Consider the following 57,671-nt stretch of genomic DNA (forward strand, 5'->3'; position numbering starts at 1 on the left):
ATGAAGCAATTGGTCATATTCCCCCAGCGGAAAAGGAGGCGATGTATTATTGTGAAAACATGTCTGAGGAAAGCGAAAACCTATCTGAAAAAACATTGGAAATTGTAGGTTCAAAGTCTCTATGAAACCCGGGGCTGTTCAATCCTTGTGTCAGAAGGCATTCGCCTTGTTTTATCACATTAAAACTGGGTACAAAAAAGTGATGCTAAGGGGGTCGATTATGGCTACGAAGGCTTCCGGGATGTTCTGGAACATTATTTATGCGGTGCTCATCATATTTGTAATCGCTGTGTTGCTACAGCTTCTTGGGGTGTTTGCGTTAAGCATAGCGGTCGCAAACGTTATCTACATTCTGGCAATTGTGTTTCTAGTATTGGCGCTCATCCATTGGGCGGGATTATTGTAAGCGATGACGCTCGTCGCAGCTTAACCGGAACGTTAATCAGCAGTTTTACTGCGCCGGCTTGCCGATAACTTCAATTTGTTCCTTCGTTAGCCTGGCGGCAATCCGTTCTCTAATAAGCCGCTCGACCCGGTCTTGTTCACTTGATGCCGTACGGACTGCGATCCTGAACACCATCGCGTTATCTCTAAATTCTTCGATACCGGTAACCTGAGGAAGCTCTTGAAGGACGTCTTTGACTGTAGGGTCATCAGCCAGCTTGGTCATCTCGTCGCACACCGTGTCGAGTACCCGTTGGGGGTTTTGCGTAGTAGGCACGCCGAACTCAACCACGGCGCGTGCCCAACCACGCGAATGATTTATTACTACCGTAACTTGGCTGTTAGGTATAATGTGCAGGCTTCCCTGAAAATCACGAAGCAGGGTAGTGCGTAGGCTCAGCTGCTCGACGGTACCCTTATCGCTGCCGATTTGTACGAGATCGCCGACGCTGTACTGGTTTTCAAACAGGATAAAAAACCCCGAGAGAAAATCTTTAATCAGGCTTTGCGCCGCGAGACCGACTGCGACGCCGAGAACCCCGGCACCCGCAAGGAGGGCTGTGATCTCAACCTTTGTCGTGGATTGAAGGATGACGAGCACGGCGAGAAAGAATATCGTGAATTTCGCGAGTGCATCAAGCACGTTGGCCAATGTGAGCGCGCGTTGCTTGGCTTGATCCTCGGATATAAACGGGTTTTTGCTAATGAGGGACACCGAACGGTTAATGGCAATACTCAGCAGCCTATATATGATAGCGCTTGCCAGCAGAACCAGAATCACAATAAGGGCATTATCTCTCAGCCAATTAACAGTCTGCTCGAGGGTCGTGCCTGCTTTTACCGGCAGATTACTCTGCATTAAGCTATTCACCGCTCCACCTGTCTGTGCCATAATCGGGTACCTATTCCTTGTGATATCGAGTTACCTCTACATCGATTATTTAATCATAACAGGGGGGTGCTCAGTAGTCTTCAGGAAATAATTATAAAAAGGTTAAGGAAAATTATGGTAATGCCGATATAGTAATTACCGTCAAAAACACCAGGCAATAAGCCAGCCCAGCGCAGTTCAAATCTTACTACCGGACAAGAATGGTTTATTTTGATTAAAGAGCGCGCATCTGGGTATAAACTAATTGGTAGAAAGCAGTGGCTTGCTACCCACTTTGATAATTAAAAATGGAAGGACTTAAGATCGCAGATCAAGACCGGCGTATCCCACCGAGAGGATGGGACCGGCGGTTGGGCATAAGTTGTCATGAAGCCGAGGGACCTGATAGGTATGTTGGATAGGTAAATCCAAGGTGCTTACAGGAAAACCCTTAAGCGAGCCCCGGTAAGGGGAAGGGCGACGATGCGAAGGCAGTCTTAGGTCCTTTCTTTTTTTGTCTTGAAACGCCTCAGATTCCTTAATTTCTGCAAATAAATATTGCCATGTTTAGCGGCCAAGTAAGTTGCCGGATTTGTGATTAAACTCCGGGATTCCGGGTATATAAATCGCCCTGATCGTTCTTTGAAAAATGAACAGATTGGCCGGACAAAAACCAAAAATATTAATCTTGTTACCTCGCTTGTGATGCCTGGCATCCAGTGAGGTTTATTAATCTGCGGGTCTGGTCCCGGCCCAGGACGAACGCTGGCGGCATGCACTTGCCCCGACAAGTCGAGCGGACTGTTCCTACAATTTCTGTAACCGTAGCACGTTTGCTATGGATTAGGAAAAGGACGGTTACGCGGCGAACGGCGGAGTAACACGTAGGTGACCTGCCTCAAAGACCGGAATAACCTCACCCCGGGAGGCCCTAAAAAGGTCACTTGGGATGAGCTAATGCCGTATAAGCTCACACTGCTCATGCGGCGTGAGAAAAGGTAGCCCTTAATCAAGGCTTCCGCTTTGAGATGAGCCTGCGCCCCATCAGGCAGTTGGTGGTGTAAAAGACTACCAAGCCGATGACGGGTAGCTGGCCCGAGAGGGTGGTCAGCCCGACCGGAACTGAGACAAGGCCCGGGCCCGAAAGGGCTAGCGGGGTGGAATCTATCGCAATGCGCGAAAGCGTGACGATGCAATGCCGCGTGAAGGAAGAAAGCAGGTGAAAACACCTGTCGTAAACTCCAGTCGGTGGGGAGTAAGCGTGGCCGGTTAAGAGCCGGACCACGTGAAAGTACCTGCCGGTAAGAGCGCCGACAAACTGCGTGCCAGCAGTCGCGGTCAAACGTAGGGCGCAAGCGTTGTCCGGAATTACTGGGCGTAAAGGGTACGTAGGCGGCTTGGGCGTATCGGCTGTGAAAGCCCTCCGCAAAACGGAGGAAGGGCAGCCGAGATTACTCGGCTAGAGCCCGGCGGAAGGAAGTGGAACTTCCGATGTAGCAGTAAAATGCGTTGATATCGGAAAGAACCCCAAACGGCGAAGGCAGCTTCCTATACCGTGGCTGACGCTAAAGTACGAAAGCCAGGGGAGCGATGCGGTTTGGTACCCGCGTAGTCCTGGCTGTAAAAGATGGGCACTAGCTCCCGACCCTCAGGAAGGCCGGAGGCGAAGCTAACGCATTAAGTGCCCCGCCTGGGGAGTACGGCCGCAAGGCTGAAAACCAAGGGACTTGTGGAAACCTGCACAATCGGCGGCGAGTGTGGTTTAATGCGATTTCGAGCGCAGAATCTTACCAAGGTCGCCCGTGCGTGAAAGCCGGTGGAAACACTGGCATGCCGTTCAAACTGTGGGCAACCCACGGTGACGCGGAAACTCGCACAGGCAGGCATGAATGGTCACCGTCAGCCCGTGCCGTGAGGCGTGAGGTCAAATCCTCGTAACGGGCGCAACCCCTTACCCCATGTTGCCATCGGACACACGCCGGGCACTCATAGGGGACTGCCCGCGTTCGAAGTGGGAGGAAGGCGGGGACGACGGCAGATCCGTATGTGCTGAGTACCTTGGGCTACACACACGCGACAGTGATCGGGACAAAGAGGGCCGATCCCGCGAGGGGGAGGAAATCTCAAAAAACCGACCGAGGTACGGATTGCAGTCTGGAACCCGACTGCATGAAGATGAAGCCGATAGTAATCGCAGATCATCAAGCTGCGGTGAATACGTTCTCAGGTTTTCTTCATATTGCCGGCCGCATCCGCCATAGAAGAAGCAGCTGAAGCTACGCGGCCCAACCGGACCCCAGCGGGCCTCATTTTTGAGGTTTACTGGGACCCGGAGGACGGTAGCGAGGCTGCTCCGACGAGGCGGTCGTAGGATGGGCATACTGCCCGTACCGAGAGGTGTGGGCGTAAACTTGGAGCTCAGGCTCTTCTTTTAAGATGCCAAAAGCTCGATGTCCGGCCAGGAGTTCCGGCTCCGGGTTCCCCCGGGGGCAACCCCCAGGCAACACCCGTCCGGACGATCTCCAAGGTTTGCACATAAACCTTGGGGCTGAAGGTTCAAGGCTAAAAGTCCAATGGTGAAGATGCCGATTTTCATTGTTGGGTGGGGCCGAGCAGCCCAACCAGCCTTGAGCCTTGAGCCCGCACGGCGCGTAAACCGTGCGTCTCACCTTGTTCATTGAAAACAATATAGCGTGCATTAGAAAGCCGATATTAAGCGATTTATGAGCATATGGTGGATGCCTTGGCGCTAGGAGCCGATGAAGGACACAGCCGTGACGCGATACGCTTCGGGGAGGTGCGGCAACCGTTGATCCGAAGGTCTCCGAATGGGGAAACCCGGCCGGCCGGCAAACCCGGTGGTTTAATCCGGGTTACTAAAGCCGGTCATCCTCACCTGAATATATAGGGTGAGGAAGGGAACTCAGGAAACTGAACCATCTCAGTACCTGGAGGAAAAGAAAACAAAAGTGATTCCCTTAGTAGTGGCGAGCGAAAAGGGAATAGCCTAAACCCGGATGAACAAAATCCCGCAGGACATTTTCATCCGGGGGTCGTGGGAGCCGCCTGAAGCGCTGCGGAAAGCTTCGGGAAGTAAAAAATCTTTTACGCAGTTGAAAGAGCTGGAAAGCTCTGTTCGCTATGCGGTTCTTAAACCGCATAGCGGGTTGGTGCGGTCCATTGGCCACACCGGCCACAGAAGGTGATAGCCCTGTAAGCGAAACGTAAAAGACTTCCGGCGGCCACCCGAGTAACACGGGGCACGGCATCCTGTGTGAACTTGCGGGAACCACTCCCGCCAGGCTAAATACTCCAGCGACCGATAGTGAACTAGTACCGTGAGGGAAAGGTGAAAAGAACCCCGGGAGGGGAGTGAAATAGACTTTCCTGAAACCATATGCTTACAAGCAGTCGGAGCTCATCAAAGATATTCGTGACAGCATTTGATGGGTGACGGCGTGCTTATTGGATAAGAGCCGGCGAGTTACGGTATGTGGCGGGTTAAGCCGAAGAGGCGGAGCCAGAGCGAAAGCGAGTCTGAATAAGGCGCATTTATCGTCGCATGCTATAGACCCGAAACCGAGCGAGCTATCCATGGGCAGGGTGAAGTGCGGGTAAAACCGCGTGGAGGTCCGAACCCGTCGACTGAGAGAGCCGTGGGATGACCTGTGGATAGGAGAGAAAAACTAATCGAGCTCGGAGATAGCTGGTTCTCCCCGAAATGCATTTAGGTACAGCCTCGAGTATGAGATCAACGGCGGTAGGGCAACGGTTTGGTGCGGCGGCCTCCTAATTTCGTAGGTCGGAGCCCAAGCTGAACCTCGAAGACCGTTGATCGTTTCTCGGGAGTGAGGCCGTGGGCGTTAAGTCCATGGTCGAGAGGGGAACAACCCAGATCATCAGCTAAGGTCCCTAAGTGTAGTCTCAGTGTAATGTGTAAGGAAGTAGGACCGCGACGACAGCCGGAGGGTGGGCTCAAGAGCAGCCATCCCTTAAAGAGTGCATTACGTAGCAGCTCACCGGCCTTAGTGATCCTGCGCCGAAAATGTATCGGGACTAAGACTGCCACCGAAGCTATGAGTGGACTTTAACAAGCTTTGCATTTTGCTCCGTAACTTATATGAGATACATTTTGTGCGAGGTAAGCGAAGCGAACCGAGCGCTAAATTCCTTAAACTAAGTTACCACCTGAAATTATGTGAAGCGCGGCTAAAGGACGCGGTAGGGGAGCATTGCCTGCTGGTTGAAGCCAACTCGCGAGGATTGGTGGACGGCAGGCAAGAGAGAATGCCGGCATGAGTAGCTAAATAAGATGGGTGAGAATCCCATCCGCCGAAAGCCTCAGGTTTTCCCAGCTCTGTTCATCAACTGGGTGATAGCCGGACCTAAGGCGAGGCCGAAAGGCGTAGTCGATGGATAAGCCGGTTAATATTCCGGCGCCACCGATCCTGCTTTATTTAGCATAGTGTGGGTGACGCGGGCGAGCCGCGTCGGGGGGCGAGTGGAAGTCCACCCGGCAAGGCGTAACCCGCCTAGAAAAGCCCACAACGAAAGGATCGGTGTCCGTACCGCAAACCGACACAGGCAGGCTAAGGGGTAAACCCTTAAGGCGTGCGAGAGAACCCTCGTTAAGGAACTCGGCAAATCGACCCCGTAACTTCGGGATAAGGGGACCTCAATTCTGGCAACATATTTGAATTGCTAAAGTAGGAGGTTTAAAGTGGCAAATCGCTTCGCGATTTAGCCACGATAAACAGTCGCTTTGGCGCCGCCAGAATTGAGGCGCAGATGAATTAGCTCGAGCGACTGTTTAATAAAAACACAGGTCTCTGCTAACTCGTAAGAGGATGTATTGGGGCTGATGCCTTCCCAGTGCCAGATCGATAAGAGGAGAGGTCATGCAGGTAGGATTGTTGGGAGCTCAGCAACTCCCAATGGTTTCAACTGAAGGCTTCGAATCGAAACCCTGGTAAACGGAGGCCGTGAGGGAAGCGGCCCAAAGGTAGCGGAATTCCCGGCGGACAATATCCGTCTTGTCGAAAGGCATAACGACTCGAGCGCTGTCTCGACGAGGGACTCGGCGAAATTGGTAAATCGGTGAATAGACCGATTACTCGCGGCAGGATTATAGCCCCCGGAAGCTTTACTGCAGCCGTGATCTTGGGCAGGGTGGTGCCCCACGTAAAGGTGGGAGAGTCGGAGAACCTGCATGCTAATCCGACCCGTATGTACCACCGTCGGGCACGTAATGCCCTAACCCAGCACCGTGAATCCGGTGCGGGAACAGGGTCAGGCGGGCAGTTCGGCTGTTTCGGCACCCTCCTAAAAAACAACGGAGGGCTCCAAAGGTGTCCTGTAGCACGGTTGGAAATCGTGTGAGAAGCATAAAGGCGAATGGGCGCTTGACTGCTTAGGCCGACAGGCCGCGCAGGGGCGAAAGCCGGGCTTAGCGACGCGGTAGTACCGAGTGGAAGGGCTACCGTTTCAAGGGATAAAAGTTCTCCGGGAAAATGGGGCCAATCGCCCCCGATAGATCACATTGACGGAGCGGATTGGTACCTCGTAGTCGGCTCCCCGCATCCTGGGGGTGCAGGAGCTCCCAAGGGTTGGATTGATCTCCATTAAAGCGGGATGTGAGCTGGAACAAGACCATTGTAAGATGGTCGGATGATTATCCGCCGTGAGCGTTTGAAACTTGAGGGAAGCCGCCCTAAGTACGCAAGGAACAGGGTGGACGGACCTATGGTGTGCCAGTTGTCCCGCCAGGGGCACCGCTGGGTAGCTACGTCCGGAATGGATAAGCGCTGAAAGCATATAAGCGCGAAGCCAGTCCCGAGATTAGGTTTCTAAAGTCCCAGGTAGACTACCTGGTTGATAGGCCGCAGGTGTACACCCCGTGAGGGGCTTAGCCAAGCGGTACTAATGACAAATAAGCTTAATACACGGTTAACCTAGTGCACGCTATTTCTTTTGATAATTCTATAAATATATAACCCAAAAAGCTGTTCACTGATTGCGAACAGCTTTTTTATTCTTATCCTAACGGGTGCTTGTGTTTAGCGCATGGTTTCCATACACTATACGTTAACCGAACGTTAGGATCGCCTTGAAATACAGAGAAGCACTGATCCCGCACTATATATAAAGACCTACAAGTATAAACAGCGGAATCACCTAACTTGGTTGCTTTATCCTGCTAATTTAGATAAAATTAAGACGAGAAGGCGAAAGGTTTTTTGATTGGAGGCTGCTTTCGTGTTCGCAAAATTGATTCGTAAATTAAAAGCAATGAACAAGAAGACGTTAATCATTTTAAGTGTGGTGGTGGTGGTCGCAGTTGTAGGTGGCGGTTACTTAGTATCAAATGCCTCCGACAAATCATCAACGGAACAAACACAGAAACAAGTTGACATCGCCAACGCAGCTCTAGCCGGTTGGCGTGTTAAAAATGATGCTCGCCTTGAGGTCAACAAGGCAAAAGTCGCTGAATTTAAGCAGAAACTCATGAATTATTACGATCCGAGCACCGGTGCGTTGGCCGAACAACAGCGGCTTATTAACGCATTGATTGCTGCCGATGAGGCAGCCGCTAAGGATGATAATTCAGGTGAGGCAATAAAAAGCTTCGATATTTCCAGCGTAGCCATTAAAGCGCTCGATATTAAAAGCGAAACGGCAAAATTGACTGCGGATGTTGAGTATTACATTAAGTATGAAACCCAAAACCAAAGCTACAGCACATTTGGCAAGAATCGCATAAATTGGGAGCTTAAGAAAGAGGGCAAGAGCTGGAAGATCACTAAAGAAGCACTAGTCCCTGGTGATAATTCCTAATGAACGAAGAGCGACCAAATGTTGTGTTAGCCGGCGGGTGATGCACAGACTCTGGTGCTGGTCAGCACTGTGTGAGCGCTACCTCGATATACGATAAACATGCGAGGGGGGCAACTAATCCTATGTCGGCAGACCGAATTGATAATTGCTCTGTATGCAGTGTATCACTCGAATACCTTGAAGACAAAGAAACGTTAAGCTGCTACTTTTGCGGAATGCAAGCGAGTACTGATGTGTGGTGCCCGGAAGGTCACTTTGTATGCGAATCGTGCTATAACATGTCTGTGCTTGATTTTATTGATGAGACAGTTCGCACAAGCCGCGCAACGAACCCATACGATCTTGCATCAATTATGATGACATACCCCCGGCTTGCTTCGTATCGAAACCCTTGCGAACACGCTCTCGTTTTCGCTGCTGCAATGCTTATCGCTGTTAAGAATGAGGGAACGATTAAGATTTCCAGTGAGGACATTCTTATAGCCCTCGGGACCATACAGTGCGATGAAAATAACCTTGAGTTCTGCGGCCCCGATGCCGCTTACGGGTGCTGCATGAGGTCCGGCATTATCGCGACTTTCGGCACGATTTTCAAAGCCGCCGAAGGCGACGCGGAACCTGACAGCGTAACAGTAAGGGTTATACGACGCGTGATAAAGAGTCTTTCCGATAATACGGAACAGCACAAGTGCCTTAAGAACATTGTTCTAACAACAATGGACCTTTTCACGCCAATCATACAGGCCAGGTTCGGTGTAAGGCTTGAGGGGTCCGCTCACGAGATAATTTGCTACCAAATAGGTCAAGCAAGAGATTGCAGTCCTACAACATGTCATTACAGTCCACTGTTAAGTGCCAAGTAAATTGCCTCTATCACATTATTAGTTTACCGCCCTTTATAATGTAAGCTTGTGGCTAAAAAGTAAGTCAAGTTAGGCTGCTGGGTAAGCCTTAACAATGTACTTACGCATGGAGGACGAGTGGAAAAATACGTCTGCTATGAAGGAAAGGATCGCCGCGGTGGTTGCAAGCGTCACTGTGAGGGTTGCGAAAGCTTTGCTATAGACCGGCGAAAAAAAGATCGGCGACATAACTCGGTGAGCTTTCGCGTTAGGGAGCGCCGTGAGGGTTTTGATAGGCGGCAAAACCACATCACGCGCAAAGGCTTCTATCATTTCGTATTCCGACGCGGGTCGTTGCATCTGCGCCACAACCAGATCGCTCTACTTATTCTTCTTATAGTGTTTAACTTGCTCAGCATCGCAGACTACATGTTTACGCTTAAGGCGCTTAACGCCGGTTTTGCAGAAGGTAACCCTATTATGGATGCCATGTTTACCGTGGGCCCTGCCGTAGCGGCTTGTTTCAAAATCGGCCTGACGATGTTCGTGGCAGCCATGGTGTGGTTATTCCGACGCTATCGTGCCATCCTAGAGATCAGTATCTTATTCATCCTGATGTATATGCTGTTGATCATCTACCATATCTACGGGGCGATTAGGTTCTATTAATCCGTCCGCTTCATCACACAGTTTGCTCTAGTTGCAATACAATAATTGTCTTTACCATGCGCATGTTTAATGCGGCACTATTTTGGGAAGTAATTAAGTGTACGGTGCATGTAGCTGGTGTTTTCATGTTAAAGGCCCTTAACAAGGGCCTTTAACATTTTGCTATCTTTGACGTCATCTTGAACCTCGCGTTTGCGTGCAATAATCGCCGGTCATTTTGAGTTGCCTTCTATGGTTCCGTTATGCAATTATGTGCCTAGCCGGTTTTTGTTCTAGGAGGGAGCTCATGATCAAACTATGCAGCACAGCGCTTATCATTATGTTAGTTGCATCACTTGTTCTTGGATGCCAGTCAGGCAAGAGTAGAAATGATGATTTTAGGACTGCAAAGTCCGTGAAGTCCGTCGAAACCCAGCAAAAAAACTAAGTTAATTTGGGTAAAAAGTTTGCACAGTCCGGTTAGAAAATTTATATGCCAACAAGGCGGGTGCATGGTATGAATCGGAGTACTATCGAGCGCGCTTGTAGAAAAGGGAACGTTATCGCCATAGTGGGCGCATCAAACGACCACGGAAAATACGGGTACCGTGTTTATAACGATTTAAAGAACGGTGGCTATAAAGTGTATCCTGTAAACCCAAACGAGAAGCATATACAGGACGACCAGGCATACCCTGATGTACAGAGTCTTCCCGAGAAGCCGGATGTTGTCGATATAGTAACACCGCCGAATGTCACCGAAAAGGTCGTAAAAGAGGCGGTGGAGCAAGGCATCAATATTATTTGGATGCAACCCGGCTCGGAAAGCCAAGCGGCAATAGAGTATGTCGAGAACAGCCCCTCGGATGTCGTTTACGATACCTGTATTATGGTGGAACGACGCCACTACGCGTGATGCACGCCAAACCATTATTTGCTAAAGATTTCCAATTATCTACCGATATTACTTAGTGTATGAAAGATAGCAAGTTTGTGAATGAATTATAGATCAACGCATTACACTTCTACGCACCATCGTACACATTGCATCACCATCCAAAGATTTATACCTTACTTTAATCGAGCTACCTTAGGGACGGATTTACAAAGGAGCTTTATTAATGCGAAAACTCGTTGTCGGGTTGCTTCTATTGATTGCACTCAGTCAACTCCCCGTATTCGCGGAAAGTTTTAAGGAAGAGAGAGAGGGCGTACAGGCGGCGTACGGAAAGGCTGCCGGCGCATATAAGACCGCTTCAGACATATATGGTAAGGCGGGCAACAGGTTAAGTGATGAGAGCACAGCTGTAAAGGCACCGGCTTCTACATCACAAAAAAGTGCGAACCCCACGGGCGTGAAGGAGGATGCCGGTGACCGGATCGGCGAGCAAGCGGCGAGTTTAATAACCGCTGTGAGTTCGTTGGCTGCTGAGGTCAAGGGCACCATCGCACAGGATGATATGGCTCATAAAGGTCAATCGCCTGGTGCCGGTGCTACTAAGACGGCGTCTCATAAGTAGAGTGCCTGCGGGTTAGAAAAAAGAGCCAGCAATCAGCTGGCTCTTTTTTATACGTCATTTCTCTTTCTATCAGCAGCTAATATATGATAGCGTACAAAGCAAGTCTTGATTCTGTCGTTTGAGGTGTTTTTGTGTACGAACCCCGGCTTTATCGTAACCGTATGCTTGCCCAAGGCCTAAGTTCCTTTGAGGTAAGCGTTAAAGAAACAGACCTCCTGATTTGCGCATCCCACGACCTAGCCGATGTCGCTTATGATCTAGTAAATCGTTGCCGCGGAGAGCTTGAATCGTTTATAGATACGCATCGCATTTTTGTTGATACGTTTACGCCAATTGAGGTGCCGGATAGCGCTCCTGAAATCGTAAAGTCTATGGTACACGCTGCACGGCTCGCCGGCGTTGGCCCGATGGCGGCAGTGGCAGGCGCGATTGCCGAGTATGTCGGCACCGGTCTCCTCGAATACAGCGATGAGATTATCATTGAAAACGGCGGCGACATCTTTATTAAGACCAATGTCGAACGCAATATCGGTATCTTTGCCGGCGATTCACCACTTAGTAATAAGCTTGCAATTCTTGTAAAACCCGAAGATACGCCCTTGGCGGTTTGTACGTCTTCGGGGACGGTCGGTCATTCGGTTAGCTTTGGTAAAGCTGACGCTGTTATTATTATGGCGTCGAGCGGGGCGTTGGCCGATGCGACCGCTACAAAAGTAGGAAACCTGGTTCAAACAAAAGACGATATCAAAAAAGCGATTGAATACGCGCAAGATATTCCTGGTATAGAAGGCGTTATCGTTATTATCGGGGACTCGCTCGGCGGATGGGGAAAGTTCGAGTTCTTACCGGTATAGACTGGCATTATCATGGTATCAGAATTATAATAAGCTTAGGATTCAACAAGCAACCCCTTGATTCACTTTGTAACACGCTGGTTACTATATGCCTGCGTGATTTCTGTTTGGCTTTACGTAATGATCTCAGTTCGTGACGTAGCTGTGCTTTGGAGGTGAGCCATGGATTATGAACGACCCCCTGAAAGAAGACGACCGCAACACAGATCTAGACCTCAAAAGCGCTCTCTAGCGCGATGGAACTATAAACGTATTGCTGCCGCACTAACGGTGTTGGTTTGTGTGGTATCATTAGCCGCATACGGTGGCTACAGCTTTGCTCATTGGTTGAGCACCCCGGCCGATACCGGTAAAAAGGTTGCAAAAAAAGTGGTAGGGGCAAAGAAGACTGTTGTGAAAGCCGAACAAACAACCACGACGACCGAACCAATATATATTCTCAGGTACAAGGTAAAATCGGGTGATACACTGTACGGTATCGCGCAGATAAATAAGACGACGGTTGGCAAGATTAAAGAGTTGAACGATATCAAGCGCGATGACCTTAGTGTCGGCGTTACGCTCAAGGTCCCGACCAAAGTGAAGCCACCGGACGTAGATCCCAATCAGGGGAAAGAAGCAACAGCTACTGCCACTGCGGTAAAGTTGCAGAAAAGTGTGGCAAGCATGAAGGCATCGGCTCAGGAAATATATCGAGGCCCAATGGATGCCAAGAAAATAGCGCTCACCTTTGATGCGGGCGCCGCCAGTGAATCCACGCCGCGAATTCTTGATGTGCTCAAGCAGGAGAATGTAAAGGCAACATTTTTCTTAACCGGCAAATGGGTTAACGATAATCCTAGACTAACAAAGCGTATTGCCGGCGACGGGCATATTATAGGCAACCATACATATTCGCACCCGGATCTAGCAAAGATGACCGATAAGCAGATTTCCGACCAGTTGCAATCGACGGATGACCTCATCAACCAGACAGTTGGTTTTAGCTCAAAACCACTGTTTAGATTTCCGTACGGTTCTCGCGATACACGGGTGCTTAACGCCGTAGCAAAAGCAGGATACCGGTCGATATACTGGACTACCGATTCGCTTGATTGGAAGCCCGACATGACCCCTGAAAAAGTTAAGGAACGTGTTCTTGGCAGCCTTGGCAACGGGGCGATTATTCTCGTGCATTGCGGAAGCGAAAAAACCGCTGAAATACTCCCCGACCTCATCCGGCAAATCAAAGGCCGGGGCTATAGTCTTGCAACAATCCCGGAGCTGCTTAACTAAGTTTTAATAAGCTTTATTGATAGCTGCCAGTTTTGGGATTCAATAGGTTTTGATTAGTATTGAATGGTAATAGCCCGGCGAACGGGCTATTACTTTTTATTGTTCACCGATTGATTGATAATGTCCAAGCGGTTAATAAGTACTTCATTTCTTACGTCAATACGATAAAATTAAATGCGTGCAGCTGGTGATATATATCCCTAACTACACGATAATACTACCGATACCATCAAGGGGTGAGTTTGATACCGGATATCAAGGAGCTTGAAGCGAGGGCTGACGAGCTTAGAAATAAAATATATTATCACAACCATCGCTACTACGTGCTGGATGAGCCTGAAATATCGGATGCAGAGTACGATGCAATCTTGCGCGAGCTCGTCGAGATCGAGACACTGCACCCCGAGCTTGTAACAGCTGACTCGCCGACGCAGCGTGTAGGCGGAGAGGCATCCGCAGCATTCAAGCCGGTACGCCATCGCGCAAAGATGCTAAGCCTGGCAAATGCCTTTTCGTTTGAAGAGCTTACTGCTTTTTTCAATCGTGTGGCAGGGGAGCTTGGCACCGATCAAGTTGAGATGGTGTGCGAGCTCAAAATCGACGGCGTGGCGGTGTCGTTAGTATACGAACACGGTATCTTTATTAATGCTGCAACCAGAGGTGATGGGGAAGTCGGCGAGGATATAACCGCGAATGTTAAGACAATCCAAGCACTCCCCTTGCGCCTGTTTTTGGAAGCGCCGCCGGATGTGCTGGAAGTGCGAGGTGAGGCCTATCTTTCCAAGGAGCAATTTAAACTTATCAACGAGGAACGCGAAGAGCAGGGCCTGCCGCTCTTTGCCAACCCGAGAAACGCCGCTGCCGGCAGCTTGCGGCAGCTCGATCCCAAAATTACCGCCAAGCGCAATCTCGACGTCTTCTTATATGCACTGGGGTATGTGGCCGGGGCGGCCTTTATCGACCAGTGGCAGCTTCTAAAATACCTGGAAACCGCAGGTTTAAAGATCAACAAGCACATAAAGAAAGTGGGATCTATCCACGAGGCATACGAGTTCTGTGAGTACTGGCAGGACAGACGGCATTCACTCCCCTTCGAGATCGACGGCGTTGTTATCAAGGTGAATTCATACGCGCAGCAGGAGCGTCTGGGCGTGACAAGCAAGGCGCCGAGGTGGGCGATTGCATATAAGTTCCCGGCCGAGCAGAGAACGACCGTGGTCAAGGATATCGTTATTAGTGTTGGCAGGACCGGTGCGCTCACTCCAACAGCTATCTTAGAGCCGGTCGTTGTGGCAGGCTCAACGGTGGGCCGGGCCACGCTTCATAATGAAGACGAGATCCGGCGTAAGGATATCCGCATCGGTGATACGGTTATCATCCAAAAGGCGGGCGATGTTATCCCGGAAGTTGTGGCGCCGGTTGCAAGCAAACGCACAGGTGCCGAGGTTGAGTTTCAGATGCCGAAAAACTGCCCGGTGTGCGGAACTGAGGCAGTTCGCCCGGATGGCGAAGCGGTTGCGCGCTGCGTGAATATCAACTGCCCTGCTGTTATCTTCGAGCACGTGCTTCATTTTGCAGGCAGGGCCGCTATGGATATCGACGGGCTGGGCGAATCGGTTGCCCGTCAGCTTTTGGATAAAGGAATGATCCGCGACGTCGCCGATATTTATGTGCTGAGCAGGGAGCAGCTTCTGGAAATCGAACATTTCCAAAGCAAAGCGGCGGATAATCTTTACAATGCAATCCAGCGCTCAAAGGAACGCCCGCTCTCGCGACTTATCTTCGCGCTTGGGATTCGCCATGTCGGATCGCATGTTGCAGATGTGGTTGCCGAGCATTTTGGTTCGGTCGATAAACTCTCTGCGGCAACCCGGGATGAGTTAGTGAACGTACCCGAGGTCGGCCCACGGATTGCAGAGAGCATCGTTGAGTTCTTTAATGAAGAGCGCAATCGCAGCGTTATTGAGAAACTTAAACGCGCTGGTGTTCGGATGGAGCAGGAGACCGCCGCAAAAACCGTATCAGACAAGCGTTTCGCCGGTATGACGTTTGTATTTACCGGGGCACTTGAGATCTATACCCGTGATGAAGCTGAAGCTATTGTGAAGTCGATGGGTGGGAAGCCGTCGTCGAGCGTTAGTAAAAAGACGGATTACGTTGTTGCAGGCGAAAATGCCGGCAGCAAATACGATAAAGCGGTATCGCTCGGGGTAAAAATCATAACAGAGGACGAATTTAAAAAGTTAGTGAGTGAGTGATATTAGCAATGAGATAAATGAAGGGGCACCGGTTCCAGAGGACGATAGGACGCCCGCCTCAAACGACGGTAGAGCGGTCGTTGTCCCGGGCGATGAGAGCGTGCCAGTTACCCCCGGCGATAGCGGGCTGAACGGCCCAAGGGTGCCCTGGACTTTACGCGACGCGTTGTTAGCCCTGGTTTGGTTCATTTTCATTATAACCGGTGGCTCTTTTATTATTATCAAGCTTATCGCTCTTGTTTCTCCAAAAGTGGCCCCCATTTTAGCGATGTTTATCGGCTATGCGCTGCTAGTGATCTTGTTATGGTATTTTGCCGTGCATAAACGCGGAGCTACACCGGCAAAACTCGGGTTTCGCCCATTTGATGTGCCAAGGGGATTTGGATTGGCGATTGCATGGTTCTTCCTAACGAAGCTCTTCACGGCAGTATATGCCGCGGTGGCGCAATGGCTTGGCATACATGGGAATCAGCAAGCACTCGAAAACCTGCCACAAATTTTCGGCAAAAGCGTGTTCGGGTTCATTCTGGCGGCGCTTCTGGTTGCCGTGGTCGCGCCGCTTGTCGAGGAGCTTTTCTTTAGGGGATTTGTTTACCCGGCTTTTCGCCAACGTTGGGGAGTTACGGCCGGGGTTATCGCAAGCAGCGTGCTTTTTTCGCTCTTTCATTTCAATGCGTTTCTTTTTATCCCGATTATGTTTATCGGGATCGCGCTTGCCTATTTATACGAAACGACCGGCTCTCTGTGGCCATCGATTATGTTGCATGCCCTTAACAACTTTTTGTCTGTTATTCTGATATACTATAGTGGTGTTTTGCCGATACAAGGCTAGCACGATGCGCCCCGCGTCGAAATAAAGCCGGTGTCCCGGTACGTTTTTATGCGCACGCGGTGTGCAACCCAACTACTTCGAGTTAACTTTTTAGATATATATGCATGGAGGTATTTATGGCCATTAGTGAGAAAGAAGTCCGGCACGTGGCATGGCTGGCACGCCTTGGGCTAACCGACGCCGAGGTCGAAAAGTTTGCACATCAGCTCGACGTGATACTTGAGCATGCCGGGCGTATAGCCCGGCATGATGTATCGGACGTTCCGCCGACATCGCACGCTATACCGTTGATAAACGTGTACCGGGAGGATAAAATAGGCGAGTGCTTGACGCCGGAAGAGGCGTTAGCGAACGCACCGAAGAGAGAAGACCAAGCGTTTGCTGTACCGCGGATTGTATAAGTATCGCTTATGCGATGCGATTGACCGGAAGGCTATATTATAACTAAACGTTATAATTAGATGTAAAGCGAGATCGGTATTATATAACCGATCATTATATATCCTGATAATATGGAGGATGCATGGAACTCTATCAAATGACGATTCATGAGCTTCATAAGAAGCTTAAAAATAAAGAAATCAGTTCGAAGGAGCTTACGGAGAGCGTATTTTCGCGCATCGACGCGGTCGAGGACGACGTTAAGTCGTACCTTACGGTTACCAAAGATGTTGCGCTCGAGCAGGCGGCAGCGGTTGATGCAAAAATCGCAGCGGGCGTGGCTATTGGGCCGCTTGCCGGCATACCGACGGCGATAAAAGATGTTATGTGCACGAAAGGTATCCGTACGACGTGCGGTTCTAAGATACTCGAGAATTTCGTGCCGGTCTACACGTCCACAGCGGTGCAAAATCTTCTCAATGAGGGGATCGTCATGACCGGTAAGACGAATATGGACGAGTTTGCAATGGGCTCGTCAACCGAGAATTCAGGCTATTTCCCGACGCGAAATCCCTGGGATATCGAGAGAGTGCCCGGTGGCTCAAGCGGCGGTTCTGCGGCCGTTGTCGCTGCCGACGAGGCGATATTTTCACTGGGCTCCGATACCGGCGGTTCGATCAGACAGCCCGCGGCGCTATGCGGCATCGTCGGCATGAAACCGACATATGGCCTGGTGTCACGCTTCGGGCTCGTTGCGTTTGCCTCATCGCTCGATCAGATTGGGCCGTTTACAAAAGACGTAACCGATTGCGCGATTGTTTTGAACCATCTCGTCGGACACGACGCGAACGACTCAACGTCGGTTCCTATCGATAAACCCGATTATACGAAAGCACTGGTAAACGACCTCAAAGGCATGCGTGTGGGTGTGCCGAAAGAGCTTATGGCGGAAGGCATCGACCCGGAAGTGCGAAAAGTAGTAGAAGATGCGCTTAAACTTTTTGAGGAGAACGGAGCAACCGTCGCCGAGACATCGCTTCCGAATCTTGAGCACGGGCTGTCGGCATACTACATTATCGCGCCGGCCGAGGCGAGTTCGAACCTGGCACGTTTTGACGGCGTGCGCTACGGTTACCGTGCGTCCGATTCCGAAGATCTCATGGATATGTATATGCGCACGCGCGCCGAAGGGTTTGGCGACGAGGTCAAGCGGCGTATTATGCTTGGCACCTACGCGCTCAGCGCCGGTTATTACGAGGCATATTACGGTCAGGCGCAAAAGGTTAGAACGCTTATTACGCGTGATTTCAATAACGCATTTGAAGATTTTGACGTGCTGGTATCACCGACATCGCCGACAACCGCATTTAAGCTCGGCGAGAAAACGGCCGATCCGCTTCAGATGTATTTATCGGATATCTGCACGATTCCGGTTAACCTTGCGGGCTTGCCGGGAATTTCCGTTCCGTGCGGTACTGTCGATGGCCTACCGGTCGGCCTGCACATTATGGGTAAGATGCTCGGCGAGGAAATGTTGCTTCGCGCCGCCTATAGTTTCGAACAGCAATTCGGCTGGAACGAGAAGCCGAAGCTTTAGACATGGACGATAAGGAATGGCGGGAGCGACAGCTGGTTGAATCGCTCATGGGCTTAATCCCCTTTCATGTAGAATATAATCCGGCGGGAACCTCTGAGGCTCTTGAGCTGGAGCAATTTATAAATAATGGAGGCACTATGGAGTACGAACCAGTAATCGGCTTGGAGATACACGTCGAGCTCGATACGGAAAGCAAGATGTTTTGCGATTGCAGCACGCGCTTTGGCGAAGCCCCGAATACGCAAACCTGCCCGGTTTGCTTGGGAATGCCGGGCTCACTGCCGGTTCCAAATAAGAAAGCTGTTGAATATGTTATAACATCGGGGCTTGCTACGGGTTGCGATATTTCGCTGTACAGCCAGTTCCACCGCAAGAACTACTTCTATCCCGACATGCCGAAGGATTATCAGATATCGCAGTACGACCTTCCGTTGTGCATAGGCGGGCTTGTCGATCTCGATATGGACGATTACAAGACGAGGATCGGCATCACTAGGATTCACCTCGAGGAGGACACCGGTAAACTTATTCACGTCGGCGGCGCGGGCAGGATAGCGGGAGCGGACTACAGCCTGGTCGATTTTAACCGTGCAGGTGTGCCGCTCATGGAAATTGTCTCCGAGCCGGATATTCGCACGCCGGAGGAAGCGAAAGCGTACGCTCAGAAACTGCGCGCTATCTTGGTGTCGCTTGGTGTGTCTGATTGCAACATGGACAAGGGTTCGATGAGGGTTGACGCGAATATATCGATCAGGCCTAAGGGCGCAACCGAGTTCGGCACGAAAGCCGAGCTTAAGAACCTTAATTCGTTCAGGTCGTTGCAGCGGGGGCTTGCCTATGAGATCGTACGGCAGACAAAAGCGCTTGAGGAGGGCAGGCCTGAAGAGATTATTCAGGAAACCCGCCACTGGGATGAAAACAAAGGCGTAACGAGCTCGCTTCGCTCCAAAGAGTACGCGCACGACTATCGCTATTTCCCCGATCCCGATCTCGTACCGATGGAGTTTCAAACAAGCTGGGTCGAGGGCTTGCGGGCGCAACTGCCCGAGCTTCCCGATCAGCGCAGGGAGCGCTTTATGCGCCAATACGGTCTGCCGGCTTACGATGCGAATCTGCTCACGGAGAACAAAGCGATGGCTGATTTCTTCGAAGAAGCGGTTACGCTATACAAGGGCGATACAAGGGTAATAAGTAACTGGATGCTCGGTGATATTTTGTATTACCTCAACACCGAGAATCTTGAGATCGATGAGGCCGCGCTTACGCCGAAGCATCTGGCAGAACTTCTCAAGCTTATCGATAAAGGAACGATCAGCGGCAAGATTGCAAAAGAGATATTCCCGGAAATCTTCGAGACCGGCAAGCTGCCGCACGTTATTGTCGAAGAAAAGGGCATGACGCAGATCAGCGGCGAAGATGAAATAGCACAAATCATTGACATGGTGCTCGAAGAAAACCCGGCTGCCGTGCAAGAATATCGTGATGGCAAGGAGCGCGCCTTTGGCTTCCTCGTCGGGCAGGCAATGCGCCTTACAAAAGGCCGTGGCAACCCACAGCTTATTAATAAGCTGCTTCGGGAAAAACTGTAGGACAAAAATATAGCACCGTAACACGCATATAGACCTTTGAAATGCATAACGCCTGGTATTCTTGCCTAGTAAACGCAGGGGCTATGCGCTATCATATCAGGGATATAGTAATACTTTTATAGGGAATATCGATACAATGTTGCAAAATCCTAGCATCAGTCATCAACTAGATAGCAGCCAACCGTTACGTCGTTTCGAGCCGGGAGCCGGCATGAAGTTATCCGTGATCATCCCTTGCTACAACGAAAAGGGCACGATTAGCGAGCTGTTGGCAAAAGTACAGGCCGTTGATATCGACAAAGAGATTATTGTTATCGACGACGGGTCGACCGACAGCACCCGCGATATCCTAGCGTCAATTCCGCAAAGCAGTGATATTACAGTTATTTACCATGAGAAAAACAAGGGCAAAGGCGCGGCAATTCGTACCGGTATCGTGCACGCAACCGGCGATTTGATTATCATCCAGGACGCAGACCTCGAATACGATCCAAATGATTACCATGCGCTTATAGGGCCGTTTTTAAACGGTAGCGGGGTCCGAGTGGTCTACGGATCGCGTCTCTTAAAGAATAACGGCAGATCGTACTGGCGGTATTTTCTTGGCGGCAAGGTAGTCACGCTGGTTACAAACCTTCTATACCGGACGCATATTACCGATGAGCCGACATGCTATAAGGTCTTCCGATCCGACGTGCTAAAAAGCATGGATCTAAAATGCAACCGCTTCGAGTTCTGCCCGGAGGTAACGGCCAAGGTCGCCAAGCGTCAAATAAAGATTCATGAAGTGCCGATTGCGTATTATCCTCGCAAACTGGAAGAGGGTAAGAAGATCGGCTGGAGAGACGGCGTGGAAGCTATCACAACATTACTTAAGTACCGCTTTCGCGGCTAATAATTAGTACAGGTGAGATATCAGTGCCAACTATTTGGGATGTCTTAAACGATATATCGAAATCCGTCCAGGAGCAGCAACAGGGGCAGCAGGGCGGAGGAGGAGGACAAGACAATATGTCATCGACGAGTCCGGTACCGAGAAGGCAATTTGGGTCACCTACAGGAGTACATATATCTCTTGGAGGAACATTGCGAGCGGTGCTCGTTATTGTTCCGGCAATTATTGTTGGTGCCATTCTTTACGCGATATACGGCACTACAAATCCAACTTTGGCGATAGTCATCGAAGCTGTCTTTGTAATTATTCTTTACATCATAGTGTCCGGTGTTCGCGTTGCCGCACAGTGGGAACGCGGCGTGGTTTTGCGCCTCGGCCGTTTTGAAGCTGTCAGGGGACCGGGTGTTATCTACATAATCCCGTTCTTAGACACGGTACGCTTTGTTGATAACAGGGTACTGGCGCTTAACGTACCCGGCCAGCACGTCATAACCAAGGACAATGTACCGGCCCAGATTGATGGTGTTATCTTCTTCTACGTTGCCGATGCGGAGCTAGCGATCACAAAAGTACAGGACTTTACCTTTGCGATCGGTCAATATGCACAAGCAGCCCTTCGTGACGTTGTTGGGGCCCTCTCGCTTGATGATCTCTTAACGGAACGTGAGCAGATTCAGGAACGAATCGGCATGATTGTCGAGAAGCACATTAAAGAGTGGGGCATACATATTGATTCGATCCGGTTGCTCGATATCGACATGCCGGAAGAGCTAAAACGCATGATGTCACGCCAGGCATCCGCCGAGCGTGAGAAACGCGCCACGATTACAAAGGCCCAGGGCGATAAAGAGGCAGCCGTCAACCTGGCCGCCGCCGCTGCGACAATGGCGCAGAGCCCAGGTGCGATGCAGCTGAGGACGCTGCAGACAATCGATGGTCTAGGCTCAGGTTCGTCAAACACGGTTGTGCTGTTCCCGACAGAGTTTTCAGATATGGCGGATAAGGTATCGCAGATATTTAGAAAATCCGAAAAATAATCTTACGAAGTAAGCGTGCGAGCGTTTGCAGCATAGTCTAGCATACCCGGTAGCAGCGGTTTTGCGCTTCGGGAATTGATGTTGGCTGCACCATATTATGGAAATCGCCAGCTATGGCGCCAATAATTCTTGCCTTAACCACCATTTTTCCTCTAAAATAGGAGTCTACAGCGAAGTTTAACTTATCCGGATAGATCGATAGATCGCTTGGATTGATCATCCTTGATTTCAGATACGGCATGGAGGTAGTAAGTTGACCGAATATAAACTAGATAGTTTTGACCTAAAACATTCATATGTGGATGTTGACCTTACTAAGGTAAAGATCGATGATACAACGCTGCGTGATGGCGAGCAGACCGCCGGTGTCGTATTTTCGAACCATGAGAAAGTGAGGATCGCCCAGCTTCTCGATCAAATCGGCGTTCAACAGATCGAGGCCGGTGTTCCCGCAATGGGCGGCGACGAGAAGGCCGTTATCAAAGAGATCGCGAGTATTGGCCTGCGCGCCAGCGTACTCGGTTGGAACAGGGCCGTTATTGAAGATATCCAGCATTCAATTGATTGCGGTGTTGATGCGGTCGCGGTATCAATCGCAACATCTGATATCCATATACAGCATAAGCTGAAAAAAGACCGTCAGTGGGTTATCGACAGTGCTGTTGAATGCGTAAAATTTGCAAAATCACATGGCGTATATGTTTCCGTTAACGGTGAAGATGCGTCACGCGCAGATATCGGTTACATGATCGAATTCGGCCAGGCTGTTAAAGAAGCCGGTGCCGACCGTTTGCGCTTCTGCGATACCATCGGCGTTCTCGACCCATTCCAGACCTTCACGGTAATCAAAGAGCTTCGCGAGGGAACCGGTCTTGAGATTGAAATGCATACGCACAACGATTTCGGAATGGCCACGGCAAACGCGCTTGCCGGTATAAAAGCAGGTGCAATGTGGGTTAACACAACGGTTAACGGGCTTGGCGAGCGTGCGGGCAATGCCGCTCTCGAAGAAGTTGTTATGGCGCTCAAGTTTCTTGGCCATGTCGACCTCGGCTTTAAGACAGTAATGTTCCGCGACCTTTCCGAGTACGTGGCGATGGCGTCCGCACGGACTATCCCGATTTGGAAAGCAATTGTCGGCACCAACTGCTTTGCGCATGAGAGCGGTATCCATGCCGACGGTATGTTGAAGAACCCGACAACCTACGAGGTATTTGCACCGGAAGAGGTCGGCCTGCAGCGCCAGATCGTTATCGGAAAGCACTCGGGCTCGGCATCGATCGTTGCGAAGTTTAGGGAATTCGGCATAGAGCTCGATCCGGAATCGGCCAAGGAGATCCTGGCAGAAGTACGCAAAGCAGCAATAGAACTCAAGCGTCAGTTGTTCTCGAAAGAGCTCGTATACATCTATCAGGACTACATGCGCAGGAAAGGAAAGGAGCTTGAGCCTGAACGTGGGTAAAACGATTGTTGAAAAGATATTAAGCGAGCATTGCACGACCGATGCTTATGCGGGAGATATAGTTGTAGCCGAAATCGACGCGGCGTTAGTACAGGATGGAACCGGACCACTGGCGGTTCAGCAGCTTCAAAAACTTGGGATGGAAAAGGCGGCAAAGCCGGAGCGTACGGTTCTCTTTATCGACCATGCGGCCCCAAGCCCACGAAAAGAGCTTTCAAACGCTCATAAGATATTAAGGGATTTTGCGGCAAAAACGGGAGCAATCCTCTCGGATGTTAACGAGGGCGTGTGCCACCAGCGGATGGTCGAGCGCTACATGAACCCCGGTGAAGTCTTAATCGGTGCGGATTCGCACACCTGTACGGCGGGTGCGCTCGGTGCATTTGCGACAGGCATGGGCTCGACCGATGTTGCGATAGGTATTGCATCGGGGCAGACCTGGCTTCGGGTGCCGGAGACGTTTAAGGTGTATGTTACCGGAGAATTTCAGCACGGTGTGTACCCGAAAGACTTTATGCTGCATTTTATAGGTATGATCGGCGCCGATGGCGCTACATATAAAGCCCTCGAGTTTTGCGGGCCGACCATTGATGCTATGGATATGTCGGGTAGGTTTACCCTGGCAAACATGGCGGTCGAAGCCGGAGCAAAAGCGGGGCTCTTCCAATCCGATGAAACCACGAAGAAGTACCTTGAAGAGTGCGGTCGCGGCGATAAGTGGAGCGAAGTAAAAGCGGATGAGGACGCCGTATACGAAGCGGTTTATGAGATCGACATATCGACGTTGGAGCCGACGATTTCGTGCCCCCACACAGTCGATAATACAAAGACGATACAAGAAGTTGCAGGCACCACAGTCGACCAGGTATTTATCGGCACGTGTACGAACGGCCGCATTGAGGACCTGCGGATTGCAGCGCAAATTCTGGCAGGCAAAAAACGTAACCCGAACACCAGGCTTCTGGTATGTCCGGCATCAAATGACGTGTACTTAAAGGCGATTGAAGAGGGCATCATCGCGAAGTTGGTTGCCGCAGGTGCAGCAATCGTTAACCCCGGCTGCGGTGCGTGTGTCGGCGTTCATGGCGGTATTTTAGGTGACGGCGAGGTGTGCCTCGCAACGCAGAACCGCAACTTCCAGGGCCGCATGGGTAACCCGGAAGGGTTTATCTATTTGAGCTCACCGGCGGTTGCAGCGGCGACGGCAATCGAGGGCGTCATTGCCGACCCGCGAAAGTATCTATAAATTCGAGGAGTAACGATGCAAATACAAGGAAACGCATGGAAATTTGGAGATAGTATCAGCACCGACCACATAGCCCCGGGAAGGTTGTTTCATTTGAGAACCAATCTGCCGGAGCTTGCAAAGCATGTTCTCGAGGATGCCGACCCCGAGTTTGCGGGCAAGGTGCAACCGGGCGACTTTGTCGTAGGCGGCAAAAACTTTGGCCTTGGCTCAAGCCGCGAGCATGCGCCGACTATCATTAAACTGGCCGGCGTAGGTGCCGTACTTGCCGAATCGTATGCCAGAATCTTCTATCGCAATGCGATCAATGTAGGGCTTCCGGTTCTTATCTGCGACACCACGCAGATCGACCAGGGCGATGAGCTCGAAGTTGATGTCAGTAAAGGTGAGGTAAGAGATATCACGAAGGGCATTACCATTAAGGCTAAACCGCTGCCGGATGTCATGATTAAAATCCTCAATGACGGCGGTTTGCTCGAGCACTTCCGCAAGAACGGCGGGTTTGCACTCGAGGCATAAGCTCATCTAAAACGCCAGGTGATTTACTAAACACCAGCTACGTGATATAAATAATACTTTAGGGAGTTCATTCAGCGGAGCGCGATGCTCCGCTTCTTTTTAGATGCACATCGTTTTAAGGAAAGGTGGCAAAACGTGTATACGATTACGATGATTCCCGGTGACGGTATCGGGCCGGAGATTTCTGAAGCAATGCGCCGCGTTGTCGAGTCGACCGGTGTAAAAATTGATTGGGACGTGCAGGAAGCCGGAGCGGATGTTATGGATAAATACGGGACACCGCTTCCCGACCACGTGCTTGATTCAATCAAGAAGAATAAAGTCGCTATAAAGGGGCCGATTACCACACCGGTTGGTACGGGATTTCGAAGTGTAAATGTAACCCTGCGGAAAGCGCTCGATCTCTATGTAAATCTTCGCCCCGTATATAGCTTAAAAGGCGTAAGGAGCCGATTCGAAGACATCGACCTTATAATCGTTCGCGAGAACACTGAGGACCTCTATGCCGGTATCGAATTCGAAGAGGGCAGCAAGGACGCGAAAGAGCTTATCGATTTCTTGAAAGCACGCGGCGCTAAGATTCGCTTTGAGGATGCGGGGATTAGCATCAAGCCGATCTCGATTTCGGGCAGCGAGCGCATTGTGCGTTTTGCCTACGATTACGCTCAGCGCGAAGGCCGCAAGAAAGTAACCGCTATTCACAAGGCGAACATCATGAAGTATTCGGACGGATTGTTCCTGCGCGTAGCAAACCAAGTCGGCGAGCAGTATCCGGATATCGAGACCGAAGATAGAATCGTCGACAACATGTGCATGCAGCTTGTCCAGAAACCTGAACTCTACGACGTGCTGGTATGCCCTAACCTCTACGGGGATATCTTGAGCGATCTTTGCTCGGGCTTGATCGGCGGTTTAGGCATGGCCCCCGGCGCAAATATCGGCACCGAGCATGCGGTGTTCGAGCCGGTTCACGGCAGCGCGCCGAAATATGCCGGGCAGAACAAGGTAAACCCGGCCGCTCTAATATTATCGAGCGTTTTAATGCTCAAGCATATCGGCGAGCGCGAGGCGGCTGACAAAGTATTTAACGCCACCGCCGATGTTATTGCAGAAGGCAAACGCGTGACCTATGATCTTGGCGGTACTGCCGGTACATCGCAAATGGCCGATGCCATTATCGATAAGATATTGCCTACGAACCCTTAGCGATAACCACATACCTCTGCGCCGCGCTATATAACGGATGGCATGCAAATATAGTAAGCGTTCGATCGGGTGTCGGATTCGTTATGCTCATCTCTGTCGGCAATACGACTTTTTGCCCCACCACTTTATATACGTACTGGTGCGACCCTCTGGTTATGTAAATGGGGTCCCCCACTTTCAACGCATCTATATAGTAGAAGGGCCGGGTGTGCGTTACCCGGTGTCCACCGATGACGGCATTGCCCACATCCCCGGGAAGCGCGGTTTCTTCTAAATGACCGGGTCCGAGTGCAAGGACATCTTGCCCTGCGCCTTCATAGACGGTTTCGTTGACCCCGATTTTAGGGATTACGATTTTCGCGATGGCCGACCCATACTTAGGTCTCTCCTGCGCCGTTGTTGGGATCGTGACAGGAGCCGGGGCAGGAGGCGGATCGGCTGGTTGCGCTACGGCGGCTTGTTTAGGAGCGCTCGCGGGCTTTGTGGTATTTGCTTGTGTAACGGCAGTGCTCGCCGGTTTTACAGCGCCGGTTTGCTCAGCCGTCTTTGCCGGCTTTATATCGCCGGCTCGTTCGGCGGCACGGGCTTGTCTTATCGCCTCGCCTCCCGCTGCGGTCTCTTGTTGCCGGGCTGCGGTGTCTTTCAGGCGTTGTGCCGATTGGGATGAGCCCGAACGAGGCGGCACATACTTTTCCGGAGTTTTCAACTGAGCGCTTTGCACGATTGTCTTTCCGCGTGCTTCGGCGTTTCGGTCTAAGGGTGCGGTTTTAATCATGAGAACGCTTAACGCACTCACGAATGCTACGGCGGCGATTATCAATGCAATGATGCTGCGTTTTCGATACATATTGTTTAGCTACCTTTCTGTAAATCGCAAGTCTCCAAGGCAAAGCCTGTATTGGATTTTTTACGCAGCATCAATTATATGAACCTGGGCACCGTGAGTCTAGAAAAGAGGGCTAAGGTGAGAAGCGTTGAGCTAAGAGGAGTAGGCATACGAACCGCCCGATATATCCTGCGGATTTACTTGACACCCACCACTCGAATTTTATATAATATCATCTAATATTCTCCAAATAGGGAGAACATAGCTGTAATGCTAAAGGCTATGAAGGGGAGTAGTAAGCTTTCTTACTGTAGGAGCGAGCCGGGGATGGTGCGAAGCCGGTACAAGACGAAAGCCGAATGTCGCCCCGGAGCCGGCCACCTGAACAGCAATAGGGTTGATAATGATAAGGTTTATAACCATAGCGCTTAGTAGTTTGGCCCGTGATATCCGCGTTACGGATACAAGTGCAGCACGCCCGTAAACCAAGAGATAATGAAATAGCTTGGCGAAGAAACGCCCGGTTACGTAAGAGTCGGTTTGGCGCGCTGAAGTTGGGTGGTACCGCGTGAGAATCCTCTCGTCCCATATGGGGCTGAGAGGTTTTTATTTTTTATAGTACAAGCCGAGGATATGGAGGCGCTATGTCAACGAGAAGTGATGAGGTTAAAAAAGGGGTTATTCGGGCACCGCATCGGTCGCTTCTGCGAGCAACCGGTCTTACGGATGAGGAGATATCGCGGCCGTTTATCGGTATCGCCAACTCCGCAAACGATGTAATTCCCGGGCACATACACCTTGATAAGATAGCCGAGGCCGTAAAAGCGGGAATTCGTCTCGCGGGCGGCACCCCGTTCGAGTTCTCAACCATCGGGGTGTGCGACGGTATTGCGATGAATCATCCGGGCATGAAGTATTCGCTTCCAAGCCGCGAGATTATCGCCGATTCCGTTGAGCTTGTCGTTGAAGCCCATCGCTTCGATGCGCTCGTTCTTATTCCAAGCTGCGACAAAGTAACGCCCGGTATGCTGATGGCGGCCGCCAGGGTTAATATCCCAACGGTTGTTGTAAGCGGCGGGCCGATGCTTGCCGGTAAATACGATGGGAAGGACATCGACCTGATCAGCGTCTTCGAGGCGGTCGGTGCGGTGTCGTCGGGCGCGATGACCGAAGAAGAGCTTGCCGAGTTTGAAGCTTGCGCCTGCCCGACATGCGGTTCGTGCGCCGGTATGTTCACGGCTAATACTATGAACTGCCTGACCGAGGCCATCGGTTTGGGTCTTCCTGGTAACGGGACGATTCCCGCCCCGTACTCTGAAAGAATCAGGCTTGCCAAGCATGCCGGCATGGCGGTTATGAACCTGCTTGCAAAAAATATTACGCCGGATAAGATACTTACGAACGATGCGTTTCGCAACGCGCTCACTGTTGACATGGCGCTCGGCGGCTCGACGAACACTATGCTGCACCTGGCGGCGATCGCTCACGAAACCGGTTTGGAATTCGATTTGAAACTGGCGGATAAGATCAGCCAGAGCACGCCGAACCTGTGCAAGATAAGCCCTGCGGGCACACAGCATATCGAAGATCTGTACCGCGCAGGCGGCATCATGGCGGTTATGGCCGAGCTGAATAAGGGCGGCTATTTGAAGACGAACACCGTGACGGCAACAGGGAAAACCCTTGCCGAGAATCTCGAGGGCGTTAGCGTTCTCGACAGCAATATTGTTCGCCCGCTCGACAATCCGTACTCAGCGACGGGTGGCCTTGCCATACTCTTCGGAAACCTGGCGCAAGACGGCGCTGTGGTCAAGCAGGCGGCGGTCAAAGAAAGCATGCTCGTTCATTCGGGGCCGGCTCGCGTATTTGATGGTGAAGCTGAAGCGACCGACGCGATAATCGGTGGAAAGATAAAAGCCGGTGACGTTATCGTTATCCGATATGAAGGGCCGAAAGGCGGCCCCGGTATGCGTGAAATGTTAACGCCGACTTCCGCGCTCGCCGGTATGGGCCTGGATGATAAAGTGGCGCTTATCACCGACGGGCGTTTCTCGGGCGGCACACGAGGTGCTGCGATAGGGCACGTCTCGCCGGAGGCACAAGAACGTGGCCCGATTGCCGCAGTGCAAGAAGGCGATACTATCGAGATCGATATTCCCGGCAGGAAGCTTAACGTAAAGCTCTCAGACGAGAAGATCCAGGAGAGGTTGAAGAGCTGGACAACTCCTGCACCGCGGGTTACAAAAGGATATCTCGCGCTTTACGCGCGGATGGTTTCATCCGCCGCAAAAGGTGCTGTTATAGAGTAATTGTAAGACTTGCCCTTACCGGGGCGGACAAAGATCAGGAGGTGATGTGTTATGCGCATTACAGGAGCAGAAGCATTAATTAAAAGTTTGGAGATGGAGGGCGTAGAGGTACTCTTCGGCTATCCCGGCGGGATGGTCCTTCCCATCTATGATGCGCTTTACGATTGCAAGACGATCCGTCACGTCCTGGTTCGACACGAGCAGTGTGCCGGCCACGCGGCGGACGGTTACGCGCGAGCGACCGGTAAAGTGGGCGTCTGTCTGGTGACATCCGGGCCGGGCGCAACAAACCTGGTTACAGGGCTGGCGAACGCATTTATGGATTCCGTTCCCATGGTTGCCATAACCGGACAGGTAGCAACGACGGTGCTTGGCACCGATGCGTTTCAGGAAGCGGACGTCACAGGGATAACCCTGCCGATTACCAAACATAATTTCCTCGTGAAAGATGTGAGCCTGTTGCCGACGATTATCCGCCAGGCGTTCCAGCTTGCCGGATCAGGCAGGCCCGGACCGGTTCTCATCGATATACCAATCGATGTTGCGCGAGCGGAAATTGATTTCAAATATCCTGACGCAATGACGATTCCGGGGTATAAGCCCACGTACAAAGGCCATGCGAAGCAGATCAAAGAGGCGGCTAAGCTTATCACCCAAGCCAAAAAACCGATCATCTACGCGGGCGGCGGCATTCCGAAATCGGAAGCGTGGGAAGAGCTGCGCGCTCTCGCGGAAATGGTACAAATCCCGGTCACGACAACGCTTATGGGCAAGGGCGCATTCCCGGATAGCCACGAACTGGCTCTCGGGATGCTCGGCATGCACGGTACACGCTATGCTAATTACGCCATCATGGACAGCGACTTAATCCTGGCGCTCGGCGTTCGCTTCGACGATCGTGCAACCGGCAAGGTCTCGGCTTTCGCGCCGCACGCGAAAATCGTTCACGTGGATATCGACCCGGCGGAAATCGGCAAAAATGTCGCAGTTGACCTGCCGATCGTTGGTGACGTGAAGATAGTTATTAAGGACATGATCGCGGCGGTGCACAAAATCGAGGGTCCGTATGCCGACAAGTCGGCGTGGCACGCCAAGATCAATGGATGGAAAGAGCGGTATCCGCTCCATTACCACCAGGAAGACGTGATCAAACCGCAGTACATTATTGAGAAGATCAGCGAGCTGACGCGTGACAGGGATTCGGTTATCACCACCGGTGTCGGTCAGAATCAAATGTGGTCGGCGCTGTTCTGCGGGGTGGACAGACCCAGAAGTTTCCTCTCGTCGGGCGGTTTAGGTACGATGGGATTCGGTTTGCCGGCGGCAATCGGTGCTCAGCTCGGTCGCCCGGACGCAGTTGTTGTCGACATTGACGGTGATGGATGTGTCCAGATGGTATCGCAAGAGCTTGCTACCATTGCGGCGGAGAAGCTGCCGGTCATTGTAGCGATTTTGAACAACCGTTATCTCGGTAACGTTCGCCAGTGGCAGGAACTCTTTTATAACCACCGCTACTCAAGCGTTGATCTCGATGTTGGCACGCCGGACTTCGTTAAGCTGGCCGATGCCTATGGCATTAAGGGAGTTCGCGTGACCGAAGTTGCGGATGTTGAAACAACGCTTAGGGCGGCGATAGAGGCACGCGAGCCGATTGTCATAGATTTCATGGTCGCGCGCGAAGAAAATATTTACCCCATGGTGGCCCCGGGTTCGTCAATCGACGAGATGCTCGGTGGCATCCCCGGTGCGCCGCTAAGCCAGATGCTAGACGAGGAAGAGGAGGTTGAGGAGAATGAAGCATATCCTGTCGGTTCTAGTAGAGAATAAAGCTGGTGTTTTGGCACGAGTCTCCGGCCTCTTTAGCAGGCGCGGCTTTAACATCGACAGCCTCGCTGTCGGCCCAACGGAGAACCCCGATATCTCACGCATGACAATCGTTGTTGATGCGGATGAGACCAGGCTCGAGCAAATAACTAAACAGCTGCACAAGCTGGTAAACGTGTTAAAAATCAGCGACCTCGATCCGAAAGAGACGGTCACGCGGGAACTTGTACTTATCAAGGTGAATGCCAACCCGAACATACGGGCGGAGATCATAGAAACCGCGAGCATCTTCAGGGCCAATATCATCGATGTAAGCAAGTCGACGCTTACCATAGAGATTACCGGAACGTCGGACAAGATACAGGCTCTCGAGGACCTTTTGCGCCCGTACGGTATAAAAGAGCTGGTGCGCACAGGTAAAATAGCGCTAGCTCGCGGCAAAATAGCTGAAGCTTAATATCTGGGGAGCCAGTATAATATTAGCTTGTCAACATGCAAGCAAGCATAAGTTTATGCTATAATTGTTGGATTGACTATCTATAACACATTTATGGAGGAATGATATGGCAAAGATTTACTACGATCAGGACGCAGATCTCGGCTTACTAAGCGGCAGGAAAGTCGCTGTTATAGGCTTTGGAAGCCAGGGTCATGCACACGCACAAAACCTTCGCGAAAGCGGGGTAGATGTTATCGTTGGCGAACTCGAGGGCGGCAAGGCATGGAACAATGCCAAAGAAAAAGGCTTTAACGTTATGTCCGCAGCGAAGGCTTCAGAAGCCGCCGATTTCATCATGGTATTAGCGCCGGACGAGTTCCAGGGTGGAATCTACGAGCGCGAGATCAAAGGTAATCTTAAGGCAGGCAAGACGCTCGCGTTCGCACACGGTTTCAATATCCACTTTCACCAGATTGTTCCGCCGGCAGATGTCGACGTTGTTATGATCGCACCAAAAGGCCCGGGCCATATCGTTCGCCGCATGTATGAAGAGGGCGTCGGCGTACCGGCCCTCATCGCGGTCTATCAGGATGCCAGCGGCAAAGCGAAAGCTACAGCGCTCGCATACGCAAAAGGTATCGGCGGCACGAAGGCCGGCGTTATTGAGACCACATTCGCTGAGGAGACCGAGACCGATCTCTTTGGTGAGCAGGCGGTTCTCTGTGGCGGTACTTCAGAACTCGTCCGCGCCGGATTCGATACACTAGTCGAGGCCGGTTACCAGCCGGAAATCGCATACTTTGAATGCATGCACGAGCTTAAACTGATCGTCGATCTTATGTACGAGCAGGGTATCTCGGGTATGCGCTACTCAATTAGTAACACCGCCGAGTACGGCGATATCACCGTGGGCAAACGAATCATCACCGAAGAGACCCGCAAAGAGATGAAGCGTGTCCTCGAAGACATCCAGACAGGCCGTTTTGCACGCGAGTGGATACTTGAGAACACAGCTAATCAGCCGGTGCTCAAGGCCATGAGGAAGAAAGAATCCAATCACCTGATCGAGCAAGTTGGCAAGCAACTCCGTTCGATGATGGCATGGATTAAGCAAAAAGAGCTGCTCTAAACTGCTTCCGGCAGGTCAAATGTACAAAACGGTTAAGCGATAGTATAATAAAACACAATAGTTTGTACCTACATTCACAAGCTTTCACAAAGTGTGGGATTGTGCGATACAGGAGGAATGTTCATGCGTAAGGATTACATGATGACACCAGGGCCTACGCCCGTCCCATCTGAGGTTCTGTTGTCACAGGCGCGACCGATGTTTCACCATAGGACGCCTTTATTCGAGGAGCTTCTTGTCTCAGTCGAGGAAGGGCTAAAATACGTATTCCAGACAGAGAACGAGGTGCTGATCTATACGGCTTCGGGAACAGGCGTTATGGAATCATCCGTAGTCAACCTGCTATCTGCCGGCGATACGGTACTGTGCTGTTCGAACGGTAAATTTGGTGATCGCCTGGTCAAGATTAATGAAACTTACGGCATGAACGTTATCAAGCTCGAGTATGCATGGGATCAAGTTGTAAAACCCAACGATATCAAGCGCGAGCTCGATGCTCATCCTGATATAAAAGCGGTCTTTGTTGTTCAAAGCGAGACATCGACCGGCGTTCTCAACGACGTGAAGACGATCGGCGGCATCGTTAAAGATTACCCAGCCGTTTTCGTCGTCGACTCGATTACCGGCATCGGTGCCGTTGAGTGCAGAACCGACCAGTGGAATCTCGACATTGTTATGACCGGTTCGCAAAAAGGTCTCATGATGCCGCCGGGGCTCGCCTGTGTGTCGGTGAGCAAAAAAGCATGGGCTAAGACTGAGACCTCGACCCTTCCGAAATTCTATTTCAGCTGGAAGAAAGCAGCCGATACGCTGGCTAAGAAGACGACGGCGTTTACGCCCGCGGTCTCATTGGTCGTAGGTCTCGGTGAAGCGCTCAATCTTATGCGTAATGAAGGTTTGGACAATATTATCCATCGGCACAAAATTCTTGCCGATGCCATAAGAGCCGGTCTTGAAGCAATGGGGCTAAAGCTCTTCGCACCGCCGGAAGGTCGCGGCAGCGCGGTTACTCCGGCATGGGTGCCTGAAGGCGTCGATGGCGGCAAACTCGTTAAGCTGCTTAAGAGCGAATACGGTATCACTATAGCCGGCGGTCAGGATCATCTTAAAGGTAAGATATTTAGAATCGGCCACCTCGGCTATTTCGATAGGTTCGATATTATGACAACGCTTGCGGGCGTTGAGATGGTTCTCTCTGAGCTCGGCTATCCTGTGACATTAGGTATCGGCGTCCAGGCGGCTGAGAAGATTTTCATGGAGAATCCGTTCTAGAAACACGACCGGCGTTTCAATGCCGGTCGTGTTTCTAGCTTTTAGAGTGTAGGAGGCGATAACTATTAAGGTTCTAGTTAAAGAGAAGATTTCCCAGGCAGGTATAGATAAACTCAAAGCTGCCGGTTTTAGCGTCGATGTGCGAACCGACATGACGGCCGACGAGCTGCTTGAAGAAATCGGCCAGTATGAGGCGCTAATCGTAAGAAGCGCAACCAAGGTGACGGAAGACGTCATCAGCCGTGCGAACAATATGAAGATTATCGGTCGTGCAGGTATCGGTGTTGATAATGTCGACGTCGAAGCGGCGACAAAGCGGGGCATTATCGTTGCGAACGCCCCGCAGAGTAATATCGTATCCGCCGCAGAGCAGACGATCGCGCTGCTATTGGCGAGTGCCCGCAACATAGCCCAAGCCAGTGCTTCAATGAAAGCCGGTAAATGGGAGCGGAGCAAGTTTCAGGGTGTCGAGGTATACGAGAAGACGCTCGGTTTGATCGGCCTCGGCAGAATTGGGACGCTTGTCGCACAGAGGGCGCACGGCCTTGGTATGAAAATTATCGCCTATGATCCATATATTTCGAAGGAGAGAGCCGCCCAGCTCGGCATTGAGCGGGCAGCGAGCCTTGAAGATGTTCTCAAAGTTTCTGATTTCCTTACGGTTCACCTTCCAAAAACAAAAGAGACCATCGGTATGTTCGGCGAGCGCGAGTTCGCCTTAATGAAAGACGGTGTGCGTCTTATTAATACAGCTCGCGGCGGTATTTACCAGACAGACGCTCTGGTAAACGCGATTCAGAGCGGTAAGGTCGCCGCTATGGGTGTTGACGTCTACGAGGAGGAGCCGCCGACCGGCAACCCGCTTCTCGAGCTTGACGCGGTTACCTGCACGCCGCATCTCGGTGCCTCGACAATTGAGGCGCAGGATAGAGCAGGCACTCAGATAGCCGAGCAGGTTATCGCAGGGCTTAACGGCGAGTTCGTGTCCAACGCCGTTAATATCCCGCTTATTCCCGTTGAAGCGATGGAAGCGGTTAAACCGTTCCTTCCACTAGCCGAGAAACTGGGAAAACTCTTCACCAAGCTTGCAGAAGGCGGCGTGTATTCGGTTGATATCGATTACATTGGACCGATTTCTAAATTCGATACCAAGCTTTTAACCATAGCAATTCTTAAAGGGTTGTTTGAGGGTGTTGTCGAAGAGCCGGTCAACTATGTTAACGCACCGGTCTTTGCCGAGGAGCGTGGTATCGAGGTTAACGAGTTAAGAAAAGCCTCGTCACAGGATTACCTTAACGTCATCCGTGTAACCGGCAAGAACAATGGCGAGCCGATAACGGTTGCAGGTACGCTGGTCGGCAAAAAGAACCAACCGCGTTTCGTAAACGTCTATCAGTTTGATATCGATATGGCTCCGAGCAAGTACCTGGCATTTTTCCGCTATGAGGATATCCCGGGCATGATCGGTAAAGTCGGAACCATTCTAGGTGAGCATGGGATTAATATCTCCAACATGCAAGTCGGCCGTAAGAAAATCGGTGGGGAAGCGCTTATGGGCATCAACGTCGATATTCCGATACCGGATGCAGTAGTGGAAGAGATTAAGGGTGCGACCGGGAGTTTTGCAACTTTCCTGACATTGTAGTGTTGCATTACTGCCGGTAATCGTTTAATAATTGGGCTGGGCGGCAATCATGCCGTCCAGTTTTTGCTTTCAAGGAGGAGCTTATGAAACGTGCTTTAATAACCCTAGTCAGCCTTCTTGTTGTGGCTGCTGTTTTTGGAACGGGGGGTTGTGCAAAGAACAATACAACAGCTGCAAACAAGGCTTCGGAAAAGCCAGTGGCGGTGCCTGTTGTTAAAGGATTCCCGGCTGATTTCCCGCTGATCGATGGCGGTGTCGTAACATCGAGTATGACCTACAACTCGGTCGGCAACAAAGAGGGCGAAGGGCAACCTACCGGAGTTAGTTACTACACGCAGGTCAAGACAACAAAAACTGTCGATGAAGTTATTAGATTCTATAAGTCGAAATTCTCTTCGATCAAGCAGGAGGCAAAGCCGAAGAAAGGCACCACTTTGATAACCGGCTTCATCAATAAATATCCAACGAGCATCTATTTTACCGAGAAAGATTCACAGACATTGCTAACCATTATCATCAGCAAAAAGAACAGCTAGCATCGAATGGCCGCTTAACGGCTGGGGCTTCATTATTTCAGAAGCCTCGTGATAGGCAGATGGAACCTGTGCAATAGATGCCCGATAAACCACACGCCAAAGAACACATGGACATGGTGCTTCTCGAACAACTCTTGGTATATCTTTTTAACCTTAGATCGGGCACGGTGCAGGATAGTATCGACGGAAGATACGGAAATGTCCATGATTTTGGCTACGTCTTTTGAGGGGAGTTCTTCGCAGCCGCGCAAGACCAAGACTTGGCAGTAATGCGGCGGCAGCGCATCCATGGCTTTATGGATTAACTCCAACGTTTCTTCCATATCGATGTTTTGGCCGAGGTCAATTACCTTCATAAGTAATTTGCATTTTTGTTCGAGAATGTCAGCAACATAACAGCCATCGAGGCTGATCAATTGAACATTCTTGCCTTTTCTCGCATTGTCTATACAGAGGTTGGTCGCAATTTTGCATAACCAGGTAAAGATAGGGGCTCGCGGGTCGAGTTTATCGAAATTCCTAAATGCCCGTAAAAACGTCTCTTGCGCTATGTCTTCGGCATCTTCTCTTCTTCTTACCATCCGGTAGGCTAACGCGTAAATACGCTTATAGTGCATCTTGTATAGAGCGTTGAAAGCCTCATCGTCAAAGGTATGGTTTTCATTACCGGTAATTTTGGGCAGATGGAGACGCCCGTTCTCAAGGTTTTTGTTACGAGAGCACGGCATGATGCACGAATCACAGTCACAGCAAGTCTTTGTGATACTATTCACTTCGTTTTGCATAATTCGCCTCTAGCGCATCGTGTGTTTTCTGATTACTACAGGTGTTTTAGGAAAGAAGGGTATATATGTATCACCACGGCTTAATAATACTATAGGGTTACCGTGATATCAAACTTTTGGTGGAAACAAGCCAACGGAGTTAGCTTGTTGAGCGCTAATCAAATATATCAGGAAGATTTTCAAAATATTTTCAAATATAGTGTAAGGTATTACGTGATATAACGTTGTATATAGTAGCAGCAGCAAAATCGTATACCCTACCGGGTAGCCTATATTTGGAGATACACATAGATATGCGGTACGTAAGCATGGTACCGCATATTGCTTCTAGCGCCATTTTATACTGCAAAATATTATCACATCGCCTCAAGACAAGGTCGCTTGCCTATTAGCGCTGCTCACATATCCTTTCGAAAACAGATACCCCTATAATAATTGATTGTTTCGTGAAGACTTGTACAAATACTTGTAACAAAAGTGTAAGAAAGAATGGCAGCTTACGTTTTAACTAGGTAGACGCTTAAAAGTAGGGCATGGAAATATCAAACGAATAAAGAAAGACTGGAGAGATACCAGCTCTCCAGTCGAGTGCAAAGAAACCTGGGACAGGCTTCGATTTGCTTTTCTATTTTATCAAGAAAGCAAGCTTGTATTCAACACTTTGAAAGCAAGCATACTTTGATTAACTGCGGACATCTCAAGACTCCTATCCCAAAAACTTTGCGGCACATTGTATTTTCGTATGCAATCCCGTTGCTCAAGCGGGTGTAAATCTAGCTAAGAAGGGAGGGGTTTAAAAGAATGATTGAGCGCTTAATAATAGGGAATTACAAGGGAGGAAATTTCGTGAGAAAGCATTTTATAACACTGGCCATCTTAGTAATTGCGGCGATGGTTCTGTGCGCTCCGGCGGCATTTGCGGCGGCTCCGACGGTAACAATTACCACTCCTGCCAGCGGAGCAACCGTTGCGGGAACGATACCGATCAATGCCACCTGTGCAGCCTCCGGTGCGACAATTAGTAGCGCAAGCTACCAGATCGACGGCGGCGTTGCGGTTAGCATGTCGGGCCCAACCGGCGCTGCATCGGGTACCTGGACAAGCTGGTGGGACACAAGCAAAGTTACCAACGCCAGCCATACCATTAAAGTTACAACCACAGATTCACTCGGTGTAACCGGATCGGCTCAAATCACCGTTACGGCAAACAATCCAACTCCGGCGCCGCCAACAGTTAAAATTACGGCTCCGACAGCGGGCGCTACGGTTGTCGGCAGCAACGTTGCCATCACCGCTGATTGCACCGGGGGTAGCGGCTACACTGTAACCGATGTGTCGTATAAAATCGGTACCGGCACACCGCAGGTCATGGCGGGCCCGGACGGCTCTATTGCCGGCACCTGGAACAGCCTGTGGGACACCACCAAGGAGAAAAACGCTACATATACGCTCGCTGTGACCGTAACCAACTCCGCGGGCAAGACGGCGACGGCAAGCATCTCGGTCAAGGTAAACAACTCGTCATCAACATTGAGCATTCAAACGGTATCGAACAAGTACCGGTATAATCCGAGCAATGTTGTTGTCGTCAGGGCTATTGCGCAAAATGGCCTCAACAGGCTCACAAGCGGGCGCATCAGCACTGCTAAAGTTACCATCAAAGATCCGGCTAACAAGGTTATTGTTAACGCCGTTGCTATGAGCAAAGACTCAACGACCGGGTTCATGTTCTATAGCTATACGCTCCCAGCAGCACCGGCAAAGGGTGTCTGGACTGTTAGCGTAGCTGTTACGGATACACGTGCCTGGACTGGTACCGGTACCAACACCTTTAAGGTAGAGCTTCCGGTTCCGGATCACTCGCAGTACATCACTGCTAGCAATCCATACCTGGGCACCAAGACCTGTATCACCAGTGCTTGCCATGCAACACAGGCAAACACAATGTTTAGCTCGCTTCACTATCAGTGGAGAGGAGACAACTCGAAAGCTATCGAGCTTGCAGGTTCAAACCCACAAGTTTCAAAGATGGGCGGTATTAACAATTACTGCGTATGGGCCGAGGGTAACTGGATCGGCACCATGACCAATCTTGACAACACCGCTAATAACAAATGCGGTTGCGCATGGTGTCATGCCGGTCTCGGTTTGAAGCCGGCGACCGTTTCAAGCCAAGCTCAGCTTGAGAACATCGACTGCTTGATCTGTCACAGCACAAGCTACAAGAGGATTGTTCAAACCAATCCAGACGGTACGTTTGTTTTAGTGCCGGATCCGACAATCGACATTCAAGCTGCCGCCAAGACTATCAGCCGTCCAACTAAAGCGACCTGCTTGCGTTGCCACGCAAACGCCGGTGGCGGCGACAACAACAAGCGCGGCGACATCGATTCAAAACTGCCAACGTGCGTCAAGAGCTATGACGTACACATGGGTACCGACGGCCAGAACTTCGAGTGCCAGGATTGCCATAGAACGATCAGTCACAAGATGGCCGGTCGCGGCAACGATATGCGAGCGGTTGATCTTAACTTCGACATGAGCTGTGAAACCTGCCATACAAAGGTTCCGCACCGCTCAACGAACGTTAACTATAAATATCTTGATCGACATACAGACAGACTCAACTGTACGACCTGCCACGTGTCTGCTTTTGCGAAAGCAGTTTCAACGGATATGGTCAGAGACTGGAGAACGCTAGAACCGATTCCTGCTATCAACAGGTGGGATCCGACAATTACGCGTGGGTCGAATGTCATGCCAACCTATGCATGGTTCAATTCGTTTAGCCACTTCTACAAGTTCTTAGATCCGGTTACGTATGCGGCGAACGGCAAGGTACAAATGGCGTATCCGGATGGTGCATATACCGATATTCCAGGAAAACCGATGGCAAAACTGTATCCGTTTAAGGTACACGAAACCTGGCAGCCGAAGAACAACGCCGTTGGCAACAAGTTTGATAACATCTTGCTGCCGATCAGGAACAAAGTCGCCTTTGAAACCGGCGATGTCAACGCCGCTATTATCGAGGGTACCAATATCGCAAACGTAACCTACAACGGACATACCTTCGTGCAGACGCAAAGTTACCAGAGCATCCATCACGCAGTAGGCCCGAAATCAACGGCGCTTAGCTGCGCGACTGCTACGGTTTGCCACGCGCAGCTCGGCGGCACCGTTGCAAGGATTCCGTTTAGCAGTCTCGGTTACGTAAGAAGAGGTACCGACGCACAGCTCTGCGACGTATGCCACAGCATGCACAGCAGGTCGAGCATGTCCTTTACTTCGTTCCATGCCGAGCACAGGGACAGGAATAACTGTGCGACATGCCACGGTGTAGGCTATCCACTTAAAGAGCCGAGAACGACGCTCTGCGATAACTGCCATAGCTACAAATCAGTGTCCGACCCGAACTGGATTCACAATAAACACGTCCAGGGCAAGGGCTACGATTGTAGTAACTGCCATACCTTTACCAGGAGTCTTACCAGTGGCGGTCACTTAAAGAGTCATGACGATTAATCGTCGTAGCTAGCAAACAGTTAGAAGGTTGAAAAAACACAAGAAGGCCGCCTTAATCGGTGGCCTTCTCTTTTTATGATTGAAAAGCTGTATTGAAAATAGGCCGGACCTTGCTAAGCACGATCATCGTTGGAATCTCGCAAATATAGAGGGGTCTCATAAAGCTGCAAATATTTTGCTAAAAGTGCACGTGCAAAGAGCTGCACTTATGTTATAATCATAATTTAATACTGTTGACTTACGTACTTTTAATTTAAGAACAAGGTGGTTGTAACAAGTGACAGCAGACGCTAATCGTATTTATCTGTTTGACACAACATTACGAGACGGGGAACAGTCGCCCGGTATTTCTCTTAGCACCAGGGAAAAGCTGGAGATTGCCGAGCAACTGGCGCGCCTTGGCATCGATGTTATCGAGGCCGGGTTTCCAATTACGTCACCCGGTGATTTCGAGGCGGTCAGCAAAATAGCGGCGAAGGTAAAAGAACCGGTCATCACTGCTCTGGCCAGGGTAGTTGAAGCCGATATCGATAGAGCTGCCGAAGCGATAAAACATGCGGAGAGGCCTCGCATCCACACGTTTGTCATGTCTTCGGATACGCAGATCGAACGTCAGCTTAGGAAGACCAAAGATGAGGTTTTGATGATGGCGGTTAACGCGGTTAAGCACGCCAAGTCGTATGTTGACGATGTCGAGTTTTCACCGATGGATGCAACGCGCGCAGACTTCGATTTTTTATGCAAGCTTATCGAAGCGACAATCGAGAGCGGTGCGACCGTCGTTAATATCCCGGATACCGTCGGCTATGCGACGCCGGATGAGTTCGGCAAGCTTATCGCCGACCTTATTGCGGCCGTGCCTTCGATGAATGATGTTATTATAAGCGTACATTGCCACAACGATCTGGGTATGGCTACCGCAAATTCACTGGCCGGTGTTGTAAACGGCGCCACTCAGGTAGAGGGTGCGATTAACGGTCTCGGCGAGCGCGCCGGCAATACGTCCATCGAAGAAATTGCGATGATTCTCGATACCAGGCGCAACATGCTTGGCAAACATACGAATATTAAAACCGAAGAAATCAGCAAGACGAGCCGTCTTGTAAGCAGCTTGACCGGCTACCAGGTACAATACAATAAAGCCATAGTCGGGCGCAACGCGTTTGCCCACTCTTCCGGCATTCACCAGGACGGTGTCTTAAAAGAGCGCTCCACATTTGAGATTATCGACCCCAAAAGGGTCGGTGTGACCGAAAGCGCGCTCGTGCTCGGCAAGACATCGGGCCGCCACGCCTTTAGAACGCACTTGGAATCGCTTGGCTACCGCCTGTCGGATGATGAGCTTGAGAATGCGTTCGAGCGCTTTAAAGCTTTGGCTGACAAAAAAGCGGAAATCACGGATATCGATGTCGAAGCGTTGGTCGCCGACGAGGTTCGAACCGCGTCCGATATCTATACGCTTGAGTATCTCTATGTGTGCAGCGGCACCGATTCAACTCCTACTGCGACAGTTCGCCTCAAGAAAAACGGCGATGTAATTGAGGGTGCAAGCGCCGGCGACGGGCAGGTTGACGCTGCCTGTAAAGCCATTAAGATGGCGACTGGGGTGAAAGGGCGACTTATTAGCCTTAACATTAACTCGATTACGGAAGGCCTCGATGCGCAGGGCGATGTTACAATCCAGCTCGAGATAGACGGTAAGTCCGTTCTCGGCAGGGGCGTAAGCACCGACATTATTGAGGCCAGCGCCAAAGCCTATCTAAATGCAATCAACAAGGCTATGAGTAGCTAAGTAGACGTTTGCTGATCGTAGCACAGATTAAAACCAATGTAGGCTTTATGAGCAGGGGGCGTACCGGCTATTAATTCAGGACTAAATTAGTCCTGAATAGGGAAGCGACATAGTAACAAGTCGAATGCGTCGCACTAAATTGATGGCTCGATGACAACCGCAAAAGGAATGGAGTATAGATATGGGAATGACGATAACCGAGAAAATCTTAGCGGCGCATGCCGGAAAAGATAAGCTCACACCGGGAGACCTGGTAAATGTTAAGGTTGACCTGGTGCTGAGTAACGATATAACTGCGCCGATCGCGATTAAAGAGTTCAAAAAGATCGGCGTCGATAAGGTATTCGATAAAGACAAAGTAGTCATGGTTCCCGACCACTTTGCTCCCAATAAAGACATCGATTCCGCGGAGCAGTGCAAGATGGTGCGCGGTTTTGCCCACGAGCAAGAGCTCTCCAACTATTTTGAGGTTGGTCGCATGGGCATCGAGCACGCGCTGCTGCCCGAGCAGGGTTTGGTTTTACCGGGCGACGTGATAATCGGGGCCGATTCCCATACCTGTACGTACGGCGCGCTCGGCGCGTTTTCGACCGGAATGGGCTCAACCGATATCGCCTCAGCTATGGCGATCGGCGAGACATGGCTGAAAGTTCCACAGACCATAAAGTTCGTATTTCGAGGTACCGCTTTTAACCCGTGGGTGTCGGGCAAGGATTTGATCCTCTACACCATCGGTAAAATCGGCGTCGACGGTGCGCTCTACCAGGCTATGGAGTTTACCGGTGAAGCGATCTCCAAGCTGTCGATGGACAGCCGTTTTTCGATGTGCAATATGGCGATTGAAGCGGGCGGCAAATCGGGCATCATAGAGCCCGATGAAAAGACGCTAGATTATGTTGAAGGGCGTGCAGCCCGCGAGTTCACAGTATATAAGAGCGATGCTGACGCTGAGTATGCGCAGGTTTTTGAGTGGGATGTGGCGGACATCGAGCCGCAAGTCGCATTTCCGCACCTGCCGTCGAACACCCGCGGTATAAGCGACGTCGGCGAGGTTGCTATCGATCAGGTCGTTATCGGATCTTGTACAAACGGCCGTTTGGAAGACCTGCGCATTGCGGCGCAGATCCTGAAAGGCCACGAGGTCGACAAGCGAATCCGCTGTATTGTTATCCCGGGTACGCAAGCGATTTACAAACAGGCAATGAAGGAAGGCCTGATTGATATATTTATTGACGCAAAAGCTGCGGTAAGTACACCAACATGCGGCCCATGCCTCGGCGGGCATATGGGTATTCTGGCGAAGGGTGAGCGTGCTCTGGCTACAACCAACCGTAACTTTGTCGGCCGGATGGGGCATCCGGAGAGTGAAGTATACCTGTGCGGTCCGGCTGTTGCTGCGGCTTCGGCTATCGCCGGTAAGATCGTCAGCCCTGATTATGTAATGCATAAAGAGCCGAGTATCGGATAATTGGGAGGTTAAACTCATGATATATAAAGGACGCTCGTGGAAATTCGGCCGGGATATCGACACCGACGCAATCATACCGGCCAGGTACTTGAAAACAAGCGACCCGGACGAGCTGGGCAAGCACTGTATGGAAGATGCCGACCCGGAGTTCGTCAACAAGATGAGCAGGGGCGATATTATTGTTGCCGATGAAAACTTCGGTTGCGGCTCGTCGAGGGAGCACGCACCGATTTCGATTAAAGCAGCCGGTGTCTCCGTCATAATCGCCAAGTCGTTCGCCCGCATTTTCTATCGGAATGCAATCAATATGGGATTGCCGATTATGGAGAGCGCTGAAGCGGTAGACGGCATTAGTAACGGCGATGAAGTTCAGGTTGATACCGATAAAGGTGAGATCATCAACATCACGACCGGTAAAACATATAAGGCTAAGCCGTTCCCTGAGTTTGTCAATAATATTATGCAGCAAGGCGGCTTAATCGAGTACGCGAAAGCGAAAGTAAAGAACGCTTAAGCTAATCTTGAGAGGGAGACTACCCACGCCGGTGTGCGACGAATGCATACGAAGAAGGCTAGAAGACTAAGAGGTGGAGGAGAGAACTTGTATAAGATAGGAGTTATCCCCGGGGACGGAACCGGGCCAGAGGTTGTAAGAGAAGCGCTGAAAGTGCTGGAAGCCGTAAGTGAGGTCGAAGGCTTTAAATACGAGCTTACGCACTATGATTTTGGCGGTGACAGGTATCTGCGCACAGGCGACATATTGCCCGACTCGGCGATCAATGAGTTTCGCCAGCAGGATGCGCTGCTGCTTGGCGCTATCGGCCACCCTGACGTGAAGCCCGGTATTTTGGAGAAAGGTATCCTTTTAAAGGCCCGTTTTGCGCTCGACCAATACATCAACTTGCGGCCGGTTAAGCTGTTTCCCGGCGTTTACACTCCTATCAAGGATAAAGGCCCGGAGGATATCGACTTTGTGGTTGTCCGTGAGAACACCGAAGGCTTATATGCAGGAGCAGGCGGTTTCCTGAAGAAAGGGACGGCCGATGAGGTCGCGACACAGGAAAGCATCAACACCAGGAAAGGTGTCGAGCGCTGCATCCGCTATGCGTTTGAGTATACGCGCAAGCGCAATAAGGAAAACAAGTTGACGCTGTGCGGTAAAACCAACGTGTTGACTTACGCGTTTGATCTGTGGGAGCGTGCCTTTAACGAGGTAGGGCAGGAATATAAGGATATTAAAACCGATTACGCGCACGTTGATGCGATCTGCATGTGGTTCGTGAAAAACCCGGAGTGGTTCGATGTCATCGTAACGGATAACATCTTCGGCGATATCATCACCGATCTTGGCGCTATGATTCAAGGCGGCATGGGTATTGCGGCCGGCGGAAACATCAACCCGGAAGGCGTTTCTATGTTCGAGCCGATCGGCGGCTCTGCGCCAAAATATACCGGTATGAATATCATCAACCCGCTTGCCGCTATCGGGGCGGTCCAGCTGTTGCTTGAGACGCTTGGCGAGAAGGAAGCAGGCCGGAAGATAGAGAACGCTATCGTGACGGTTACATCGTCAAAGATACAAAGCCTGGCGGCCGGCAAGATGGGCTATGGTACATCCGAAGTCGGCGATATGGTTGCCGAGCTCGTAAAAGAAGCTATATAAGACTCTCTAAGAGCATACAACTAGGAGGTAGGATTAATGCCATTAGACAAAGCTGACAAGATATGGATGAATGGCGAATTTGTGGATTGGGACAAAGCGCAGGTCCACGTGCTGACTCACGCCCTGCATTATGGTTCGGGTGTATTTGAAGGCATTAGAGCCTACGAGACGCCTCGCGGCACGGCGGTCTTTCGGCTTACCGAGCACATGGAGCGGTTGTTTAATTCGGCTAAGGTATATATTATGCCGATGCCGTATACAGTTGCTGAGCTGGTTGAAGCGACCAAAGAGCTCGTTCGCGCCAATAACTTCTCAAGCTGCTATATCCGGCCGATCGCCTATCGTGGTTACGGCGAGATGGGTATCAATCCGCTTAATTCAAAGGTCGATATGGCGATCGCGGCGTGGTACTGGGGCTCGTATCTCGGCGATGAAGGCCTCGAGCACGGCATTCGCGCTATGATATCTTCGTTTAGAAGAATCGACCCGAACTCGCTTCCGCCGGCGGCCAAAGCAACCGGACAGTATATCAACTCGATTCTTGCCAAAATGGAGGCGATCCATAGTAATTACGAGGAAGCGATCCTTCTGGATGCACGAGGTTTTGTCTCCGAGGGGACCGGTGAGAACTTGTTTGTCGTAAAGAACGGGATTATTCACACGCCGTCGACATCGGCGAGCATTCTTGAGGGCATTACCAGGGATACGGTCGTAACGCTTGCGGAAGACCTCGGCTATGAAGTGGTCGAGCGTGATCTTGTACGAACCGACCTCTTCCTGGCCGACGAGCTTTTTGTAACCGGAACTGCGGCCGAGATTACACCGATCCGCGAGGTTGATAAACGAGTGATAGGCGAGCCGGGCCCGGTCACAAAAGCCCTGCAAGAGAAGTTTTTCTCGGTTGTAAAAGGCGAAGATGAGAAGTACGCGCACTGGCTTGAGTATGTTGGGTAAGCTGTAGCTATTGAAAACGGCTGTATTACGCCGATAATTTAGTAAGTGCGATGTAAGAAATAAAAGTAGTTACGCGGGAAGTTTGATATGGTTAACGTTACACTATACGACACGACACTGCGAGACGGCGCGCAGCGGGAGGGCATTTCCTTCTCGGTGGCCGATAAATTAAAGATAGTACGCGAGCTGGATAAGCTTGGTATCCACTATATAGAGGGTGGCTGGCCGGGCTCTAATCCAAAAGATAACGAGTTCTTCAAGCTTGCCAAAAATGTAAAACTGAAGAATTCAAAAATCGTCGCGTTCGGGAGCACGCGCCGCAAAGGCGTTAGCCCCGAAGACGACCAAGTCCTTAAGAATCTTGTTGCATGCGGTGTGGGCGCTGCCTGTATCGTGGGAAAGGCATGGGACGCTCACGTTACGCACGCCTTAAACACGACCCCCGATGAGAATCTCAAGATGATCGCCGACTCGGTCGCATTCTTAAAGAAGAACGGGCTCGAAGTGTTTTTTGACGCCGAGCATTTCTTTGACGGATATAAAAGCAATCCTGAGTATGCCCTGGCAACGCTGCAAGCAGCCGAGGAAGCCGGTGTTGATTGCCTGGTACTCTGCGATACGAACGGCGGCATGCTTCCCCACGATATCAAAGAGATTATTACCACAGTGAAGCAGCGTGTACGTACGCCGCTTGGTGTGCACGCGCATAATGATTCAGATTGCGCAGTCGCCAATTCAATAGTCGCGGTGCAAGCAGGCGCGACCCATGTGCAAGGTACGATCAACGGCTACGGTGAGCGTTGCGGTAACGCGAACCTGTGCTCCGTTATAGCGGCGCTTCAACTTAAGCTCGGGATTGAACTAATCCAGCCCGAGCAGCTCAAACTCTTAACCGAAGTGTCGCACTTTGTAAGCGAAATCGCGAATTTAAGCCCGTATCCGCAGCAGCCCTATGTGGGGCAGAGCGCGTTTGCGCACAAAGCCGGTATCCATACCAGCGCTGTCGAACGTGAAGATACGCTTTATGCACATATCGATCCAAGTTTGATCGGCAACATTCAGCGCGTTGTGGTGAGTGAGCTTGCGGGTCGCAGCACGATCATCATGAAAGCCCAGGAGCTTGGCATCGATCTTTCGAGCCAGCCGCATCGCGTTAACGATATCCTCAACCGCATCAAGGGCTTGGAGCACGTCGGGTATCATTTCGAAGCGGCCGATGCGTCGCTCGAGATTTTCCTGCGCAGATCACTCGGGATACTGCCGGTCTTCTTTAAGCTGGAGCGGTTCCGGGTAATCATGGAGAAGCGCGAAGACGGCCATGTTGCGACCGAAGCATCGATTAAGCTTGAGGTCGGCGGCAAAGAAGTCATAACGGCGGCCGAAGGAAACGGTCCGGTGAACGCGCTCGATTCGGCGCTACGAAAAGCCATACAATCCGTCTACCCGGCGCTCTCTGAAATCGAGCTCAACGATTTTAAAGTGCGTGTCCTCGACGAGAAAAAGGGAACGGGCGCTGTTACCAGGGTTCTTATCGAGAGCGGTGACGGCCAGAAGACATGGGGCACAATCGGCGTGTCGGAAAACATCATCGAAGCAAGCTGGCAGGCACTGGTTGACAGTGTTGAATACGGCTTGATGCACAAGCGTGTGCACGTAACTAACGGTCTCAAGATGAACGGGGATGCAAATTGAAATTCGTTCGTTTTTCGTACGGCGGCCCGGTCGCATTCGGGCTCTTAGAAGGAAATACCGTTCGCCTGATCAAGGGAAATCCGCTCGAAGATTATACTCCTACAAAAATGGGGTACCCGCTTGATAAAGTGCGGTTGCTTGAGCCGGTCCTCCCGTCGAAAATCATCTGCGTGGGCTTAAACTACACCGACCATGCCGCAGAGCTCGGTATGGCCATGCATGATAACCCTATCATATTCTTAAAGCCGCCATCGTCTGTTACCAGAACAAACGATGATATTATCTATCCTGAAATGAGTCAACAGGTTGATTATGAAGGCGAGCTTGCCATTGTAATCAAGGGTATCGCTCGCAAGGTGAGCGTAGGGCGGGCGAAAGAGCATATCATGGGTTATACCTGCGCTAACGATGTTACCGCCCGCGACCTGCAAAACCAGGACGGCCAGTGGACCAGGGCAAAGAGCTTTGATACGTTTGCCCCGATCGGCCCCTGCATCGAGACCGAAATCGACCCGAGCGACTTGCATATCGAGACCAGGGTCAACGGTGAGGTCAAGCAGTCTTCAACAACCGCTAATATGTATTTCAAACCGGATTACCTCGTGTCATTCATCTCAAATATTATGACCTTATGCCCGGGCGACGTTATCCTCACCGGTACACCGCCAGGCGTCGGCCCCATCCAGCCCGGCGACCAGGTAGAAGTAGAAATCGAAGGCATCGGGATGCTATCCAATAAAGTCACCCGCCCGTAAGATGCCTCCAACAGTACTGGTCGCCTAATCCTCATTTAATGATGACTCTCACGATTTCTTCGAGAGTTCGAATCCGATCCGGGGAGCCAAGATGGAAGAATCTGGCAATACAGGCGTTTTAGGGCTCTGTAGAGCTAAAATATCGGTTCGAATTTTTGCGAAAGTTTGGACCAAAAATAACTCAATTTATCGAAAATGGCTCTGCACAGCCATTTTTTTGGTTCGAAGATTGACCGCTCCGGGGTCTAAAAATACTGAGAAAATTGCTTTTTTTCTAATAACACAACCGTAGTATAATGTGAATCATCAATACTAATAGAGGAGTTTAATATGTCGAAAACGACTGAAATTTCTATCCGATGCTTGCATTGTCAACAGTGGTTTAGTTCTCCGATATGGATTGGCGACAGCGAGTCATTTGATACCTCAACTTTGTTTGCTAACCAAGCTCAGTGTCCTCATTGTGGCAAAATGACAGGCTGCAACAAAGAAAATTTCCATGCTCGGTTTGAAGACGGCGGTTTTATAGGAATCGAGACTTAAAGAAACTATCTTTAGTGTTTTTAATTAATACTAAGCACATAAACACAAATGCTCTAAAAGCTCGAAGATTACTAGATCCCAGGATCATCCTTTGCTCAGAAAAGGCCAACACGACAAAATCCCATTTTAGGCCATGCAAACCTGTTGTATAATGAGGGCGCAAAGTAAAGCGAAGAGAATACTACGATGATGAAAAACAATCCAGAATCACAACTAATCATTTATAAATCCGAAGATGGCCAAACTAAGATTGACGTTCGTTTTGACGGCGAAACAGTTTGGCTCACGCAAAAACTCTTGGCCGAGCTTTTTCAGGTTACTGTTCCAACTATTAATGAACACATAAGGAACATTTACCAAGAAGGAGAATTAAGCAAAGATTCAACTATTAGGAAATTCCGAATAGTTCAAAATGAAGGCGAAAGAGAAGTCGAAAGAGAAGTCGATTTTTACAATCTCGATCTCATCATCTCTGTTGGTTATCGTGTTAAAAGCTCTATCGCAACAGCATTTCGCCAATGGGCAACAGCACGTCTGCGTGAATATATCGTCAAAGGTTTTGTATTAGACGATGAACGCCTTAAGAACCCAGATTTACCTTTTGACTATTTCGAAGAATTACTGCTTCGCATTCAAGATATCCGCACTTCTGAAAAACGCTTTTACAGAAAGATCACTGATATCTATGCGACCAGTGTTGATTATGATCCGACCGATGAAACAAGCATCCTGTTTTTTAAAACGGTGCAAAACAAAGTCCACTACGCTATTACCGGCCAAACAGCCCCCGAGATTATAAGTTCTCGCGCTGATAGCCAAAAGCCATTTATGGGTCTTACTTCGTGGCGCGGTACAAAACCCCGCAAAGATGATGTGACGATCGCTAAAAACTATTTGAAAGACCGGAACTGCTTGCACTCAACAATCTTGTTGAGCAGTATCTTGTGTTTGCTGAAGGCCAGGCTATGCGGCGCGTACCAATGTATATGAAGGATTGGATAGAAAAACTACACGGCTTCCTAAAACTAAACGACAGAGATATCTTAACTGATGCTGGCAAAGTATTACATGAGCTAGCAGTAGAAATAGCCGAAAAGCACTTTGATCAGTACAAGAAGAACGAAGCAAAAAGCATAGGTAATGATTTCGACACAGCAGCACTAAAAGCTGCTCAAATCGCAAAGAAAAAGGTTGCAAAAAAGAAGAAACAATAAGGTTAGACGGTTGCATAAAGGCACAACTGCTCCAAAAGTTCGAAGATTGCCCGATTCGGGGAGCACTGGTAGATTATGGCTTCCCCAGGCCAAAATCTTTTTTGTTTTCAGTTCCTTTGCAATAATATTGCGACTAGATGCTCTCTATACAATTAAGGTTTTTGTGGGATGGCCTTAAATCCAAGCAGAATAATACATCAGGTAGCGAGCCTAAAGTGGCTCGCTTTTTGCGTTTACAATGTCGCAATCCAGTCTCAATGGCTTGGAACACTGTAATCTGCGGCTCCATGTAATGGCTCGCGCTGAGTAGTTATAGTGAATAGGTCGTGGGGAATAATATAAAGCGCGTTCTATCAAATGATCATTAACTGGGAGAATATTTTTGGAACTTTGCTCATATTAACTCAACGTGTCTTTTGGTACTGTGCTTACGTCAAATCCAAGATGAGTAATATCGAAGAAAGGAGAGAATGATATGCCTTCCAACATTGGTTACGCCGCTCCTAGCGCCACTGAACCGCTCGCCCCTTTTGAATTTGAGCGGCAGCCTGTCGGTCCCGAGGATGTGCGCATTGACATCAAGTTCTGCGGTATCTGCCACTCCGATATCCATCAGGTGCGCGATGAGTGGAGCGAGGCTCTCACGACTAACTACCCGTGCATGCCGGGCCACGAAATTGTCGGCATCGTCAAGGAAGTCGGCAGCAATGTTAAAAAGTATGCGGTGGGTGACCGTGTGGGCGTCGGCTGCATGGTTTACTGGGGATCCGAGGATCAGCGTGGCGTCTCGGATGAGCAGTACCAGTCACCACCACCGGTCTTCACATACAACTCAAAGGATCCAAGGACCGGCGAGGTAACGTTTGGGGGATATTCGGACGAGATCGTTGTAAACGAGCACTTTGTGTTGCGCATTCCCGACTCATTGCCGCTGGAGAAGGCTGCCCCAATCCTCTGTGCAGGCGTCACGACGTGGTCGCCGCTGCGGTATTGGAACGTTGGCGCCGGGCACATTGTAGGCGTAGCTGGCATCGGGGGGCTCGGTCACATGGCGGTTCAGCTCGCCAAGGCGAGGGGTGCCGAGAAGGTAATCGCCTTCACGACAACCCCCGATAAGAAGGAGCAGGCGATGCAACTCGGTGCTGACGAAGTTGTGGCGATGAGTGACGCAGACGACGTTGCTGCACGAGCCGCTTCCCTTGACTTTCTATTAGCGACGATTCCTCAAGCTTTCGACATGAAGCCGTACATCTCGCTTCTTAAGCATGACGCAACATTCGTAACAGTAGGTGCGCTGGCTCCTGTTCCGCCCGAGGCAATCGATTTGACCTACGTAACATTGACGCGCACCGCCATCGCCGGTTCTCTGATTGGCAGTATTGAGGAAACCCAAGAGGTGCTCGACTTCTGCGCTGAGCATAACATCACCGCCTCCGTAGAGGTTATTCCGATCAACAAGGTCAACGAGGCATACAACAAAGTCGTCGCTAAGGAGGTTCGCTTCCGTTACGTTATCGATAACTCGACGCTGCCCCTGCCGGGCATACGGTAATTGGCCGTATTCTTGCAACATGAAGGGATATGCCCAGTACGTTTTGAAACTGGTAGCGATAAGGTCGTCCGCCTTGGCGGACGACCCTTCTAAATAAAGCTAGAGAGAATCATGAAAATCATTGACCAAGTTAGTAATGTTTTACAGTATCTCTTCGAAAAATCCTTAATGAATCAATGGAGAATAAGACATGAATAAACCGATCGATTTAAGTGAAAGCATAATCTTCCCGAAAGGTGAAAAACTCCCGAATGACTATTTCATGGGGACAGCATGGCTTGAAACGCTAGTTTCTAATGATAATACCTTTAATTATTCGATAGGTAACGTAACTTTTGAGCCAGGCGCACGAAATAACTGGCACAAACATCCAGGAGGCCAGATTCTGCTTGTTACCGGCGGCAAGGGTTACTATCAGGAAGAAGGCATGCTGGTTCAGGTAATTCAGACAGGGGACGTAGTGAAGATTTATCCGAATGTAAAGCATTGGCACGGTGCCACATCGGATCGTTGGCTTGTGCATATTGCGATTAGCAATGATACTCCGGCGGGAGTCGTCGAGTGGCTGGAACCAGTAACTGATGAAGAATATGACAACTTAGAGTAACATAGTGGATTGTATATGCACCTAGTAAAAAGGCGCATGCTTTAGCCTTGCTGAATTATGCACACAAGCACAATTGCTCCAAAAGTTCGAATCCGATCCGGTCTAAAATGGCTAACTATTGCTAGTCAATCCTATTTGGGCTAGCCTATAAATATGAAACTTAAGTATGTTAATATTGCCAATTTTCGTTCTATCAAAGACATAAGATTTGAATTCCCTCAGTCTGGAATTTTAATTCTAGTAGGCGCAAACAATGCCGGTAAGTCAAACATTATTCGGGCCATTAACAATGTTCTTGGTAGCGATTGGTTTAGCAGTGAGAAGTTAGAAGACCATGATTTCTACAACCGGTGCAAAACAAATGAAATTAAAATTTCCCTAACTTTCGATACTGGGGCAGTAGCTGGCTTTAAATGGTGGACTAATCAGGGCGACTATAAGGGGTTCAAGAGGCTTGGTGTCGGTCAGGATACCTTTATGTCAAACGAGTTCAAAGAGAAATGTCCGTGTACTTATCTTGGTGCTGATAGATCTTTCGATAGACATACATCATTTTATGATTGGACACTTATCGGGAAAATTAGAAAGGCTTTTCATAATCGTGCAGCTCCACTACAAAGCCAACTTCAAGAAAAATACAATGAGCTTGCTAGCGTCTTTGATCAAGTAGATGGGTTCACAGACTTTAAGGACGATTTTGCTAGGTATTTTCAGGAAATGCAGGCCGATACACCTGCTAGATTGTCCATAGATTTTAAGCCGTTCACTCCATCTAACTACTTTAAAACCATGCACATACTCGCTACGGACCCTAACCAAAGTGATGAGCCGCTAGATCTTTCCGAACTTGGTGAAGGAAGTAGAAATATGGTTCTTTTAGCCTTGTTGCGAAGTTATACGGTTAACTTCCGAAATACCCCTGATGAGATAAGCGGGATTCTTGCCTTAGAAGAGCCTGAAATATATCTTCACCCGCAAGCCAGAAGACATCTCTATAAGATTCTTCGAGATATCGCTAATAATGGAATTCAAGTGATTATTTCAACGCATTCTAGCTCTTTCGTTGATACAGAATTTTTCGATTCAATTGGCCAAGTTATTAAAGTGCAAGACGATGAAGAGCCAAACAAGATGCATACGTCGCTCGTTCTGGTGTCCAAAAGCATGCTTGTTGCACAATGTCGCAATACTGGTGTTCCGGCTAATAAGGTTTGCGAAGCCAATATTACTGAATTTTATAAAACAACATCAAACCACCGTTTGAACGAGAGCTTCTTCGCAAAGTTTCTGATATTAGTTGAGGGTGAGACGGAAGAACTAACACTACCCGAACTTTTAGTCGCTGAGTGTATTGACTGTGATTTGCAAGGAATATCCATCATTGCAGTGAAGGGCAAAAATCAAATTCCCAAATATTGGCGATTGTTTAGTCAGTACAAGACCCCTATCATGGTCGTATTTGATAACGATGATGATGGTACCGATGCAAATGGCCAAATGAGGGCTAAGAGAAAATCAAATCTTAATCTGCAGAGTTGCTTTGGCCTAGAACTCGATGAAATAATTGAGAATATCGATATATACAAAACAATTAGCTGCAGATCCGAGCCAAATACACCCCTACTAATTCTAGAGAATGATTTTGAAACCGCATTGCGCAAGGATTTTACCCGCACATTTCCTGGTGAAACCGCATTGCTAGATGATTGGGAGGCTCAAGCTAAGGATTTAATTAAGCCGGTTGGCAATCAGAACAAAGGTCAGATAGCACGTTTTATTGCACGTAAAATGCATGAGACACATCCTGCATATTGCCCTAGTTTCGTTCGCGAAATAGCAAGCATTGTAAAAACACAACTGTTTATGGACACTGAAACAGAGAGTGAACCGGATATTGAAGAAGTGCCATTCTAGCTTCCGGAAAAAGAAACCAGAAATTCATATGTAAAATAACATTTATGGAATTAACGATATTTGGAGGTTTAAATGCAAGTGTCAGCTATCATAGTAGATCCAAGAGAAGAATTCTTCCTCGATGTCATCGATTTTTATCATCAGGGAGTGGAAGCCGAAAAACAATTTGAAATAACTGAGGAGCAAGGTAGCTCGGCTGGTCCTCAAGTTTTAGAAATCTATAGATACGCTAGGGCTGCAATAATCTTAATGGCATGCTCAATTGAATCCCATGTAAATGTGCTGTTGAGAATTGTAAAAGGTTATGATTTAACACAAAAACCCTATAAGCGCATGAGTATTTTCGACAAGCTAAAAGAGCTTGGATTCAATGAGAAAGACCCATTATTTAATAGCTTTGAGGAGCTTAATGATGCGAGGAATAATATTGTCCACGAAAAAGGCGAGATGGATTATTCCAAGTATAATCCAGTCAAATAGATATGGATGAACTTAACGAATATCTAAAATATTCCTGTAAACACTACCGGAAAATCGAATTTGAACAAAAAATCGAAGGGTCTGCAATATCTGCCTCTAGTGTTATAGGCATAAAGAATTAGATTCGAGGCTTTAGGCACTAGCATACATGCACAATTGCTCCAAAAGTTCGAAGATTGCCCGATCCGGGGAGCCAATTGGATTCAAACTGGAAATATAAGCTCTGTAGAGCCGAAATAACGGTTTGAATAATTTGATAACCCCGGGTTGGACGTTATTCAAACCACAATATAATGGCTTTGACGGGCCATTTTTCTATTTTTGGAAAAGTTCGAATCCGCCCCTGGTTTTACATTTAAGTTATCAAAAATGTTCTTGACTATTATTTGTTAATAATATTTAATAATAATTAATAATAACAGGAGGTGATTATGTTGGGAAAATACAAAGTCATAACCGTGTCCATGCCGGAAGAGATTTACGAGCAGGCCGAGGAAGTTGCCAAAGAAGAAGGCAGAACTAGAAGTGAGCTCTTTAGAGAAGCCTTAAGACAATATGTTGACACCAGAACGTGGCGCAAGCTACAGCGGGAAACCGCGGAGCGGGCCAGAAGCTTAGGCGTTACTTCAGACGAAGACGTTGAGCGCATCATTGGGGAACTCCGCGAGCAGACCTCATGAGACTCTTAAGACCAAAAGTAGTCTTAGATACCAATGTCCTTATCTCGGCGCTGGCACTGATTAGCGAATCCTCTGATCAAGTTATCGAACTTGCCAGGAGAGGTGAGATTGAGCTTTGTACCTCTAAGCCCATCCTTGCCGAATTCAAGCGCGTTCTCATGCTGAAATTTCGCTATAGCGAAGCTGAGGCTGATGAACGGTTAGTACTTATTCTTAAAATCGCAACCCTCGTCGATCCAAAAGTTAAGCTCTCTGAGGTTAAAGATGATGAATCCGATAACCGAATCCTCGAATGTGCTTTTGACGCAAAGGCGCAGTTTATTGTTTCAGGAGATAAGCACTTAAAGAACCTGAAAGAGTTTAAAAGTATCAAAATCCTACCGCCCTCAGAATTCATCCGTGATTATTTTAGCGATAGATAATAGCGCATGGTGTTACCAATTTTTCGTACCTTTCGGTACAATATTTAGGTATCTTCTCGACATATCATATTTTATGTGTAAATGCGCATTAATTGTGATAGGCAGCCCCATCTTTGGCTAGGCAATCAAACTGGCAATCTCTGCCAGATTATTGAATAAGTGCGAATCCGGGGAGCCAATATGGTAGATTATAGCATTTAGGGCTCTGTAGAGCTAAAATATCGGTTCGAAATTTTGCTATGATTTGGACCAAAAACTACATAGATTATGAAAAATGGCTTTGAACAGCCATTTTTTGGTTCGAAGATTGTCCGGCCGGGGGTCTGAAAATCATTGAAAAAGTTGCCATTTATCCTATAGTAAGAACAAGTAGCCGTTGGATCATGTTCTACCTGTATGTTGCTAGGTCAAGTTAAGTAATAAAACGGAGAAATATAATGGCGAGAATTTTAATTGTACTCGCAGTAGTAATGCTCGTATCCACATTAATTTGTGGACTTTGGATAAAGTTTTCCGGAAAAGCAGATGCAAGCAGTGTCAACTTCCATATGTGGCCGGCTATTGCAACAACCATTGTTGTTTTAATTGCACTGTTCATAAAGAGGTAATATGAAAGCACTTGTCGTTTTTGATTCAAATTATGGTAATACTCAGAAGATTGCAGAGGCTATCGCAAAGGAACTTGGTGCAAAAGCAGCAACTTTTGATACAAGAGTAAAACTATTTGTTCAGGGAGATGCTATGACCAAAATAGCTAGCGAACTTAAAAGGGCTGGAGCAACGATGACAGACATCCTCTCGATTTACAAAAATTCCGAAGGAAAATCAAGATGTATGGCCTTGTATGAAAAAGCATTGGAACGCTGGCCTGTATCATACGAGCAACTTGATTTGCCGACACGGTTTGGAACCACACACATCATTGTCAGTGGGCAGAAAAATGCACCGCCGCTGATTCTCCTACATGGTCAGTGGGCGAGCGCCATGATGTGGTCTTCTGCTATTGGTGAGCTTAGTAAAAGCCACTTGGTATATGCACTTGACCAAATTGATGATGTTGGCAGGAGCAACCCAACCCACCCTCCTAACAGTCGATCTGATTACGCTGAGTGGCTATTAGATTTGTTTGATCAACTTAAGATTCGACAGGCCGATGTCGCCGGGTTGTCTTACGGTGGTTTCCTGGCTGTGAATTTCGCTTTAAACTCTCCCGACCGGGTGAAGCAGCTCATCCTGCTCTGTCCTGGGGTGCCATCCTTTGGGCCCCCTACCCTAAAGTGGGCGCTTCATGGCATACCGATGATATATTTCCCGTCTCGACTTACTGCTAAGTGG

The 57,671-nt window shown here is 49.7% G+C and carries 45 protein-coding genes, 2 rRNA genes, 1 pseudogene and 1 other annotated feature (1 of these 49 running past the window's edge); of the genes and pseudogenes, 45 read left to right on the plus strand and 3 right to left on the minus strand.

What is annotated here, in order from left to right:
• The first annotated feature begins 220 nt into the window (after positions 1-220).
• Positions 221-406, plus strand: coding sequence for a DUF1328 domain-containing protein (locus VGK02_05695; GenBank protein ID HEY3374538.1), 186 nt, complete (start codon positions 221-223; stop codon positions 404-406).
• 45 nt (positions 407-451) lie between these two features.
• Here the strand turns inward: VGK02_05695 and VGK02_05700 are convergent, their stop codons facing one another.
• Positions 452-1,315 (minus strand): mechanosensitive ion channel family protein, encoded by an 864-nt coding sequence (locus VGK02_05700; GenBank protein ID HEY3374539.1) that lies wholly within the window; start codon positions 1,313-1,315, stop codon positions 452-454.
• Between the two features lie 730 nt (positions 1,316-2,045).
• Here VGK02_05700 and VGK02_05705 point away from each other — a divergent pair.
• The 20 genes from VGK02_05705 (at position 2,046) to VGK02_05800 (ending at position 26,310) form a co-directional block, all read left to right on the plus strand.
• A 16S ribosomal RNA gene (locus VGK02_05705) occupies positions 2,046-3,734 on the plus strand.
• A gap of 291 nt (positions 3,735-4,025) precedes the next feature.
• Positions 4,026-7,258 (plus strand): 23S ribosomal RNA (locus VGK02_05710).
• The 16S and 23S rRNA genes sit together here, the layout of an rRNA operon.
• 312 nt (positions 7,259-7,570) lie before the next feature.
• Entirely contained in the window at positions 7,571-8,149 is a 579-nt protein-coding gene (locus VGK02_05715) for a hypothetical protein (protein HEY3374540.1), read from the plus strand.
• A 122-nt stretch (positions 8,150-8,271) separates the two neighbouring features.
• The gene (locus tag VGK02_05720; protein ID HEY3374541.1) at positions 8,272-9,012 is read left to right on the plus strand and encodes a DUF5714 domain-containing protein; all 741 of its coding nucleotides are present in this window, start codon (positions 8,272-8,274) and stop codon (positions 9,010-9,012) included.
• Positions 9,013-9,129: 117 nt separating this feature from the next.
• Positions 9,130-9,660: a DUF5658 family protein gene (locus VGK02_05725; GenBank protein HEY3374542.1), complete on the plus strand. Its 531-nt coding sequence runs from the start codon at positions 9,130-9,132 to the stop codon at positions 9,658-9,660.
• Between the two features lie 496 nt (positions 9,661-10,156).
• Complete coding sequence (locus VGK02_05730) at positions 10,157-10,555, plus strand: CoA-binding protein (GenBank protein ID HEY3374543.1); 399 nt, start codon at positions 10,157-10,159, stop codon at positions 10,553-10,555.
• A gap of 205 nt (positions 10,556-10,760) precedes the next feature.
• On the plus strand, positions 10,761-11,159 hold the full coding sequence (locus VGK02_05735) for a hypothetical protein (GenBank protein HEY3374544.1): 399 nt from the start codon (positions 10,761-10,763) through the stop codon (positions 11,157-11,159).
• A gap of 131 nt (positions 11,160-11,290) precedes the next feature.
• Positions 11,291-12,013, plus strand: a complete 723-nt coding sequence (locus VGK02_05740; protein ID HEY3374545.1) for a UPF0280 family protein — start codon at positions 11,291-11,293, stop codon at positions 12,011-12,013.
• Between the two features lie 282 nt (positions 12,014-12,295).
• Entirely contained in the window at positions 12,296-13,288 is a 993-nt protein-coding gene (locus tag VGK02_05745; protein HEY3374546.1) for a polysaccharide deacetylase family protein, read from the plus strand.
• Between the two features lie 242 nt (positions 13,289-13,530).
• Positions 13,531-15,546 (plus strand): NAD-dependent DNA ligase LigA, encoded by a 2,016-nt coding sequence (gene ligA / locus VGK02_05750; protein ID HEY3374547.1) that lies wholly within the window; start codon positions 13,531-13,533, stop codon positions 15,544-15,546.
• Entirely contained in the window at positions 15,539-16,378 is an 840-nt protein-coding gene (locus VGK02_05755) for a type II CAAX endopeptidase family protein (GenBank protein ID HEY3374548.1), read from the plus strand. The genes ligA and VGK02_05755 overlap by 8 nt, the downstream gene beginning before the upstream one ends.
• Before the next feature lie 116 nt (positions 16,379-16,494).
• Positions 16,495-16,779: an Asp-tRNA(Asn)/Glu-tRNA(Gln) amidotransferase subunit GatC gene (gatC, locus tag VGK02_05760; GenBank protein ID HEY3374549.1), complete on the plus strand. Its 285-nt coding sequence runs from the start codon at positions 16,495-16,497 to the stop codon at positions 16,777-16,779.
• A 122-nt stretch (positions 16,780-16,901) separates the two neighbouring features.
• Positions 16,902-18,356, plus strand: coding sequence for an Asp-tRNA(Asn)/Glu-tRNA(Gln) amidotransferase subunit GatA (gene gatA, locus VGK02_05765; GenBank protein ID HEY3374550.1), 1,455 nt, complete (start codon positions 16,902-16,904; stop codon positions 18,354-18,356).
• A gap of 2 nt (positions 18,357-18,358) precedes the next feature.
• On the plus strand, positions 18,359-19,945 hold the full coding sequence (gene gatB / locus VGK02_05770) for an Asp-tRNA(Asn)/Glu-tRNA(Gln) amidotransferase subunit GatB (GenBank protein HEY3374551.1): 1,587 nt from the start codon (positions 18,359-18,361) through the stop codon (positions 19,943-19,945).
• 211 nt (positions 19,946-20,156) lie between these two features.
• Positions 20,157-20,840, plus strand: a complete 684-nt coding sequence (locus tag VGK02_05775; GenBank protein HEY3374552.1) for a glycosyltransferase family 2 protein — start codon at positions 20,157-20,159, stop codon at positions 20,838-20,840.
• A gap of 23 nt (positions 20,841-20,863) precedes the next feature.
• Positions 20,864-21,877, plus strand: a complete 1,014-nt coding sequence (locus tag VGK02_05780; GenBank protein HEY3374553.1) for an SPFH domain-containing protein — start codon at positions 20,864-20,866, stop codon at positions 21,875-21,877.
• A gap of 253 nt (positions 21,878-22,130) precedes the next feature.
• Positions 22,131-23,339, plus strand: a complete 1,209-nt coding sequence (nifV, locus tag VGK02_05785) for a homocitrate synthase (protein HEY3374554.1) — start codon at positions 22,131-22,133, stop codon at positions 23,337-23,339.
• On the plus strand, positions 23,332-24,585 hold the full coding sequence (locus VGK02_05790; GenBank protein ID HEY3374555.1) for a 3-isopropylmalate dehydratase large subunit: 1,254 nt from the start codon (positions 23,332-23,334) through the stop codon (positions 24,583-24,585). The genes nifV and VGK02_05790 overlap by 8 nt, the downstream gene beginning before the upstream one ends.
• A gap of 15 nt (positions 24,586-24,600) precedes the next feature.
• Positions 24,601-25,104: a 3-isopropylmalate dehydratase small subunit gene (locus tag VGK02_05795; protein HEY3374556.1), complete on the plus strand. Its 504-nt coding sequence runs from the start codon at positions 24,601-24,603 to the stop codon at positions 25,102-25,104.
• A 135-nt stretch (positions 25,105-25,239) separates the two neighbouring features.
• Positions 25,240-26,310, plus strand: a complete 1,071-nt coding sequence (locus VGK02_05800) for an isocitrate/isopropylmalate dehydrogenase family protein (GenBank protein HEY3374557.1) — start codon at positions 25,240-25,242, stop codon at positions 26,308-26,310.
• On the opposite strand, the gene VGK02_05805 is transcribed toward VGK02_05800, so the two are convergent.
• Positions 26,297-27,157: a class E sortase gene (locus VGK02_05805; GenBank protein ID HEY3374558.1), complete on the minus strand. Its 861-nt coding sequence runs from the start codon at positions 27,155-27,157 to the stop codon at positions 26,297-26,299. The genes VGK02_05800 and VGK02_05805 overlap by 14 nt on opposite strands.
• 252 nt (positions 27,158-27,409) lie before the next feature.
• Positions 27,410-27,727: a binding site (T-box leader), on the plus strand.
• A gap of 53 nt (positions 27,728-27,780) precedes the next feature.
• On the opposite strand from VGK02_05805, the gene ilvD reads away from it, so the two are divergent.
• From ilvD to VGK02_05840, 7 genes are all read left to right on the plus strand, one after another.
• The gene (gene ilvD, locus VGK02_05810; protein HEY3374559.1) at positions 27,781-29,445 is read left to right on the plus strand and encodes a dihydroxy-acid dehydratase; all 1,665 of its coding nucleotides are present in this window, start codon (positions 27,781-27,783) and stop codon (positions 29,443-29,445) included.
• A 51-nt stretch (positions 29,446-29,496) separates the two neighbouring features.
• Positions 29,497-31,272 carry a biosynthetic-type acetolactate synthase large subunit gene (gene ilvB / locus VGK02_05815; protein HEY3374560.1) on the plus strand — a complete coding sequence of 592 codons (1,776 nt, stop codon included), beginning with the start codon at positions 29,497-29,499 and terminating at the stop codon, positions 31,270-31,272.
• Positions 31,238-31,726: an acetolactate synthase small subunit gene (gene ilvN, locus VGK02_05820; protein HEY3374561.1), complete on the plus strand. Its 489-nt coding sequence runs from the start codon at positions 31,238-31,240 to the stop codon at positions 31,724-31,726. Before ilvB ends, ilvN begins: the two co-directional genes overlap by 35 nt.
• 106 nt (positions 31,727-31,832) lie before the next feature.
• Positions 31,833-32,837, plus strand: a complete 1,005-nt coding sequence (gene ilvC, locus VGK02_05825) for a ketol-acid reductoisomerase (GenBank protein HEY3374562.1) — start codon at positions 31,833-31,835, stop codon at positions 32,835-32,837.
• Between the two features lie 123 nt (positions 32,838-32,960).
• On the plus strand, positions 32,961-34,109 hold the full coding sequence (locus VGK02_05830; protein ID HEY3374563.1) for an alanine--glyoxylate aminotransferase family protein: 1,149 nt from the start codon (positions 32,961-32,963) through the stop codon (positions 34,107-34,109).
• A gap of 64 nt (positions 34,110-34,173) precedes the next feature.
• Positions 34,174-35,754, plus strand: a complete 1,581-nt coding sequence (gene serA, locus VGK02_05835; GenBank protein HEY3374564.1) for a phosphoglycerate dehydrogenase — start codon at positions 34,174-34,176, stop codon at positions 35,752-35,754.
• 83 nt (positions 35,755-35,837) lie between these two features.
• Positions 35,838-36,290, plus strand: a complete 453-nt coding sequence (locus VGK02_05840) for a hypothetical protein (protein HEY3374565.1) — start codon at positions 35,838-35,840, stop codon at positions 36,288-36,290.
• Between the two features lie 32 nt (positions 36,291-36,322).
• Here the strand turns inward: VGK02_05840 and VGK02_05845 are convergent, their stop codons facing one another.
• Positions 36,323-37,075 carry an RNA polymerase sigma factor gene (locus VGK02_05845; protein HEY3374566.1) on the minus strand — a complete coding sequence of 251 codons (753 nt, stop codon included), beginning with the start codon at positions 37,073-37,075 and terminating at the stop codon, positions 36,323-36,325.
• 846 nt (positions 37,076-37,921) lie between these two features.
• Between VGK02_05845 and VGK02_05850 the strand changes: the two genes are divergently transcribed.
• The 17 genes and pseudogenes from VGK02_05850 to VGK02_05930 form a co-directional block, all read left to right on the plus strand.
• Entirely contained in the window at positions 37,922-40,600 is a 2,679-nt protein-coding gene (locus VGK02_05850; protein ID HEY3374567.1) for an Ig-like domain-containing protein, read from the plus strand.
• A gap of 277 nt (positions 40,601-40,877) precedes the next feature.
• Positions 40,878-42,392, plus strand: coding sequence for a 2-isopropylmalate synthase (locus tag VGK02_05855; GenBank protein HEY3374568.1), 1,515 nt, complete (start codon positions 40,878-40,880; stop codon positions 42,390-42,392).
• Between the two features lie 181 nt (positions 42,393-42,573).
• Positions 42,574-43,860, plus strand: coding sequence for a 3-isopropylmalate dehydratase large subunit (gene leuC, locus VGK02_05860; protein ID HEY3374569.1), 1,287 nt, complete (start codon positions 42,574-42,576; stop codon positions 43,858-43,860).
• A gap of 16 nt (positions 43,861-43,876) precedes the next feature.
• Complete coding sequence (leuD, locus tag VGK02_05865) at positions 43,877-44,374, plus strand: 3-isopropylmalate dehydratase small subunit (GenBank protein HEY3374570.1); 498 nt, start codon at positions 43,877-43,879, stop codon at positions 44,372-44,374.
• 87 nt (positions 44,375-44,461) lie between these two features.
• Positions 44,462-45,523, plus strand: coding sequence for a 3-isopropylmalate dehydrogenase (locus VGK02_05870; GenBank protein ID HEY3374571.1), 1,062 nt, complete (start codon positions 44,462-44,464; stop codon positions 45,521-45,523).
• 36 nt (positions 45,524-45,559) lie between these two features.
• Positions 45,560-46,477 carry a branched-chain amino acid transaminase gene (locus VGK02_05875; GenBank protein ID HEY3374572.1) on the plus strand — a complete coding sequence of 306 codons (918 nt, stop codon included), beginning with the start codon at positions 45,560-45,562 and terminating at the stop codon, positions 46,475-46,477.
• A gap of 87 nt (positions 46,478-46,564) precedes the next feature.
• A complete protein-coding gene (gene cimA, locus VGK02_05880; protein ID HEY3374573.1) occupies positions 46,565-48,169 on the plus strand; it encodes a citramalate synthase in 1,605 nt (534 codons plus the stop codon).
• Positions 48,166-48,924 carry a fumarylacetoacetate hydrolase family protein gene (locus tag VGK02_05885; GenBank protein ID HEY3374574.1) on the plus strand — a complete coding sequence of 253 codons (759 nt, stop codon included), beginning with the start codon at positions 48,166-48,168 and terminating at the stop codon, positions 48,922-48,924. The genes cimA and VGK02_05885 overlap by 4 nt, the downstream gene beginning before the upstream one ends.
• A gap of 732 nt (positions 48,925-49,656) precedes the next feature.
• Positions 49,657-50,681 (plus strand): annotated as a pseudogene (locus VGK02_05890) (virulence RhuM family protein).
• A gap of 475 nt (positions 50,682-51,156) precedes the next feature.
• Entirely contained in the window at positions 51,157-52,233 is a 1,077-nt protein-coding gene (locus VGK02_05895) for an NAD(P)-dependent alcohol dehydrogenase (GenBank protein HEY3374575.1), read from the plus strand.
• A 190-nt stretch (positions 52,234-52,423) separates the two neighbouring features.
• On the plus strand, positions 52,424-52,840 hold the full coding sequence (locus VGK02_05900; GenBank protein HEY3374576.1) for a cupin domain-containing protein: 417 nt from the start codon (positions 52,424-52,426) through the stop codon (positions 52,838-52,840).
• Between the two features lie 153 nt (positions 52,841-52,993).
• Positions 52,994-54,754: an AAA family ATPase gene (locus VGK02_05905; protein ID HEY3374577.1), complete on the plus strand. Its 1,761-nt coding sequence runs from the start codon at positions 52,994-52,996 to the stop codon at positions 54,752-54,754.
• A gap of 78 nt (positions 54,755-54,832) precedes the next feature.
• Positions 54,833-55,234: a hypothetical protein gene (locus VGK02_05910; protein HEY3374578.1), complete on the plus strand. Its 402-nt coding sequence runs from the start codon at positions 54,833-54,835 to the stop codon at positions 55,232-55,234.
• 431 nt (positions 55,235-55,665) lie between these two features.
• Positions 55,666-55,914, plus strand: a complete 249-nt coding sequence (locus VGK02_05915; GenBank protein HEY3374579.1) for a ribbon-helix-helix protein, CopG family — start codon at positions 55,666-55,668, stop codon at positions 55,912-55,914.
• Complete coding sequence (locus tag VGK02_05920) at positions 55,911-56,336, plus strand: putative toxin-antitoxin system toxin component, PIN family (protein ID HEY3374580.1); 426 nt, start codon at positions 55,911-55,913, stop codon at positions 56,334-56,336. The genes VGK02_05915 and VGK02_05920 overlap by 4 nt, the downstream gene beginning before the upstream one ends.
• A 437-nt stretch (positions 56,337-56,773) precedes the next feature.
• Positions 56,774-56,944, plus strand: coding sequence for a hypothetical protein (locus VGK02_05925; GenBank protein HEY3374581.1), 171 nt, complete (start codon positions 56,774-56,776; stop codon positions 56,942-56,944).
• A 1-nt stretch (position 56,945) separates the two neighbouring features.
• Positions 56,946-57,671: the 5' portion of an alpha/beta fold hydrolase gene (locus tag VGK02_05930; GenBank protein HEY3374582.1), read on the plus strand. The gene runs 333 nt beyond the window's last position; only the first 726 of its 1,059 coding nucleotides appear in the window; its start codon is at positions 56,946-56,948; its stop codon lies beyond the right edge, outside the window.

This window comes from Candidatus Aquicultor sp. (assembly GCA_036504445.1).
Classification (GTDB): domain Bacteria; phylum Actinomycetota; class Aquicultoria; order Aquicultorales; family Aquicultoraceae; genus DASXVE01.

Coding starts and splice junctions, on each gene's coding strand:
- VGK02_05695 (HEY3374538.1), top strand. CDS start 221: ATGGCTACGAAGGCTTCCGGGATGTTCTGGAACATTATTTATGCGGTG.
- VGK02_05720 (HEY3374541.1), top strand. CDS start 8,272: ATGTCGGCAGACCGAATTGATAATTGCTCTGTATGCAGTGTATCACTC.
- VGK02_05730 (HEY3374543.1), top strand. CDS start 10,157: ATGAATCGGAGTACTATCGAGCGCGCTTGTAGAAAAGGGAACGTTATC.
- VGK02_05735 (HEY3374544.1), top strand. CDS start 10,761: ATGCGAAAACTCGTTGTCGGGTTGCTTCTATTGATTGCACTCAGTCAA.
- gatC (HEY3374549.1), top strand. CDS start 16,495: ATGGCCATTAGTGAGAAAGAAGTCCGGCACGTGGCATGGCTGGCACGC.
- gatA (HEY3374550.1), top strand. CDS start 16,902: ATGGAACTCTATCAAATGACGATTCATGAGCTTCATAAGAAGCTTAAA.
- gatB (HEY3374551.1), top strand. CDS start 18,359: ATGGACGATAAGGAATGGCGGGAGCGACAGCTGGTTGAATCGCTCATG.
- VGK02_05775 (HEY3374552.1), top strand. CDS start 20,157: ATGAAGTTATCCGTGATCATCCCTTGCTACAACGAAAAGGGCACGATT.
- VGK02_05795 (HEY3374556.1), top strand. CDS start 24,601: ATGCAAATACAAGGAAACGCATGGAAATTTGGAGATAGTATCAGCACC.
- VGK02_05805 (HEY3374558.1), bottom strand. CDS start 27,157: ATGTATCGAAAACGCAGCATCATTGCATTGATAATCGCCGCCGTAGCA.
- ilvD (HEY3374559.1), top strand. CDS start 27,781: ATGTCAACGAGAAGTGATGAGGTTAAAAAAGGGGTTATTCGGGCACCG.
- ilvB (HEY3374560.1), top strand. CDS start 29,497: ATGCGCATTACAGGAGCAGAAGCATTAATTAAAAGTTTGGAGATGGAG.
- ilvN (HEY3374561.1), top strand. CDS start 31,238: ATGAAGCATATCCTGTCGGTTCTAGTAGAGAATAAAGCTGGTGTTTTG.
- ilvC (HEY3374562.1), top strand. CDS start 31,833: ATGGCAAAGATTTACTACGATCAGGACGCAGATCTCGGCTTACTAAGC.
- VGK02_05830 (HEY3374563.1), top strand. CDS start 32,961: ATGCGTAAGGATTACATGATGACACCAGGGCCTACGCCCGTCCCATCT.
- VGK02_05840 (HEY3374565.1), top strand. CDS start 35,838: ATGAAACGTGCTTTAATAACCCTAGTCAGCCTTCTTGTTGTGGCTGCT.
- VGK02_05845 (HEY3374566.1), bottom strand. CDS start 37,075: ATGCAAAACGAAGTGAATAGTATCACAAAGACTTGCTGTGACTGTGAT.
- leuC (HEY3374569.1), top strand. CDS start 42,574: ATGGGAATGACGATAACCGAGAAAATCTTAGCGGCGCATGCCGGAAAA.
- leuD (HEY3374570.1), top strand. CDS start 43,877: ATGATATATAAAGGACGCTCGTGGAAATTCGGCCGGGATATCGACACC.
- VGK02_05875 (HEY3374572.1), top strand. CDS start 45,560: ATGCCATTAGACAAAGCTGACAAGATATGGATGAATGGCGAATTTGTG.
- cimA (HEY3374573.1), top strand. CDS start 46,565: ATGGTTAACGTTACACTATACGACACGACACTGCGAGACGGCGCGCAG.
- VGK02_05895 (HEY3374575.1), top strand. CDS start 51,157: ATGCCTTCCAACATTGGTTACGCCGCTCCTAGCGCCACTGAACCGCTC.
- VGK02_05900 (HEY3374576.1), top strand. CDS start 52,424: ATGAATAAACCGATCGATTTAAGTGAAAGCATAATCTTCCCGAAAGGT.
- VGK02_05905 (HEY3374577.1), top strand. CDS start 52,994: ATGAAACTTAAGTATGTTAATATTGCCAATTTTCGTTCTATCAAAGAC.
- VGK02_05915 (HEY3374579.1), top strand. CDS start 55,666: ATGTTGGGAAAATACAAAGTCATAACCGTGTCCATGCCGGAAGAGATT.
- VGK02_05920 (HEY3374580.1), top strand. CDS start 55,911: ATGAGACTCTTAAGACCAAAAGTAGTCTTAGATACCAATGTCCTTATC.
- VGK02_05925 (HEY3374581.1), top strand. CDS start 56,774: ATGGCGAGAATTTTAATTGTACTCGCAGTAGTAATGCTCGTATCCACA.